This window comes from Amycolatopsis tucumanensis (genome assembly GCF_021654135.1).
Lineage (GTDB): Bacteria > Actinomycetota > Actinomycetes > Mycobacteriales > Pseudonocardiaceae > Amycolatopsis_E > Amycolatopsis_E tucumanensis.
The window spans coordinates 1-57100 of sequence record NZ_JAKGSD010000015.1 but is presented as its reverse complement, the minus strand read 5'-3'; the positions used below and the strand labels follow the sequence as shown (position 1 = coordinate 57100).

52 protein-coding genes and 1 tRNA gene (1 of these 53 cut by a window edge) are annotated in these 57100 nt (G+C 72.2%); 29 read left to right on the top strand and 24 right to left on the bottom strand.

The features are described 5' to 3' along the window. The 3 genes in view from L2C96_RS17040 to L2C96_RS17030 are tightly spaced (at most 49 nt apart) and all read right to left on the bottom strand, a layout consistent with a single transcriptional unit that may run on beyond the window. Positions 1–790, bottom strand: partial view of an MFS transporter gene (locus L2C96_RS17040; RefSeq protein ID WP_237336897.1) — the 5' portion only. 611 nt of this gene lie to the left of the window's left edge; the window shows 790 of its 1401 coding nt (coding positions 1–790); it begins with the start codon at positions 788–790; its stop codon lies off the left edge, out of view. A gap of 49 nt (positions 791–839) precedes the next feature. Continuing rightward, positions 840–2306, bottom strand: coding sequence for an aldehyde dehydrogenase (locus L2C96_RS17035; protein ID WP_237336896.1), 1467 nt, complete (start codon positions 2304–2306; stop codon positions 840–842). Positions 2307–2308: 2 nt separating this feature from the next. Further along, positions 2309–3208, bottom strand: coding sequence for a nuclear transport factor 2 family protein (locus L2C96_RS17030; RefSeq protein ID WP_237336895.1), 900 nt, complete (start codon positions 3206–3208; stop codon positions 2309–2311). A 213-nt stretch (positions 3209–3421) separates the two neighbouring features. On the opposite strand from L2C96_RS17030, the gene L2C96_RS17025 reads away from it, so the two are divergent. After that, a complete protein-coding gene (locus tag L2C96_RS17025; protein ID WP_237336894.1) occupies positions 3422–4579 on the top strand; it encodes a mandelate racemase/muconate lactonizing enzyme family protein in 1158 nt (385 codons plus the stop codon). Positions 4580–4602: 23 nt separating this feature from the next. Here L2C96_RS17025 and L2C96_RS17020 read toward each other — a convergent pair whose 3' ends face one another. After that, entirely contained in the window at positions 4603–5640 is a 1038-nt protein-coding gene (locus L2C96_RS17020; RefSeq protein ID WP_084022780.1) for a LacI family DNA-binding transcriptional regulator, read from the bottom strand. A 52-nt stretch (positions 5641–5692) separates the two neighbouring features. Here L2C96_RS17020 and L2C96_RS17015 point away from each other — a divergent pair, with 52 nt between their 5' ends. From L2C96_RS17015 to L2C96_RS17000, 4 genes are all read left to right on the top strand, one after another. After that, entirely contained in the window at positions 5693–6685 is a 993-nt protein-coding gene (locus tag L2C96_RS17015) for a cyclase family protein (protein WP_027935162.1), read from the top strand. A 126-nt stretch (positions 6686–6811) separates the two neighbouring features. Then, the gene (locus tag L2C96_RS45080; protein ID WP_237336893.1) at positions 6812–9496 is read left to right on the top strand and encodes a bifunctional 3-(3-hydroxy-phenyl)propionate/3-hydroxycinnamic acid hydroxylase; all 2685 of its coding nucleotides are present in this window, start codon (positions 6812–6814) and stop codon (positions 9494–9496) included. Next, complete coding sequence (locus L2C96_RS17005) at positions 9496–10356, top strand: dioxygenase family protein (RefSeq protein WP_237336892.1); 861 nt, start codon at positions 9496–9498, stop codon at positions 10354–10356. The genes L2C96_RS45080 and L2C96_RS17005 overlap by 1 nt, the downstream gene beginning before the upstream one ends. Further along, positions 10353–11408: a maleylacetate reductase gene (locus L2C96_RS17000; protein ID WP_237336891.1), complete on the top strand. Its 1056-nt coding sequence runs from the start codon at positions 10353–10355 to the stop codon at positions 11406–11408. The genes L2C96_RS17005 and L2C96_RS17000 overlap by 4 nt, the downstream gene beginning before the upstream one ends. Before the next feature lie 69 nt (positions 11409–11477). Here L2C96_RS17000 and L2C96_RS16995 read toward each other — a convergent pair whose 3' ends face one another. The 4 genes from L2C96_RS16995 to L2C96_RS16980 all read right to left on the bottom strand — a co-directional run bounded on the left by L2C96_RS16995 (position 11478) and on the right by L2C96_RS16980 (position 15860). Next, positions 11478–11924, bottom strand: a complete 447-nt coding sequence (locus L2C96_RS16995) for a hypothetical protein (protein ID WP_237336890.1) — start codon at positions 11922–11924, stop codon at positions 11478–11480. Positions 11925–12965: 1041 nt separating this feature from the next. Continuing rightward, positions 12966–14027, bottom strand: coding sequence for a DUF6414 family protein (locus L2C96_RS16990; RefSeq protein ID WP_237336889.1), 1062 nt, complete (start codon positions 14025–14027; stop codon positions 12966–12968). A gap of 709 nt (positions 14028–14736) precedes the next feature. Continuing rightward, a tRNA-Pro gene (locus L2C96_RS16985) sits at positions 14737–14810 on the bottom strand. Between the two features lie 357 nt (positions 14811–15167). Next, positions 15168–15860 carry a DJ-1/PfpI family protein gene (locus L2C96_RS16980; RefSeq protein WP_237336888.1) on the bottom strand — a complete coding sequence of 231 codons (693 nt, stop codon included), beginning with the start codon at positions 15858–15860 and terminating at the stop codon, positions 15168–15170. A 90-nt stretch (positions 15861–15950) separates the two neighbouring features. On the opposite strand from L2C96_RS16980, the gene L2C96_RS16975 reads away from it, so the two are divergent. Further along, a complete protein-coding gene (locus tag L2C96_RS16975; protein WP_372491229.1) occupies positions 15951–16916 on the top strand; it encodes a GlxA family transcriptional regulator in 966 nt (321 codons plus the stop codon). A gap of 11 nt (positions 16917–16927) precedes the next feature. Here the strand turns inward: L2C96_RS16975 and L2C96_RS16970 are convergent, their stop codons facing one another. Next, positions 16928–17365: a hypothetical protein gene (locus L2C96_RS16970; protein WP_237336887.1), complete on the bottom strand. Its 438-nt coding sequence runs from the start codon at positions 17363–17365 to the stop codon at positions 16928–16930. A gap of 281 nt (positions 17366–17646) precedes the next feature. On the opposite strand from L2C96_RS16970, the gene L2C96_RS16965 reads away from it, so the two are divergent. Continuing rightward, entirely contained in the window at positions 17647–18600 is a 954-nt protein-coding gene (locus L2C96_RS16965; protein WP_237336886.1) for an alcohol dehydrogenase catalytic domain-containing protein, read from the top strand. A 71-nt stretch (positions 18601–18671) separates the two neighbouring features. After that, positions 18672–19907 carry a glycosyltransferase family 87 protein gene (locus L2C96_RS16960; protein ID WP_237336885.1) on the top strand — a complete coding sequence of 412 codons (1236 nt, stop codon included), beginning with the start codon at positions 18672–18674 and terminating at the stop codon, positions 19905–19907. On the opposite strand, the gene L2C96_RS16955 is transcribed toward L2C96_RS16960, so the two are convergent. The 6 genes from L2C96_RS16955 to L2C96_RS16930 form a co-directional block, all read right to left on the bottom strand. Beyond that, complete coding sequence (locus L2C96_RS16955) at positions 19867–21195, bottom strand: type I glutamate--ammonia ligase (protein ID WP_372491228.1); 1329 nt, start codon at positions 21193–21195, stop codon at positions 19867–19869. The genes L2C96_RS16960 and L2C96_RS16955 overlap by 41 nt on opposite strands. After that, on the bottom strand, positions 21189–22892 hold the full coding sequence (locus tag L2C96_RS16950; RefSeq protein WP_272882771.1) for an IucA/IucC family protein: 1704 nt from the start codon (positions 22890–22892) through the stop codon (positions 21189–21191). Before L2C96_RS16950 ends, L2C96_RS16955 begins: the two co-directional genes overlap by 7 nt. A 53-nt stretch (positions 22893–22945) precedes the next feature. After that, the gene (locus tag L2C96_RS16945) at positions 22946–24226 is read right to left on the bottom strand and encodes a lysine N(6)-hydroxylase/L-ornithine N(5)-oxygenase family protein (protein WP_237336883.1); all 1281 of its coding nucleotides are present in this window, start codon (positions 24224–24226) and stop codon (positions 22946–22948) included. Next, the gene (locus L2C96_RS16940) at positions 24223–25641 is read right to left on the bottom strand and encodes a pyridoxal phosphate-dependent decarboxylase family protein (RefSeq protein ID WP_237336882.1); all 1419 of its coding nucleotides are present in this window, start codon (positions 25639–25641) and stop codon (positions 24223–24225) included. Before L2C96_RS16940 ends, L2C96_RS16945 begins: the two co-directional genes overlap by 4 nt. A 147-nt stretch (positions 25642–25788) precedes the next feature. Next, positions 25789–26739, bottom strand: a complete 951-nt coding sequence (locus L2C96_RS16935; RefSeq protein WP_237336881.1) for an LLM class F420-dependent oxidoreductase — start codon at positions 26737–26739, stop codon at positions 25789–25791. Then, complete coding sequence (locus L2C96_RS16930; RefSeq protein WP_237336880.1) at positions 26736–28820, bottom strand: S9 family peptidase; 2085 nt, start codon at positions 28818–28820, stop codon at positions 26736–26738. The genes L2C96_RS16935 and L2C96_RS16930 overlap by 4 nt, the downstream gene beginning before the upstream one ends. 102 nt (positions 28821–28922) lie before the next feature. Here L2C96_RS16930 and L2C96_RS16925 point away from each other — a divergent pair, with 102 nt between their 5' ends. The 7 genes from L2C96_RS16925 (at position 28923) to L2C96_RS16895 (ending at position 34309) form a co-directional block, all read left to right on the top strand. Continuing rightward, on the top strand, positions 28923–29270 hold the full coding sequence (locus L2C96_RS16925) for a VOC family protein (RefSeq protein WP_020419979.1): 348 nt from the start codon (positions 28923–28925) through the stop codon (positions 29268–29270). A gap of 8 nt (positions 29271–29278) precedes the next feature. Beyond that, a complete protein-coding gene (locus tag L2C96_RS16920) occupies positions 29279–29629 on the top strand; it encodes an ArsR/SmtB family transcription factor (protein WP_237336879.1) in 351 nt (116 codons plus the stop codon). Beyond that, positions 29626–30108 (top strand): SRPBCC domain-containing protein, encoded by a 483-nt coding sequence (locus L2C96_RS16915; RefSeq protein ID WP_237336878.1) that lies wholly within the window; start codon positions 29626–29628, stop codon positions 30106–30108. Before L2C96_RS16920 ends, L2C96_RS16915 begins: the two co-directional genes overlap by 4 nt. After that, a complete protein-coding gene (locus tag L2C96_RS16910; protein ID WP_020419982.1) occupies positions 30105–30377 on the top strand; it encodes a YciI family protein in 273 nt (90 codons plus the stop codon). The genes L2C96_RS16915 and L2C96_RS16910 overlap by 4 nt, the downstream gene beginning before the upstream one ends. 106 nt (positions 30378–30483) lie before the next feature. Further along, complete coding sequence (gene rocD / locus L2C96_RS16905; protein ID WP_237336877.1) at positions 30484–31689, top strand: ornithine--oxo-acid transaminase; 1206 nt, start codon at positions 30484–30486, stop codon at positions 31687–31689. Between the two features lie 607 nt (positions 31690–32296). Further along, the gene (locus L2C96_RS16900) at positions 32297–33670 is read left to right on the top strand and encodes a DUF2252 domain-containing protein (RefSeq protein ID WP_237336876.1); all 1374 of its coding nucleotides are present in this window, start codon (positions 32297–32299) and stop codon (positions 33668–33670) included. 3 nt (positions 33671–33673) lie between these two features. Beyond that, entirely contained in the window at positions 33674–34309 is a 636-nt protein-coding gene (locus tag L2C96_RS16895; RefSeq protein WP_237336875.1) for a phosphatase PAP2 family protein, read from the top strand. Here the strand turns inward: L2C96_RS16895 and zapE are convergent. Continuing rightward, the gene (gene zapE / locus L2C96_RS16890; RefSeq protein ID WP_237336874.1) at positions 34212–35240 is read right to left on the bottom strand and encodes a cell division protein ZapE; all 1029 of its coding nucleotides are present in this window, start codon (positions 35238–35240) and stop codon (positions 34212–34214) included. The two genes, L2C96_RS16895 and zapE, sit on opposite strands and share 98 nt — an antisense overlap. Positions 35241–35295: 55 nt before the next feature. On the opposite strand from zapE, the gene L2C96_RS16885 reads away from it, so the two are divergent. From L2C96_RS16885 to L2C96_RS16865, 5 genes are all read left to right on the top strand, one after another. Further along, positions 35296–36051, top strand: coding sequence for a pyrimidine reductase family protein (locus L2C96_RS16885; protein WP_237336969.1), 756 nt, complete (start codon positions 35296–35298; stop codon positions 36049–36051). A gap of 9 nt (positions 36052–36060) precedes the next feature. Then, positions 36061–37134 carry an ATP-dependent DNA ligase gene (locus tag L2C96_RS16880; protein ID WP_020419989.1) on the top strand — a complete coding sequence of 358 codons (1074 nt, stop codon included), beginning with the start codon at positions 36061–36063 and terminating at the stop codon, positions 37132–37134. Further along, positions 37134–37685 (top strand): hypothetical protein, encoded by a 552-nt coding sequence (locus L2C96_RS16875; protein WP_237336873.1) that lies wholly within the window; start codon positions 37134–37136, stop codon positions 37683–37685. Before L2C96_RS16880 ends, L2C96_RS16875 begins: the two co-directional genes overlap by 1 nt. 83 nt (positions 37686–37768) lie before the next feature. Then, a complete protein-coding gene (locus L2C96_RS16870) occupies positions 37769–39286 on the top strand; it encodes an alpha/beta hydrolase (RefSeq protein ID WP_237336872.1) in 1518 nt (505 codons plus the stop codon). Between the two features lie 68 nt (positions 39287–39354). Continuing rightward, the gene (locus tag L2C96_RS16865) at positions 39355–40644 is read left to right on the top strand and encodes a glycosyltransferase 87 family protein (protein ID WP_237336871.1); all 1290 of its coding nucleotides are present in this window, start codon (positions 39355–39357) and stop codon (positions 40642–40644) included. A 284-nt stretch (positions 40645–40928) separates the two neighbouring features. Here L2C96_RS16865 and L2C96_RS16860 read toward each other — a convergent pair whose 3' ends face one another. Genes L2C96_RS16860 through ligD form a run of 3 tightly spaced genes read right to left on the bottom strand, consistent with a single transcriptional unit; the run spans position 40929 to position 44054 of the window. Then, positions 40929–41939 (bottom strand): LLM class flavin-dependent oxidoreductase, encoded by a 1011-nt coding sequence (locus L2C96_RS16860; protein WP_237336870.1) that lies wholly within the window; start codon positions 41937–41939, stop codon positions 40929–40931. A gap of 7 nt (positions 41940–41946) precedes the next feature. Next, positions 41947–43008, bottom strand: a complete 1062-nt coding sequence (locus L2C96_RS16855) for an AI-2E family transporter (RefSeq protein WP_237336869.1) — start codon at positions 43006–43008, stop codon at positions 41947–41949. 26 nt (positions 43009–43034) lie between these two features. Next, on the bottom strand, positions 43035–44054 hold the full coding sequence (ligD, locus tag L2C96_RS16850; protein WP_237336868.1) for a non-homologous end-joining DNA ligase: 1020 nt from the start codon (positions 44052–44054) through the stop codon (positions 43035–43037). A 45-nt stretch (positions 44055–44099) separates the two neighbouring features. On the opposite strand from ligD, the gene L2C96_RS16845 reads away from it, so the two are divergent. From L2C96_RS16845 to L2C96_RS16805, 8 genes are all read left to right on the top strand, one after another. Beyond that, positions 44100–44837, top strand: a complete 738-nt coding sequence (locus tag L2C96_RS16845; protein WP_372491227.1) for a TVP38/TMEM64 family protein — start codon at positions 44100–44102, stop codon at positions 44835–44837. 19 nt (positions 44838–44856) lie between these two features. After that, a complete protein-coding gene (locus L2C96_RS16840; RefSeq protein ID WP_272882764.1) occupies positions 44857–46410 on the top strand; it encodes a serine/threonine-protein kinase in 1554 nt (517 codons plus the stop codon). A 15-nt stretch (positions 46411–46425) separates the two neighbouring features. Further along, positions 46426–46716 carry a hypothetical protein gene (locus L2C96_RS16835; protein ID WP_020422370.1) on the top strand — a complete coding sequence of 97 codons (291 nt, stop codon included), beginning with the start codon at positions 46426–46428 and terminating at the stop codon, positions 46714–46716. A gap of 22 nt (positions 46717–46738) precedes the next feature. Then, complete coding sequence (gene msrB, locus L2C96_RS16830) at positions 46739–47161, top strand: peptide-methionine (R)-S-oxide reductase MsrB (RefSeq protein ID WP_020422371.1); 423 nt, start codon at positions 46739–46741, stop codon at positions 47159–47161. A 43-nt stretch (positions 47162–47204) separates the two neighbouring features. Next, positions 47205–47921 (top strand): TIGR04222 domain-containing membrane protein, encoded by a 717-nt coding sequence (locus tag L2C96_RS16825; protein ID WP_237336866.1) that lies wholly within the window; start codon positions 47205–47207, stop codon positions 47919–47921. Further along, a complete protein-coding gene (locus tag L2C96_RS44495) occupies positions 47890–48801 on the top strand; it encodes a TIGR04222 domain-containing membrane protein (RefSeq protein ID WP_308191157.1) in 912 nt (303 codons plus the stop codon). Before L2C96_RS16825 ends, L2C96_RS44495 begins: the two co-directional genes overlap by 32 nt. Positions 48802–48955: 154 nt before the next feature. Further along, positions 48956–49756 carry an MbnB/TglH/ChrH family RiPP precursor modification enzyme gene (locus L2C96_RS16810; RefSeq protein ID WP_237336865.1) on the top strand — a complete coding sequence of 267 codons (801 nt, stop codon included), beginning with the start codon at positions 48956–48958 and terminating at the stop codon, positions 49754–49756. A gap of 550 nt (positions 49757–50306) precedes the next feature. Next, positions 50307–50639, top strand: a complete 333-nt coding sequence (locus L2C96_RS16805; protein ID WP_020422375.1) for an SCO6045 C-terminal-like domain-containing protein — start codon at positions 50307–50309, stop codon at positions 50637–50639. A 21-nt stretch (positions 50640–50660) separates the two neighbouring features. On the opposite strand, the gene L2C96_RS16800 is transcribed toward L2C96_RS16805, so the two are convergent. The 5 genes from L2C96_RS16800 to hemE all read right to left on the bottom strand — a co-directional run bounded on the left by L2C96_RS16800 (position 50661) and on the right by hemE (position 55960). Further along, a complete protein-coding gene (locus tag L2C96_RS16800; RefSeq protein WP_237336864.1) occupies positions 50661–51359 on the bottom strand; it encodes an SDR family NAD(P)-dependent oxidoreductase in 699 nt (232 codons plus the stop codon). A 108-nt stretch (positions 51360–51467) separates the two neighbouring features. Beyond that, positions 51468–52787: a CoA transferase gene (locus L2C96_RS16795; RefSeq protein WP_237336863.1), complete on the bottom strand. Its 1320-nt coding sequence runs from the start codon at positions 52785–52787 to the stop codon at positions 51468–51470. Further along, positions 52788–53480 carry a hydrogen peroxide-dependent heme synthase gene (gene hemQ / locus L2C96_RS16790; protein ID WP_017983668.1) on the bottom strand — a complete coding sequence of 231 codons (693 nt, stop codon included), beginning with the start codon at positions 53478–53480 and terminating at the stop codon, positions 52788–52790. It lies immediately after the preceding gene. Positions 53481–53513: 33 nt separating this feature from the next. After that, positions 53514–54881: a protoporphyrinogen oxidase gene (hemG, locus tag L2C96_RS16785; protein WP_237336862.1), complete on the bottom strand. Its 1368-nt coding sequence runs from the start codon at positions 54879–54881 to the stop codon at positions 53514–53516. Then, entirely contained in the window at positions 54881–55960 is a 1080-nt protein-coding gene (gene hemE / locus L2C96_RS16780) for a uroporphyrinogen decarboxylase (RefSeq protein ID WP_237336861.1), read from the bottom strand. Before hemE ends, hemG begins: the two co-directional genes overlap by 1 nt. A gap of 87 nt (positions 55961–56047) precedes the next feature. Here hemE and L2C96_RS16775 point away from each other — a divergent pair, with 87 nt between their 5' ends. Next, entirely contained in the window at positions 56048–56611 is a 564-nt protein-coding gene (locus L2C96_RS16775) for a DUF3000 domain-containing protein (RefSeq protein WP_027935123.1), read from the top strand. Positions 56612–57100 lie beyond the last annotated feature (489 nt).

Genomic DNA, 57100 nt, shown 5'->3' with positions numbered 1-57100 from the left:
TGAGGAAGGCCGCGAGGTAGTTCCGTGGGCTCGCGGCGAACGCTGCCCTGATCGCGGCGAGCGGGTTCGCCCGGCTGCGAGCGATGCGCCCTTGGGCGCGCGCCTCCTCGACACGTCGGTACTCCGCGGTCTCTTCCATCCCACGGCGAAGGATGAGCGCGAGCACTGTCAGAACCCCGGCGAACAGGAACGGGATGCGCCAGCCCCATGCCACGAACGCGGCCTGGCCGACCACGAGGTTGATCGCGGCGAAGAAGACCAATGACAGGATCGACCCGGCCATGGTGGCGTTGTAGAGGAACGACGTCTGGAAGCCCTTGGTGCGCGGCCGCGCGGACTCGTTCACATAGACCATCGCGGTGCCGAGCTCGGCACCCGTGCCGAACCCCTGGGCGACCCGGCAGAGGACCAGCAGCACCGGTGCCCAGACTCCGATGGACGCGTACGGCGGGATGAACCCGATCGCCGCGGTGGCCACACCGACCAGCACGATGGAGGCCAGCAGGATCGGGCGCCGGCCCCAACGGTCGCTCAAGGCGCCGAGCACGATACCGCCGATCGGCCGCGCGATGAAGCCCGCGGCGAACGCGCCGAAGGTCCCGATCGTCGCGGCACTGCCGGCACTCGGCGGGAAGAACAGTGGGGCGAATACGATCCCGGCGACGTAGGCGTAGAGGCCGTAGTCGTACCACTCGATGAAGGTGCCCGCGCTGCCCGCGATGATCGCACGGGCCGAGCGGCGTGACGTGAGTTCACCCGCTTCACGTGGCGGGTCGGTGGGTGTGGCCATGTCTTCCTGATCTCCTTTGACCAGTCATGGGTGGACGGGATGCCGGCGGTCAGCCGACGACGAACGGATCGCGGACTTCGCCCGCGGTCTCGATCCACACCGCTTTCGTGTGGAGGAACTCGTCAACGGCGTGGCGGCCGTTTTCGCGCCCCCAGCCGCTGGCTCCGCTGCCGCCGAAGGGCACGTTCGGCGCGACCGCGCGGTAGCTGTTGACCCACACGGTGCCGGCGCGCAGCCGGGCGGCGACACGATGGGCCCGCCCGACGTCCGAGGTCCACAGGCCGGCCCCGAGGCTGAATTCGGTGCTGTTGGCGACGGCGATCGCCTCCTCCTCGCTCGCGACGTCCAACACGGCCAGCACCGGCCCGAAGACCTCCTTCTGCGCGATTTCGGCGTCGCGCACCACGTCGGTGAGGATCGTCGGCTCCACAAAGAGTCCACCCAGCTCGGGATCACGCCGGCCGCCCGTGACAACAGAGGCGCCTGCCGCGACCGCACGGTCGATGAACCCCAGGACGGTGTCCAGCTGTCGCTGGTTCGCCAGCGGCCCCATCTCCGTGTCGGGCAGGAGTGGGTCGCCCAGCCGGATGGCCTTTGCCCGATCGACTATCAGTCCGAGCAGCTGCTCGCGGACGTCACGGTGGACCACGAGCCGGGAGCCTGCGATGCAGGTCTGCCCGCCGGCGGCGAAGATGCCGGCGATCACGCCGTTCGCCGCGGCCTCAAGATCGGCGTCCGGCAGGACGACCTGGGCGGACTTGCCGCCCAGCTCCAGCAGGACCGGCGTCAGCCGGGCCCCCGCGCTCGCGGCGATCGCCGCTCCGACCGCCGGCGATCCGGTGAAGGCGATCTTGTCGACGCCCGGGTGGTCGACCAGCGCCCTGCCCAGTTCGGCGCTTTGCCCGGTGATCACGTTCAGCACCCCGGGCGGGAAGCCGGCTTCCTCGAACAGCCGGGCATACTCCAAAGCGGACACCGGCGTCGACTCCGACGGCTTGACGACGAGCGTGCATCCCGCCGCCAGTGCCGGCGCCAGCTTCCAGTGCAGCAGGGCCAGCGGCGAGTTCCACGGGACGATGGCCGCGATCACGCCCGCCGGCTCTGGGCGGGTGTAGACGAAGTAGTTCGGCTTGGCCGACGGGATGGTGTCGCCGTGGAGCTTGTCGGCGAGTCCCGCGAAGTAGCGTAGCCAGGCCGCCAACCCGGCCGCCTGCTGACGGGTCTCCCTGAGGAGCTTTCCGTTGTCCGTGGTTTCGACGACCGCCAGCCGGTCGGCGTCCCGCTCCACGATGTCCGCCAGCCGCCGCATGAGCGCGGCACGGTCGAATCCGGACAGCTGCCCCCACACGCCGTCGAGCGCGGTCCGCGCCGCGCGGACGGCGGCGTCGATGTCCGCCGCGCCGGCGTCCGGCACCCGCGCCCAGGCCCGCCCCGTGTACGGGTTCACCGTCTCATACGTGGCCCCGGACACCGCCGGCCGCCAGGTCCCGCCCAGCGCGAGCTCGTACTCTCGCATGCTCAGCCGGCCAACGGGAGCACGGTCGCCACCAGCAGCGGGTCGTGGTAGACCTGCGCCAGCTGCACCAGACCGTCGCGCACGTTGAACGCGAAGAGGTAGCTCTGCGGGTAGGGCCGGCCGAAAGCGGTGGCGGTGTCCGCCATCCGGCTGCGTGCCCACACCAGGCCCGGGTCCACCGACGGGAACAGCTCGATGTCAACGTGGGCGCAGCCCGCGAAATTCTCGGCGAACCACTCGGCGCGGGCTCTGAGTTCTTCCTGGCCGCGCCAGGCCGCCTTCGCCTGGTTCGGCGGGGCGAACGGGAACTCGAAGAGCGCATCGTCGGCCCACAGCTCGTCCCGGGACTTCGGGTCCGACAGGTCCGCCGTCAGCCAGGCCTCGACGACGCGCGCACTCTCCGCGGCGGCTGTCGCGGCGGCCTGGTCGAATTCCCGTGGGGGGTCATAGGCGACCGGGGTCCAGCCGGGCAAGCCGGGTGGCGCTTGGCGGAGCAGTGCGCGCTCAAGCACCAAGGAGCTGAAGAACTCCCGGTAGACGACCACCTTCCCGTCCCGCAGGACGAGCTGGTGGACGTACCGCTGCGGGTAGGGCGCCCCGTTGAACGTCTTCTCCTCGGAGCACCGGTTGGTCACCCAGAAGACGTTCGGATCGGCACCCTCGAAAATACGGAGGTCGAGCCGGGAGGCGTCACCCCCGGCCCGCCGGACGGCGTTCTCCTCGCTGTTCCGGCGGATCTCGGCGATACCGGCCCAGCGCGTTTCCTCCAGCACGGCGAACGGCAGTTCCTTCACACCGTCGTCGGCCCACTGGTCGAGGTACTGGTCCCGCTTGTTCGTGTCGATGAACGTCTCGACGGCCTCCCGGTTCTTCCGGCGTAGTTCGGCATCGATCGTCGTCATGGCTCGGCCTCCGTCGTGTACTCGCCTGCTGGCTGGAAACCTTACCAGTCGAGGCTCCGATCGGCCAAGCACTGAATCCTGTTCCACATAATCCCTGGTCAGCCGCTGGATGAACGGCCACTTGGGGTCGCCGGAGCGAAGGTTGGAGGACACTTCTCCATGCTGCTATTCTGGTAACGTTCCCAGACATTAGACAGAGGAGTCCGATCAACCATGCCGCTCGATGTTTCGCCGGTCGCGGCGGAAATCCCCACGTTGACGGGACTGACCATCCGCAAGATCGAGACCGTTCCGATCCGCGTTCCGCTGGCCCGGGTCTTCCGCGGCAGCTACTACCAGATGAGCCACCGTTCGACCATCGTCACCCGCGTGTACACGGAGGAAGGGATCGTCGGCGAAGCCTACGCCGGCGACGAGGACGCGGCCCTTCTGGAGATCGACGCGATCATTCACCGCGAGATCGAGCCGCGGCTGATCGGCCAGGACGCGATGGCGGTCGAACGCTGCTGGTCGCTCGCGCGCCCCGCAACCTTCGACATCCTGCGAGACCGGCGGCTCGGCTTGGTCGCGTGCGCGTGCGTGGACAGCGCGATCTGGGACGCCGTGGGCAAACTGGTGGGCCAGCCGCTGTGGCGGCTCTGGGGTGGATACCGCAACGCCGTGCCGATGATCTCGATCGGTGGCTACTACGACAGTCCGCTCAGCATCGAGGACGAGATCGCCGTCCTGAAGGAGCGGGGCTTGGCCGGAATGAAGTTCAAGGTGGGCGGCGCGGACCCGGTCGAGGACGCCGAGCGGTTCCGGCGCGCCCGCGAGGCTGCCGGCCCGGGCTTCATCCTGGCCGCCGACGCCAATCAGGGCTGGACCGTGCAGGACGCGATCACTTTCACCCGCCGGGTCGCCGACCTCGACCTGCACTGGCTGGAGGAACCCTGCCAGTGGCACAACGACCGGCGCGCGATGCGGGACGTCCGGTACGCCACCGGGGTGCGCGTGTGCGCGGGCCAGAGCGAGTACTCGGCCGGCGGTGCCCGCGATCTGATGGTCGCCGGCGCGATCGACGTCTGCAACTTCGACGCGTCGTGGACGGGCGGGCCAACCGAGTGGCGCCGGGTCGCCGGGATGGCGGCTGCCTTCGACGTGCAGATGGCTCACCACGAGGAGCCCCAGCTCTCAAGCCACCTCCTCGCCTCGATCCCGCACGGCCTCTACGCGGAGTGCTTCGATCCGCAGCGGGACCCGATCTGGTGGAACCTGATCGCGAACCGGCCGTCGCTGGTCGACGGCGTCATCACGCTGCCCGACCGGCCCGGACTGGGCTGGGAGCTCGACGAGGACTACATCCGCTTTCACCGCGTCGAGGCCGGGTAGCAGCACGCGGCGGGCGCCGCCCCTCAGGCGCCGGCGGTCTCGCGGACCGGGACGACGCTCGCCCGGGGAACGAACTGCGTGGGGTGGACGGTGGTGACTGGGCCCTCTTCGGGATCCTGGATGCGACGGAGGAGCAGCCCAGCCGCCGTCCGCCCCAGCTGGTGGGTGTCACGCCGCACGACCGCGATGGGTGGATCGTGCATCTCTGTCAAATCGGTCTCGTCGCAGCTGATCAGCGACAGGTCCGCCCCGACCACCACGCGGCGCGACCGCAGTTCGCGCAAGCATCCCTTGAGCAGCTGGTTCCCGCCGACGACGAGGGCGGTCGGCCGCTCCCGCATGTCCAGCAGCCGCGAGGTCGCCGCCTGGCCGTGATCGGCATCGAGCGGGCCCTGGACGATGTTGTAGGTGGGAGGCAGGCCCCGCTCGGCGTACGCCTCCTCCACGCCTTGCCGCCGCATGCGCGCGAATCGCGCGTGCCCGCCCAGGATGCACCCGATCCGCCGGTGTCCGAGATCGAGCAGATGGGCGATGGCCGCACGCATCCCCCCGCGGTGGTCGCACAGCACCGCGCTCGGCATGAGCTGCTCGCCCGAATCGTCGAGCTCCCGGTCGATCAGCACCAACGGCGCCTGGATGGTCCGAAGAGCCGCCAGTACGCCGGCATCGTCCTCCGCGCTGAGCGACAGGAGCAGTCCGTCCACGTGCCGGTCCTGGAAAAGCAGGATGTTCTGCGCCTCGAGTTCGGGATCGTTCATCGAGTTCACGAACAGGAGGGAGTAGCCGGCACGGCGGAGCTCGCTCTCCGCGCCGAGACTGATCTCGGACAACAGTGGATTGGAGATGTCACCGATCACCAGCCCGACCGACATCGTGGGCCCACCACGAAGTCCACGCGCGAAGATGTCCGGCCGGTAGCCGATCTCGTCGACCGCCGCCATGACCCGGTCACGCATTTTCACGCTCACGTCCGGGTGACCCGAAAGAACGCGGGAAACGGAAGAGACACCGACACCTGCGCGTTCCGCGACGTCCTTGAGACCCGGCCTCGTCTGCCCCATGCGCACATCGTACGGGCCGCCTCAGGCGGCCAGACAAACCAGGAGGAAACCCATGACGCGATGGACACAACGCCCGGAAGGCTCGAACTGGGGCGAGTTCGGTGACGACGACCAGCTCGGCCGCCTGAACCTGATCACAGCCGAACGGCGCCTCGCCGCCACCCGGGAGGTTCGGGAAGGGATCGCCTTCCCGCTCAGCCTCCCGCTCGACTTCCCTCGTGGCGAGTATGCCGCTGGGCCGCGCAAGCCACCGGTGCTCAGCAGCACCCCGCTCGGCCACAACCACCGCTTCCTACCCACCGTGCCCGACGTCGTCAGCGACGACCTCGCAGTCCTCCACCTGCAGTACTCGACCCAGTGGGACTCCTTCGCCCACCACGGGGCCGTCTTCGATCTCGACGGCACCGGCGAGCCTGCGATCTGCTACTACAACGGTTACCGGGCGGACATCGACGTGGTCGGCGCCCCGGACGGCTCAGTGCCACCGCACGCCGGCGCGCTCGGCATCGAAACCATCGCCCAGACCGGGGTTCAGGGCCGAGGTGTGCTGATCGACCTGGAACAGGCGGTCGGCCATCAGCGCGTCGCCGTCGGCTACGAGATGCTCATGGAGATCATGGAAGCGCAGGACGTGACCGTCGAGGCCGGTGACATCCTGTGCCTCCACACCGGACTCACCGCGATCATGCTCGACCTCGGCGACGACCTGACACAGGAGACGCTGGACGGCAGCTGTGCCGTACTGGACAGCCAGGACCACCGCCTGCTGCAGTGGATCACCGACTGCGGGCTCTCGGCGATCGTGGCCGACAACGTCGCGGTGGAGCCCTTCAGCCTGAACCCGGCCCCTGGGGCGGAGTCCGTGCTCCCGCTGCACACCCACTGCCTCTTCAAGCAGGGAATACCGCTGGGCGAGATGTGGTATCTGGCGGACCTCGCTCGATGGCTGCGGCAGCACGAGCGGGCCCGCTTCCTGCTGACGGCGCCCCCGCTTCGGCTCCCCGGTGCCGTCGGCTCTCCGGTCAGCGGCGTCGCAACCGTCTAGCCGGGAACTCGCGTCGCGAGGTGGATCGGGCCGGCGCGAAACGGATCGGCACACCCCGGCTTCCGGCCTACCGTCCACGTCGATTCGAAGGAGCGCAACCGCTCCGGGCCGACGGGAGAACTCATCGTGAACCACGACTACGACGTTGCGGTCGTCGGATACGGCCCCTCCGGGCTCGTTCTGGCATCCGCCCTGGGCAAGGCCGGGCATTCGGTGGTGGTGTTCGAGCGCTGGCCCGCGCTGTACGGTCTGCCGCGCCTGACGCACATCGACGGCGAGACCGCGCGCATCGTCCAGGCCGTCGGTGACCTCGACCACGCCCTCCGGGACGCGCTTCCCCTGTCGAGCTACCGGTACCTCAACGGTTCGGGCGAACTGCTCCTCGAACTGGATTGGAGTGGCAGCTCATGCGGTCATCCCGCGCACCTGTCGATCTACCAGCCCGACATCGAGGACGCGATCGACTCCCACGTGCGGGCGTCGGGCCACGTCGAGGTCAACCAGGGCTGGGCGGTGGTCGCTGTCCGGCCCCACGACGACGGCGTCGAACTGGCCGCGCGGCCGTGGACCCAGTCCCGCACCGGTCAGTGGTCGCATGGCGGCGAGGAACGGGGCGTCACCGCGAAATACCTGGTGGGCGCGGATGGCGCCAACAGCTTCGTCCGCGCCTCGCTCGGCATCGAGCGCACCGACAACGGTGTCGACGACCGGTGGCTCAACCTCGACACCGAGCGGCTGCGGCCGCTGCCCGAGCGGTTCATGAGCCTCACCCAGTACTGCGACCCGGTCCGCGGCTCGATGCACATGCCGATCGGAAAGAGCCGGCAACGGTTCGAGCTGGCGGTCCTGCGTGGTGAGGACGCCGCCGAGTTCGAACGCCCCGAATTCGCCTGGACGTGGCTGCGGGAGACCCACGGCCTCGGGCCGGAGGACGTCCGGATCCTGCGCCAGGTGGTGTACACCTTCGAGGGCAGGATCGCCGAGACCTGGCGGCAGGGCCGGGTGTTCCTGATCGGCGACGCGGCGCACACCACCCCGCCCTACATGGGGCAAGGCGCCTGCTCCGGAATGCGAGACGGGCTCACCCTGGGCTGGAAGCTGGACCTCGTCCTAAGCGGCCTCGCCGGCGATGAGCTGCTGGACACCTACGAAGCCGAGCGCCGCCCTCACGCCACCGCGATCACGGAGATCTCCAGCGCGCTGGGGCGCGTGGCGAACACTCACGACCCCGCCGCCGCGGCCGCTCGCGACCAGGCGTTCCGTGACGGCACCGCACCGCCACCGCCGCCGTTCCCGACGCTCGATACCGGAGTCGTCCACCACGGACCGGACGGGCGACCGGCCCCGCTGGCCGGGACCCTGGCTCCCCAGGGAATCGTGAGCAAGGATGGGGTGAAGGGCAGGTTCGACGACGTCGTAGGACGGGGATTCAGCCTGGTCAGCGCGACCGACCCGCGGCCGGTGCTGTCCCCGGCCCACCGGGGCTTCCTCGACCGCCTCGGCGTCGTCATCGCGGTACCCGGCACGGATGTCGACGACGTGGATGGCACCTACGCCGCGTTCCTGCGGGACAACGAGGTGGAGGCGTTCATCGGACGGCCGGACTTCCACCTGTTCTGGGCTGGTGCCCTCGCCGACCTCCCGGCGGCTGTCGACGACCTCCGGACCCGCCTGCACTGGCTCGGCGACGGCCGGACCACCACGGCCGAACTCCCTCCGGCCGAGGTGCTCTGGCGGGCGATGCCGCCGACGCGGATGCTCGACTACGGCATGGACTTCGGCGACGTGCTCGAACTTCAGCGCCTCACCTCCGCCGGAACGGCTTGGGATGCCGCAGCCGAGGGACTTGCCGACCGCCACCTTCGGCGCGCGGCCGACGCCGCCCGGGACGGCTGGACGGTGAGCGCGGACGAGGCGTACCGAGCGGCGGTCGCCTGCCTGGTGTTCGCCCAGATGGCGTTCAACTCCGACAGTGACCGCAAGCGTGCGCTCTACTCCCGGCTGACGGCTACCGTCTCCGCGAGAGCCGCGGCCTTGTCCGCCGCCGAGACGCGGAAGACCGGAGCGTTGCGGCCGCCGCGCTGCCAAGAGGTGGAGATTCCCTTCGCGGACGGCCGGATGTTCGGCTGGCTGCTGCTGCCGCGCGGCCCGGTGCTGGGCACGGTCGTCGTCGTCGGCGGCCAAAGTGGATGGGGCCCGGCGTATCTCCGGCAAGCCGACGCCCTGAACCGCCGCGGTCTCGCGGCGCTTCTGGCCGAGGGGCCGGGGCAGGGCCGGACACGGCTCGAGGGAGGAGTGCTGCTGGACGCCGACGTGCGCGCCGCGTACCGGACCTTCGTCGATCACCTCGTCGAGCGCGAGGACCTCGGCCCCGTCGGCCTGTGGGGCAACAGCAACGGCGGGTTGTATGCCGCCACCACGGCCGCGTCCGACCCGCGCGTCGCGGCGGTGTGCGTCAACGGTGCTCCGGCCCGGCCACGGCTGCTCACCTTCCGCACATACCTCGAGCAGGCTGCCGCAATGCTCGGCACGAGCGACCAGGCTTCGATCCAGGACAACTTCGACCGGATCGCACTACGGTCCGAAGATCGCATCGACTGCCCCGTGCTGGTCCTGCACGGCGGGCAGGACCCCCTCGTCAGCCTCGACGAACAACAGCCGTTCCTCGATGCCGCTACTCATCACGGCGACGTCACCCTGAGGGTGTGGGACGACGGCGAGCACACGATCTACAACCACTCGAGCGAACGCAGCGCCCTCGTCGCGGACTGGTTCGCGGCCAAGCTCGCCGACCGCAAGCGAGGTGCTTGATGGATCTCAACGACGAAACCGTCCTCGGCGCGGTCCTGACCAGCTTCGCCGACACCCCGGACCCACGGCTGAAAGCGATTCTCGAAACGATCACCCGCCACATCCATGCCGCGGTCCGGGAACTGCGGCTCACGAACCGGGAATGGGAACAGGCCATCGAGTTCCTGACCGCGGTCGGGCACAAGACCGACGAGACGCGGCAGGAGTTCGTACTGCTGTCCGACGTTCTCGGCATCTCGATGGTCGTCGAGACGATCAACGGCGGCGACCTGGGCACCGAGTCGACGGTTCTGGGCCCCTTCCACATGGTCGACTCCCCTCTCCGGAAGCTCGGCGACTCCATCGACCTGATCGGGACGGGCACGCCCTGTGTGATCACCGGATCGGTGGCCGACCTCGACGGCAGCCCCCTGGGCGGGGCCACGATCGACGTCTGGCAATGCGACGAGAACGGCTTCTACGACGTCCAGCAGCCCGACAGCCAGCCCGCCGGCAACGGTCGCGGGTTCTTCCACACCGACGAACACGGCGAGTTCTGGTTCCGCACGGTCGTGCCGAGCCACTACCCGATCCCGACCGACGGGCCCGTCGGCGCACTGCTCGCCGCAACCGCCCGGCACCCCTACCGGCCCGCGCACATCCACGTGATCGCCGATGCCGCCGGCCACGAACCGCTGACCACGCACATGTTCGTCGCGAATGGACCCTATGTGGACAGCGACGCGGTCTTCGCGGTTCGTTCGAGTTTGGTCACCGACTTCACCGAGGTGACCGACCCAGCAGAGGCCGAGCGGTTCGGAGTCACCACGCCCTTCCGCCGGGCACGGTTCGACATCCGGCTGAGGCGGGCCGTCACGTGAGCGCTGCGGTCTACGAGACTCTGCCGGCACGCGTCGTCTTCGGCGCGGGCTCAGTCGCCCGGCTGGCCGAAGAGACAAACCACGTCGGCCTGCGCCGAATCCTCGTGCTGTCCACGCCCACTCAGCACGATCTCGCCAGACGTGCGACGGCCATCCTGGGAGACCGCGCCGTCGGCGTCTACGAACGGGCACGGATGCACGTCCCACTGGCTACGGTCATCGACGCCGTCGAGGTCGCCACCGAACTGGGGGCCGACGGCTGCGTCGCCGCCGGCGGCGGCTCGACGATCGGCTTGGCCAAGGCCCTGTCCCTGCGCGCCGGCTTGCCCTACGTCGCGTTGCCGACGACCTACGCGGGATCCGAGATGACCCCGGTCTGGGGAATCACCGAGGACTCCCGCAAACGGACCGGACGGGATCGTTCGGTTCTGCCCCGGGCCGTGATCTACGACCCGGAACTGACGGCGACGGTACCCGCCGCCGTCGCCGCCACCAGTGGACTCAACGCGATCGCCCACGCGGTGGAAGCGCTGTACGCACCGGACAGTTCCCCGCCAGTAGCGGCCATGGCGGAACGCGGAATCCGCGACCTCGCCGAGGCGCTACCAGTTCTCCGTACCGGCGCATCCGACGGTGCCGCACGGGCGACCGCACTGGAGGGCGCGTGGCTGTGCGGAGCCTGCCTCGGCGCGACGACGATGGGCCTCCACCACAAGCTCTGCCACGTGCTCGGCGGCATGCTCGACCTGCCCCACGCCGAGACGCACGCCGTGATGCTGCCGCACGTCGCCGCGTTCAACCTGCCCGCAGCACCACACGCGGCTGCCGCTGTGGCCCGAGCACTCGACGCACCCGTCGCCGTAGCCGCCCTGCACAAGCTGGTCACCGAACTGGGCGCCCCCACCAGCCTCGCTGAGCTCGGGGTCAGCCGGGCTCAGCTCCGCGCAATCGCTGAAGAAACACTGACCGCGCCCTACGCCAACCCCCGCCCGGCCGACCTTCGGGACCTCACCGACCTCCTCGAAGCTGCCTGGTCCGGCACCCCCGCCTGATCGAGAGTGCGGACGAACCACTACCTGCGTCATCGACACCAACCAACTCGGGTGACATGCCTTGCCGCGTCAGGTCCACGACGAGTCCTCACGCAGCTGCAACCCTGGCTTGTGTCGCACCCTGCACGGCACGCCAGCACCGCCGCCTCGGCATGGCAGCCGCATAGACGTCGGCTGCCCGCAGATGACGTGCCAACCGCCGGTGTACTCGTGGCGGGCGAGGAACACTCGGTCCCCGCTGTCCGCAGTGGCCTGGACCGTCCGGTCGGCGTAGGTGCGCTCGACGGTGTAACGGTCGACAACATCGGACACCGTGTCATCAGCAAGCATCCAGGGCTTGACTTCCAGCACCGCACCGAGAGCTGGCGACGTGGTCATCTCGCACTGCCACTGTTCAGCAGCCTCCGCTTCCTCGCGTGCCTTTCGGGCCGCCGCGTCAGCCCGCTCGATCTCCCATCGCGAGCGCCCCTGAGACCGCTTGCTGTGCGTTCCGCACGGCTGCTGATTCTTGTTCACACACTGCTCGCCGGGCGCAGCCTGGCAACGAATTTGGTCTCACCGTAGGTGACGGACTCAAAACCAACCACCAGCTCAGTGATGGGACCGTACTTGCGAACCGCCTCAGCCGGAGACAACCGGTCAGTAACGGTCACCCAGCCATGCTCAGTCCACTCCCGCCCCGTCACGGGATCGCCAACTCGCGCCCACGCAATAGGCTCGCCGCACCAACCGTCACGCAAACCTCGCCACTCATGACCCCCATCCTGCCCCGGCGACCCCAGCAGGGCACCGCGCCGGCGGACCGTGGCAGCTGTGTGCATCACCGATCGAGCTTGGCCACCTACATGTCCTTTGTCGGCCCGGTGGCCGTCCGCACCAGCGATCACGGTCCAGCCCGCACCATCGAGCTCTGGATCTCGCGGAGATCTCGGGGGCTCGTCAGGCGCTGCGCAAGTCGATCTGAGGTGTGCACACGACCTGGAGTTTGTGCCGCTGGGTGTCCAGTCCACGGCCGCGCCGGGGCCCCTGACGTGAGGGCGGACAGCGGCTTGGGCTCGCTGTTGGTAGACCAGGCCCAGGTCCTGGAAGTCGTGGCGCCATTCGTAGGGCTTTCCCCCCGATGAGCGCATGTCAGACAAACGCGAACGTGTTTGCATGGTTGCGTCTTCGATTCAAATCAGTTGGCCAAGAAGCAGCCGAGCGGGAGCCGTTAGGCGACCCCACTTGCCACCGGAAGCATGATCCACTCCAGAATCGCTCCTGCACGCGCCTGCTGATCTTGAAATCGACGAGGCTGAGCGACCACGAATGAAACACGAAAAAGCCCGCTGACCTGGGCTTTCACCCAGAGCCAGGGGGCTCCCACAGACCGTCGGGCTGACAGGATTTGAACCTGCGACCCCTTGACCTTATTCGCCCCTCTCCCGGCCTGGCGCTGACTCCTTCGATGGCCGCTGACCTGCGGTTTTTCCTCTCAACGCTTGCCGGTGCCTGTCATGCCCTGGATGTGTCGTGTGGCATGAATGTGGTATCCCCAGCGACCGCCACACGAACTCCTCAGAGCGACTCCGTATCCACTGGCGCTACCGCTCGATAGACAGCGATAGGAACAATGGTGAAGCCTGGATGCTGCGGGATGTTGAGAAATCCTAGACGCCCGAACTGCGAGAGAGTTGTGCTCATTTGTCTAATAAAGTTCCCGCGATTAAACTTTTCAGCAGTCCCTTGCATGAAATTTTCGAACTGCTGCTCCGGCGTTTCTTCCGCGGTTTGAACACTTCCACCACTAGAATAGTGGCCTATCGTGCCAACGATAGTCCAGGGCTGACTGTCCAGGCCAAAATTCGCCGCGACGACGTCCGGATCGGCATCGAGGTATCGCCGTTCTCGTTGAAGTCGGGCAGCCATAGAGACGGATCCATCGCCGCCGCTACTAAATGCATACATATTCAAGCCAGGAGGTACAATTCCCCGGATTGTGCGCATTAGGGCACGGACGTAATCCGTAGAAATGCCAATGTCAGATCCGAAGTCGTACATCCGCGATTCGACATCAGCGGCGCCGAGGTCGGGAATCTCGGCGCCTTTGGGGCCGCGAATTTGCAATATCGCATCTTCAATCGCCTGCTCAGAGGTGTCAGGCAAGGCGCGCATCGCGGCCGCGAGGACCTCCGATCCGAACCACTGCACGCCGTTGATCGTGAGCGAAAGGTTGAGAAAAGATTCCGTCAGGTACTGACTGTCCAACAAGTAACAATCAGCGGTGAGGCGAACTAAAGATCCCTCCGGATGTTTCTTTTTTAGTTCGTCGTGCAACCCAGGGTTGTCAGCTCGGAACGATTCACTAACATCTTGTAGCCAAGCGCCTTCTAGGACGGCTTCAAGATCGGGGAAAAGACTGTCCAGCACGGACCGTTGCGTAATGACTTCTCGGCTATTTTCTGCGCCGAGACCGATCGCTTTATCCCACCCCAAGTTCCTCTTGCCACCGGTCTTCTCGGACAAACTGGTATCTTCTGGGACGCCCCACTCAAGCTGTCCGGCGATTGACTTCACTTTGTCGACATCTAGATATAGGTAGTCGCGCAGGATCGGAACTGGCTCTTTTCTTGAACTCATGCGTACTATCTCGCAAGATAGGCGTTCCGCGTTACGAGGCTGTCCCGCCCCTGCAAGACCTGCGCTTGGTGGTCATCCCGTCGCCTGATGGCGTCTCGATCACGCCGCGCTGGGGCCGCAACCTCCGTGCTCATCCGCCGGCCGAACTTGCCAACCTTGCGGCCCCAGCGCGGCGTGATAGCCATCAGGTCAGGCGACGGGATGACCACCAAGCGCCCACCCTGCCAGCGCAACCGGGCCTGCACTCCCCTGGTCATCCTGGAGCCTGCCTGCCCGGCGAGGGCATCTTTCAGCGTTGCACTGGCGGCCCCTTCGGGATAGAGCCGCTGGCCTCCTCACGCCCCCGCAGCCCGCGGAGGACCGGCCGCCAGGCCGCATGCCTCCGCTTGGGCTGCGGGCAAAGGCGCTGAGGCCAGCGGCCCCGGAGGGGCCGCCTTGAACAAGTAAGGAAACTCTGAACACGCGTGCTCACCAACCGGCCGGACAGGTCGAACCAACAGGCGGAAGCTCGTAGACCGGAGTGAAGGTCGCCGAGCACTGCCGACGTTCTAGACCTCCGGCGGACCGCCGCACTGGACAAGCGGGCAGCCTGACAACGGCGAACAACGAGAACCGCCCCGTGTGGCATGAATGTGGCATGCCCCGGGGCGGTTCTTGTGTAGAAAAAGCGAAAGCGGCCCGTCTACCTGCGTAAACGGACCGCTGCCGGTCGGGCTGACAGGATTTGAACCTGCGACCCCTTGACCCCCAGTCAAGTGCGCTACCAAACTGCGCCACAGCCCGGCCGTCGTCTCCCCGAGGGGCGGCGACGGGGGATAGCTTATTACGGACCGCACACAGCCCGGTAGCGGGGTGCCCTCAAGTCGCTGGCCTGCGAGGATCCGCGGGACCGCACCCCCAGGACGGTCCCACGTCCCCTCAGCCGAGGGGCGCCCACGTGCCCCAAACCGCGGACGAACCCACGTCCCGGCCGCACCCCAGGACGGTCCCACACCCCGAGAGCCGCCCCGGCCATGGACCAGCCCGCGTCCCCACTCGTGCACGGCCACACCCCACGACGTGTCCCACACCCCGAGGGCCGCCCCGGCCGGGGACGGACCCGGGAGGACCCGCGGCCCCGCCCGCCGAAAAATCAGCGCCTCAGACGTGCGCGGCCAGTCGCTTCTGGAGATCCGGCGCCTCGGCCAGCGCCTCCTGCACCCAGGTCGCCGACAGGCCGGCGAACAGCTCCCTCGGCGCGGCCGACCAGTCGAGCGGCCCGAAGGGCGGCTCGGGGTCGTACTCGACTCCGAACTGCAGGATCTTCGCGACGTCCTCGTTGCTGAAGCGCGCCGCCAGGTGCAGTGCCATGTCGATCCCCGCGGACACGCCCGCCGCGGTCAGTACCGCGCCCTCGTCGACCCAGCGGCGCTTCACGGGTGTCGCGCCGAACTCGCGCAGCGCCTCCAGGAACGACCAGTGCGTGGTGGCCTCCCGGCCCTCCAACAGGCCGGCCGCGCCCAGGATCAGCGCGCCCGTGCAGACCGACGCCGTCACGGTCGCCCGCGCGCTCGCCGAGCGGACGTACTCCACCAGCCGCTCGTTCGTCAGCGCCCGCAGCGTGCCGGCCTGCCCACCGGGCACCACCAGGGCGTACGGCGCCGGCACGTCATCAAAAGTGCGGTCCGCGCCCAGCGACACGACCGCGTCCGTGGCGACCGGTTCCAGCGTCTCGGCCACCACCGCGGTCTCGAACGACGGGTCGGCCTGCCGCAACGACGCCAGGACCTGGAGCGGGCCGATCAGGTCGAGGGGCGTGAGCCCGGGGTACAGCAGGAAAGCGATCGTCTTCATGCACCGCAGCCTGGCCCGCGCGACGGCCCGATCGGCCCCGGATGTCCGAAAACCTGGGATCGTCGTCGCACGGACGGCTACCCTTGCGCCATGCGCCGGATGGTCATCGTCGGGTACGAGGACGCCGCCCTGCTGGACATCGCGTGCCCGGCGGACGTCCTCGACGCCGCCAACCGCTACGGCGCCACCCCGGCCTACGAGGTCACCCTGGCCAGCCTCGACGGCCGCCCGATCCGCTGCCAGAACACCCTCACGCTGGCCGCCCAGGCCCGGCTCGACCGGCTCCGCGGCCCGGTCGACACCCTGATCGTCGCGGGCGGCACGGGGCACGCGAAAGCCGCCGCGGACGTCAAGCTGACCACCCACGTGCGCCGGGTCGCCGCGACGGCCAGGCGCGTCGCGTCGGTCTGCACGGGAACCTCGGTGCTCGCCGCGGCGGGCCTGCTCAACGGACGGCGCGCGACCACGCACTGGATGTGGGCCGGCATGCTCGCCCGGCAGTACCCGGACGTCACCATCGACCCGGCGCCGCTGTTCATCCAGGACGGCAACGTGCACACCGCGGCGGGCGTGACGAGCGGCCTGGACCTCACCCTGTCGTTCGTCGAGGCCGATCACGGGCCCAGCCTGGCGCGCGAGGTGGCGCGCGGACTGGTCACGTACCTGCAGCGGCCGGGCAACCAGGCGCAGGTGAGCATGTTCCTCGCCGCGCCGCCGCCCGAGCACCGCCTGGTGGCCGACCTGGCGGCCCACATCACCGCGCACCCGGACGGCGATTTGTCGACCCGGACGCTGGCGGAGCGGGCGGGGTTGAGCGAGCGGCAGCTGACGAGGCTGTTCCAGGAGCACCTCGGGACGCCGCCGGGCCGGTTCGTCAGACGCGCCCGGACCGAGGCCGCGTCGCAGCTGCTGGCCACCACGGACCTGCCGCTGACCGCCGTCGCGCGGCGGTGCGGGTTCAGCTCGGCCGAGACGCTGCGGCAGGCGTTCGTGGAGCTGTGCGGGACACCGCCGTCGGCGTACCGGCGGGTGCACCGGCGGGCCGGAGTCGCCTGAGCCCCGCTACGTCAATTCCCCGGCCAGGGACGCCCGCCCAACCGTTCCGCCATCCGGTACGACTCGCGGACCTCCGCCCAGGCGTGTGCCGACACCCCACGCTGGTACGCAGGTTCGCGTCCCGCAGCGCTGCCAGCGTGCCACTGCCCGCGGGGAACATCGCGAGCGCGGCGTCGCCGAGCAGCGACACCGGTCCGCGGGCCAGCAGCCGTGCGGAAGGGACGTCCGCAGGGGAGGAAGACCAGCGACGGCACCGAGACGCCCGCGATGATCTCACCGAGCACCGAACCAGTCTCGCGCGCAGCGGCCAGCAGGGCCTCGCCGTCCGCCCTGGCGAGGTCGCCGCAGAATCCCTGCCACCCCAAGGCCATGCTGCGGCGCATGCCGTAGTGGATGATCCGGCCGAGCCCGGTGGTGAGCACCTGGCGGAAGGTGAGCTGTTCGGTCATCAGCAGCGGCGGGCCGCCGGGCAGTCCGCTGGTCTCCCGGTACAGGCGGGGGCAGGCAGTCCCGCAGGAGGTGGTCGGCCTCCGGATCGAGGTGGATCCGGTAGCCCTGACCGCGGGCGAACGGGTGCGGGTCGCGCTCGTACACGGCGACGCCGTGCAGGCCCCGCGCGAGGGTCAGCCCGCTCAGCCCGGCGCCGACGATGGTCACGCGGCAGCTACCGAATGGCGGGGTGAGCAACACCGATGATCAACACCGATGCCGGCGGGCCTACCTTGGGCTCATGCGGGCCGTAGTGATCGACTCCCACGGAAGCTTCGACTTGGAGCGGCGTCCGGAACCGGTCGCGGCGCCGGGGAGCGTGGTGGTCCGGGTGCGCGCCGCCGGCCTCAACGCCGCTGATCTGCAGCAGGCGCGGGGTGACTACCCGGCACCGCCGGGATGGCCGGCCGACGTGCCCGGCCTGGAGGTCGCCGGCGAGGTCGAGCAGGTCGGGCCCGGGATCTCGGACATCGCGCCAGGGGACCGCGTCATGGCGCTGGTCGGCGGTGGTGGCCACGCCGAGCGGATCGCGGTCCCCGCCGATCTGCTGCTGCCCGTGCCGGATGGCCTGCCGTGGGAGGAGGCCGCCGGATTCCCCGAGGCGTTCAGCACCGCTTGGGACGCCCTGGTCACCCAGGCGCGGATCCGGGCAAGCGACCGGGTGCTGATCACCGGCGCGGCGGGCGGGGTGGGCACGGCCATGGTGCAGGTCGCCGCGATCTCCGGCGCCCACACCGTCGCCAGCGTGCGCCGTCCGGAACTCCACCACCGCGTGCGGGCGCTCGCTCCGGACGGGCGGATCGACGTCGTGACCCCGGACCAGGAGGCCGGCCACGCGCCGTACGACGTGATCGTCGAACTGGTCGGCGGCGACGACTGCCTGCGGCGGATCGGCCTGCTCCGCAGCCGCGGCAAGGTTCTCGTCGTCGGGGTCCAGGCCGGGAGCACGGCGCCGCTGCGGATGTTCGACCTCATGCTCGCGCGCGCCCAGCTGATCGGCACCACCATCCGCGGGCGCTCACCCGCCGAGAAGGCGCTCCTCGCCGCCACCGTACGCACGTCGGTGGTGCCCCTGCTGGCCGAGGGGCGCCTGCGGGTGCCCGTCGACGCGGCCTTCCCGCTCGGCCAGTTCGCCGACGCCTACGCCCGCCTCGCCCAGCCGGGCAAGTTCGGCAAGATCATCCTGCTGCCCTGACGATCTCTCACCCGCCGGGAGCGGGCACCACGCCGCGAGCGGGCGTTACCGAATCTCTACAGTAGTGCCTGATGCGCAAATACCTGTGGCTGGTCCCGGTGCCCTGTGCGGTCTGGCTCTTCTTCGCGGTGCAGGGCATGATGCACTACCTGCCCACCCGCCCCCAGATCGACCTCGAGGTCTACCGCTACGGCGTGCAGGCCTGGTGGGACGGCCGCGACATGTACGGCACGCTGCCGGAGGTCGCCAACGGCGCGGAACTGCCGTTCGTCTACCCGCCGTTCGCCGCGCTGCTGCTGTCGCCGCTGGCGATGCTGCCGTGGGACGCCTCCGTGGTGACCCTGTACATCCTCAACGGCCTCAGCATGTTCGTCACCGTCTACCTGGTCGCCCGCGCGGTCCGGCCGCAGCTCGGGCGGGACGGGGGCGTCGCCGTCGCGTCGGTCGTCCTCCCGCTGACCGTCTTCCTCGAGCCGGTGAGCCAGACGTTCGGCTTCGGGCAGGTCAGCATCATCATGATGGCCCTGGTCACGATCGACTGCCTGGCCGGGCGCACCCTCTGGCCGCGCGGCTTCGGCATCGGGCTGGCGGCGGCCCTCAAGCTCACCCCGGCCGCGTTCGTGTTGTTCTTCCTGATCCGCCGCGACTACCGGTCGGCCATCACCTCGGCCATCACGTTCGGCGTCGCCACCGTGATCGGGTTCGTCGCGGACTTCGGCGGCTCCATCCACTACTGGTTCCAGGGCGGCCTGAGCGGCGGCGGTGTCAGCGGCACCGCGTTCGCCACCAACCAGGCCATCGAGGCGGTCATCGTGCGCACCGGGCTGACCGGCGCGGCCGAGAAGGCCGTGTGGATCGTCCTGGTGCTCGGCCTGCTGGCGCTGGTCGCGAACGCGATGCGCCGCGCCGAGCCCGCACTCGCGTTGATGGCCAACGCCGGCCTGGCTCTGCTCGTCTCCCCCACCTCGTGGTCGCACTACTACGTGTGGGTGGTCCCGGCACTGGTCGTGGTGCTCGGTGTCACCGTGCGCCGCGCGCTGGACCGCTCCTGGCTCGCCGTGGCCTGGTTCGCCTGGGGGGCGCTGACCGCGGTGTTCTTCGTCTGGGCGCCGTTCCACAACCTGCCGGAGACCGACTTCCCGGTCGTGCACCGGGATTGGACGTTCCCCGAGCAGCTGTCCGCCGCCACCTACGTCCTGGTCGGCGTCGCCCTGCTGCTGGCCTTCGCGATCCCCCGCCAGAAGGCCCGCGAGCTGTCGATGCCGGTCACGCCCGCAAGGCGCCCCGCCGGCGCTGCCAATCGGTGACCGCCCCACAACCGGCCGCCAGTTCGGCCCGCAGCAACGCCTCCTGCTGAGCCGCGACCTCGTCACCCAGCAGCTTCGCCACGCGGTCCAGCCCGGACAGCGCCTCCCACGGCGCCTCCGGCAGCGCGCCCAGCACCTCCCCCGCGGTCGGCAGCGGCAGCGCCTCCTCGATGCCCGCCCGGCCCGCCGCGAGCAGCGCCGCGACCACCAGGTGCGGTTGCGCGTCGGCGCCGGCGAACCGGAACTCCAGCCGGAGCGACGCGTCCCGACCGGCCATGCGCACCGACGCCGTCCGGTCGTCGACACCCCACCGCAGCTCCCGCGGCGAGAACGGCGCCGTCCGCAACCGCACGTAGCTGTTCCAGGTGGGCGCCCACACCGGCGCGAGCGCCGCCGCGTCCCGCAGCACCCCGGCGAGGAACGACGCCATCACCGGCGACAACGCGGTCCCGTCCCCCGACGCGGGCTCCCCCGCCACCGTGGACAGCGACAGGTGCACGTGGCACGAACACCCCTGCCCCGGCTCCGGCGCCGCCAGGTAGGCCGCGGACACCCCGTGCTCCGCGGCCACCGACCGCACGATCAACTGCTGCAACAAGGCGTCGTCACACGCGGCGAGCGCATCCCGGTGCCGCAACACGATTTCGTACTGCCCGGGATGGCACTCGGCACGCGCGGACTCCACGCCCAGCCCGGACCGCTCCAGCGCCACCCGGAGATCGCGCAGCAGCGGCCGCATCCGCTCGGTCCCACCGACGGCGTAGTCCACCCCGTGCGTGCTCAGCGGCCCGTCGGCGTCGCTGAACACGACCTCGTGCTCGAGCCCCGCCGACGGCACGTACCCGAGCGATTCCAGCGCCGTCAGCTGCTCGGTCAGGACCCGGCGGGGCGCCGCCCGCGCCGGTTCGCCGTCCGGCCACTCGACGTCGCACACGATGCCGCACACCCCGTCCGGCAACGCGGTGATCGTCGCCAGGTCGGGCCGCATCCGCAGGTCGCCGTAGCCGTCGACGTAGCGGGCCAGCGGGCTATCCGCGCCGAGCGGCAGCGCCTCCCGCTCGACGTCCCAGGCGAAGACATACGTGCAGATCCCGTAGCCGCCGGTGAGCACCTCCTCGGTCACGAATCGCCCGGACAGCTCGACCGCGGCGAACCGGGCGTGCGGGTCGGGCACCAGCAGCAGCACCCGCGGCACGTCGCCCCGGTCCAGCGCCGCGCGCATGCCCCGCGCGGCCGCCTCCCGCTCGGCGACCGTGCGCGGCCCGACCGGGCGCGGCGCTCTCACCACGCCCCCGCCGGGTCCGGGGCGTGCAGCGGGTTCGGCACGCGGCCCCACCGCACGTCGAACTCGTCGTCGCGGTCGACCTTGTCGAATCCCTGCCCGGCCAGGTGTTCCCGGTTCAGCGTGACCCGCTCGACGTCCGGTGCGAACAGCAGGCACCGGTCGAACCGCTCGGCCACGTCCGGGTTCTCCGCGCGGTACCGGCCGACGACCTCGCGCACCAGCTCCCAGAACCGCGCCCGCGGGAAGGCCAGGTCGTCGAGCAGGATCTCGGCCCAGAACCGCAGCTGCCCGGAGAACACCGAGCTGAACAGCGACTGCGCGAGCAGGTGCGCCGGCCAGCGCAGCATCTCGTCGGCGGCCTCCGGCGCGAGCAGCCGGTAGCAGTCGAGGTCCTCGTCGAGCAGGTCGACGCCCTGCGCGAAGTCCTTGATCGCCACGCGCAGCGGCCGCCCGTGCTCGTCGACGATCAGGATCAGGTTCTGGCCGTGCGGGCAGAACCCGACGCCGTAGCGCAGCAGCCACTGCAGCAGCGGGGTGAGCAGCAGGTCGAACACCGTGCCGAGCCAGCGTTCCGCGCCCCAGCCGGCCCGCTCGATCAGCCTCGTGACGACCGACGCGCCGGCCGGGTCTCGGTAGGGCAACGCGGCGAACGAGATCGCCTGCTCGCCCTCGGCCAGCCGCGACAGCAGCGGCTCGCGCCACAGCGCGCCGAGCGTTTCGTGGAACCGGTACGGCAGCTCGTCGATCGCGCCGAACAGCGGGTGCTCGACCGACACGCTCGCGACCTCGCCGAGCAGCTCGAACCGGTACTTCTCGCTGAGCAGCGGATCCGCCGCGCCGACCCGCTTGAGCCAGCTCGTCACCGCGGGCCCGGCGAGCGTCGCGCCCGACGCGAGCCCGCGGTAGACCAGCGTGTTGCGCACCGAGACCGCGGTCTTGACGTCGTGCCGGTCCGGCCGGGACACGTTCGCCAGCGTCCGGACCGTCTGATGTGGACGGTAAGCGTCGCGGGACTCGCCCAGTTCGATCACGACGCCGGTGGCGAGTTCACCGGCGTAGAGCGTGCCGAGGACCTCGTCCGCCTGCCACGGGTGCACGGGCACCCACACGTAGTCCGCGGGGTCGGCGAGGCGGGTGAACTCGGCGCGCTGGTCGTCGTCCAGCTCCCCGGCGAACAACCGATCGGCCGAAAGCTCCTCGACGCAGCGGAACCGCGCGTGGTCCCGGTGCACGGCGAACCACCGCAGCCGCACGTCGGCCCCGGCCTCCGGCGCGTACCGGGCGCGGTCGTCCGCGGAGAACCCGACCCGGCCCTTGTTGAGCACCAGCCGCGGATGCCCGGTCAGGTGCCCGTCGGCGAGGTTGTAGTCCATCGTGGACAGTTCCGCGGCGCTGGGCGCGCGGCGCAGGCGGGCGGCCTCGTTGGTCACCGTGGCCGTCAGCTCGGCCAGTACGTCCGCCAGCCGCAACCCGGACAGGCCCAGCTCCTTGCGGGCGTCCACCACCAGCACCCGCGGATCGGTCGCCGGTTCGCCGTCCCGCAACGCCGACCCGGGCTCCACCGTCCACGACTCGAACGCGCCGCGCCGGGCCCGGAACTCGTAGGTCACCTCGGGCAGCTTCAGCCGCCACAGCCTGCGCTCCTCGTCGTCCGCGGGCTCGGGGCGGAACAGGCCCTCGTAGGACAGTTCGCCGAGCATCTTGTGCACGACCAGCGTGCCGGCCGCGCGCCACGCCTGGGCAGTTTCCACGCTCACTCCTCCAACCCGAACCGCGTGAACGCCGTGCGCGACGGCAACCGGTAGACGGTGCGGCCGCAGACCGCGTTGACGATCGAAGCGGCCCGCCACGCCGCCAGCCCGAGGTCCGGCGCACCGACCCCATGCGTGTGCCGTTCCGCGTTCTGCACGAAGATCGCGCCGCCGATCTCCGGCGCGAGCCGCAGCCGGTAGTCGCGCTCGACGACCGGGCGGCCGCTGCCGTCCCGCGCGACCGCGTCCGCCAGCGGCCCGAGCACCCCGTCCAGCGGCCGCTCCCGGTAACCGGTGGCGGCGACGACCGCGTCGGTCACCCAAGTCGCGGTGCTGCCTTCCTGCCGGTGCCGCAGGCCCAGCGCGATCCGCTCGCCGTCGCGCCGCGCGGACACCACCTCCACGCCCGGCGTCAGCGTGACGCCCGGCCAGCCGCCGCCGACCGAGCGGCGGTACAGCTCGTCGTGGATGTCGGCGATGGTGTCGGCGTCGATCCCCTTGTACAGCTGCCACTGCGCGGGCAGCAGCCGGTCACGCTCGGCCTCCGGCAGCCGGTGGAAGAAGCGCGTGTAGTCGGGCGTGAACTGCTCCAGCCCGAGCTTGGAGTACTCCATCGGCGCGAACGACACCGTCCGCGTCACCCACCGCAGCCCGTCCGGTTGCTTGCGGTGCCGCAGCAGGTCCAGGAACACCTCCGCGCCGGACTGGCCCGAGCCGACGACCGTCACCGCGGGCAGCGCCAGCAGCCGTTCCCGCTCGGACAGGTACTCCGCGGAGTGGATCACCGGCACGTCCGGATCGCCGGCGAGCGCGCGCAACGGTTCCGGGACGCGGGGTTCGGTGCCGATGCCGAGCACGACGTTGCGCGCGCTGATCTCCCCGGCGGACGAGCGCAGCCGGAACAGCCCATCGCGCCACTCGATCCCGGTGATGTCGGTGCCGAACCGGCAGCTGTCCAGCCGCTGCGACACCCAGCGGCAGTAGTCGTCGTACTCCGCGCGCGGGATGTGGAAGCGTTCGGCGAAGTAGAACGGGAACAGCCGGTCCTTGGCGCGCAGGTAGTTCAGGAAGGACAGCGCGCTGGTCGGATCGGCCAGCGACACCAGGTCGGCCAGGAACGGCACCTGCAGGGTCACGCCGTCGAGCAGCAGGCCGGGGTGCCAGCGGAACTCCGGGCAGCGGTCGTACAGGGCGACGGTCAGGTCCTCGACCGGCTCGGCGAGCGCGGCCAGCGACAGGTTGAACGGGCCGATCCCGACCCCGGCCAGATCGACCGGAGTCACCGCAGGACCACCTCGGCGGGTTGCGCCGCGGCGGCCGCGACCACCGACTCCAGCAGCGGCCGGTAGTCCTCGGCGCTCGCGTGCGGGTGCAGCAGGGTCAGCTTGAGCCACACGCCGTCGGACATCGTTGCCCTGCCGACGATCGCGGTGCCCGCCTCCAGCAATGTGCGGCGCACCCGGGCGACCAGTTCGTCGTCGGCGTCCACCGGTTTGAACAGCACCGTGGACAACGTCGGCGCACCCCACAGCCGCAGGCCCGGGTGCCGCTCGATCATGGCCGCGACTTCGGCCGCGGTGGCGCAGCAGTGCTCGACGAGCGCGCCCATGCCGTCGATGCCGAGCGCCCGCAGGGTGACGGCCATCCGGAACGCGTCGGGGCGGCGGGACGTGCGGATCGAACGGCCGAGCAAGTCCGGCAGCCCGGCCTCGGTGTCGTCGTCCGCGTTGAGGTACTCGGCGCGCACCGACAACGCCGACAGGTCCGCGGCGTTGCGCACCGCGAGCAGGCCCGCGGAAATGGGCTGCCAGCCGAACTTGTGGGCGTCCAGCGCGACGGAGTCCGCTTCGTCCAGGCCGTCGAGGAGGGGCTTCAGCTTCGCGCTGCACAGGGCGAGTCCGCCGTAGGAGGCGTCGACGTGCAGGCGCGCGCCGTGCCGACGACACACCGCCGCCAGCTCGCGCAGCGGGTCGATCTCGCCGGTGTCGGTGGTGCCCGCGGTGGCGACCACGACCGCGGGCGAGCCGAGTTCGCGCAGGGCCTCCTCCAGCGCGGCCGGGCGCATGCGTTCGCCGTCGCAGTCCACCAGGACCGGCGCGGGCAGGCCGAGCAGCCACGCGGCGCGGGCGACGCTGTGGTGCGCGTTGCGCCCGCACAGCGGGCGGACGGCCGGCTCCGGCTCGCGCGCGAGCAGCAGCCCGAGCAGGTTCGACTCGGTGCCGCCGGTGGTGACGACGGCGTCCGGCGCGGGGGCGTCCGGGTAGCAGAGCCGCGCGATCAGGGTGACCAGCTCGCGTTCGATCTCGCTCGCGACCGGGGCCTGGTCCCACGAGTCCATCGACGGGTTGAGCGCGCTCGCCACGACGTCGGCGGCCACGGCGACGGCGAGCGGCGGACAGTGCAGGTGCGCCGCGCACGCCGGGTCGGCGGGGTCGACCGAGCCCGCGGCCAGCAGCCGGGACATCTCGGAAAGCGCTTGCGCGGCTCCGACACCGGTGGCCCCGGCCAGCGGTTCCGCGCCGGTCAGGGCCGCCACCCCGGCCGCGACGGCAGCCGGCCCGCCCGCCGGACCCGGTCCGCCGCGTTCCGCCGCTCCCGCGCCCATCGCGTCGAGGACCAGCGGGATCAGCTCGGCCAGCCGCCGGTGTCCCGCGCGGCCACCGGCCAGCCCGGCGCTCTCCGGTATCGATTCGCCCACTCACCGCTCCTTAGGTATGCCTACGCTAAGCCACGATACGGACACCGTGCGCCGCGGGCACACCCCCGGCGGGCACGTTCCTCCCAAAGTGCCCGCCCGGGGAGCGTTAGTCATGCCGCCAAAGGGGTCACGGCGGCGTGTGCCGGGTCACCGGGGCGCGAGCGCCTCCACCTGCCGCACCGGGTCGTCGCCGGTGGGCAGCAGGGCGATCACCGGCGTGGTCAGCCCGTTGTCCACATAGGACTGCACCTTCTCCCGGCACTCCTCGGGGCTGCCGTGCACGACCAGGTCGTCGACCACCTCGTCCGGAATCACCTCGTTCGCCCGTTTCCGGTCGCCAGCGCGCCACGCCTCGTGCATCGGCGCGAGCGCCTCGCCGCGGCCGAGCCAGTCGTGGAACGCCGCGTACACCGGCACGGTGAGGTAGCTGCTGATCAGCATCCGGCCCAGGCCACGCGCGGCTTCGCGGTCGGTGGTCGGGCAGACGAAGATCCGCGCCGCCAGCTCGGTGTCCGGCCCGATCTCGGCGCGCACCTGACGGACGTCGGCAGGCGAGAGCCAGTTCGTGATCGCGCCGTCGGCCTCCTTCGCGGCAAGCTTGAGCATGCCGGGCCGCAGCGCGGCGAGCATGATCGGCGGCGCCGGCTCCGGCGCGCGCTCGAGCCGGAACTTGCTCACCGAGAACGTTTCGTACTCCGCCGTCACCTTCTCCCCCGCCAGCGCGGCACGCAGGAACCGCAGCGTGTCCCTGGTGCGGGCGAACGGTTTGGCGAACTCGGCGGCGTTCCAGCCCTGCACGATCACCGGCGAGGACGCGCCGATGCCGAGCACGAACCGGCCGGGCGCGGCCTCCGCCAGAGTCGCCGCGGACATCGCCAGCAGACCGGGCCCCCGGGTGTAGACCGGCACGATCGCGGTGCCCAGCCGCAGCTCCGGCGCCCACTGCGAAGCCAGCAGCAGCGGCGAGAACGCGTCCGTCCCCGCGGTTTCGGCCGACCACGCGTCGGTGTAACCGAGCGCGGGCAGCCGCTCGATCAGCTCACGGTGCGCAGTGAGCGGCACCCCGGTCAGCGGAATCGTGATTCCCCAGCGCTTCATCGCGCAGCAGCCTCCAGCTCTCGTTTGATCCAGTCCACCTGGACCTTCATCAGGTTCTCCGCGACCTCTTCGGCCTGCGGCGTCATGTGGGTCGCGCCGACCAGCGGCAGGAACACGTGCGGGCGGCCCGCGGCCAGCAGCGCCGAAGACAGGCGCAGCGCGTGCGCGACGAACACGTTGTCGTCGGCAAGGCCGTGCACGATCAGCAACGCGCGCCGCAGCTCCGGCGCACTGGCGATCAGCGAGTTGCGCTCGTAGGACTCCGGCTCCTCGTCCGGCACGCCGAGGTAGCGCTCGGTGTAGTGGGTGTCGTAGAGGGACCAGTCGGTGACCGGCGCGCCCGCGACCGCCGCGTGGAAGACGTCCGGGCGGCGCAGCACGGCCAGCGCGGACAGGTACCCGCCGTAGGACCAGCCGCGGATCGCGACCCGGGACAGGTCGAGCTCCGGGTGGTCGGCGGCGACCGCGTGCAGCGCGTCCACCTGGTCGGTGAGCGTCACCTCGGCCAGCTCGCGCACGATCTCCTTCTCCCACGCCGGCCCCCGGCCCGGGGTGCCGCGCCCGTCCGCGACGAGGACCGCGAAGCCCTGGTCGGCCAGCCACTGCGAGGTGAGGAAGGCGTTGCGGCTCTGCAGGACGCGCTGCGCGTGCGGGCCGCCGTAGGGGTCGAGCAGGACGGGCAGCTTGCCGTCCCCGGGCCGGTACCCGGTGGGCAGCAGCAGCGCGGCACGCAGGCCACGCTCGCCGACGGTGAGCCATTCCGGGTCGGGTTCCAGGCCCGGGTCGACCGGGTAGGAGCGGACCTCGGCGAGCGGGCGGCCGTTGCGCAGCACGGTCACTTCGGGGCCGCTGCGGCGCAGGCTCCACGACGACAGCACGGTGATCTCCGCGGTGCCCGCGCCGACGTGCACGCCGTCGGCGTCGGACAGCCGGGTCACGCCGTCCGGGCCGGTGCGGTAGACGTGGATCTGCGTCGGGTCGCTTTCGCTCGCGCTGAACAGGACCTCGGCGCCGACGTGCAGCACCGAGCGGACCTGCAGGCCCGGCTCCGTGACCGGTTCGCCGTCGACCACCAGCCGGTAGCTGCCGTCCGCGGCGCTGACGTGCACGAGCCGCCCGTCGGTGGTCCAGGCGGGCACGCCGGGCACGATCTCGACCCAGTGCGGATCGGTCTCGGTGTGCAGCAGCTTGGTGGAGCCGTCGGCGGGATCGACCGCGTAGAACGCGAGTTCGCGCTGGTCGCGGGGCTGCACGGCGAGCAGCGGCGGGCCGCCCGCCGACCAGTGCACCGCGACCAGGTACTCCCAGTCGCCGCGCTCGACGTCCACGCGGGTGCCGTCGAGGCCGAAGAAGGCCAGCGAGACGTCGACGTTCGTGGTGCCCGCCGCCGGGTACGCGACGGTGTTCGCGCCGGCCTCGGGGTGGGCCGGGTCGGAGATGGTCCAGCGAGGCACGTCCGCGCGGTCGGTGCGCTCGACGAGCAGGGTCTGCCCGTCGGGCGACCACCAGTAGCCGCGGGCGCGGCCCAGTTCCTCGGCGGCGATGAACTCGGCCAGGCCCCACGCGATGTCCTCGCCGTCCTCGCCGGCGACCACAGTGTCTTCGCGCGTGGCGAGGTCAATGACGCGCAGCTTGCGATCCCGGACGTAGGCGATGTGGGTGCCGGTGGGGTTCGGGCGGGGGTCGACGACCGAGGTGTCGACCAGTTCGGTCACCTCGCGGCTGCCCAGGTCGACGGTGTAGAGCTTGCCGGACAGGGAAAAGGCGGCCAGGCGGAACTCGTCGTCCACGGCGTAGCCGACCACGCCGCCCGCGCTCTCCCGCATGCGCTCGCGGCGGGCCCGCTCCTCCGGCGGCAGCTCCTCCTCGCCGGGCAGCAGCTCGGCCGCGTCCACGACCTTGGTCTCCCCGCCCCGCGTGAGGTCGAGTTCCCAGAGGCTGTTGCGCCGGTCGGTGCCGGACTCCGAACGCAGGAACAGCAGGCGCGACCCGTCGGGCGCGACGCGGAACTCGCGCGGGGTGCCGAGGGTGAAGCGCTGGGTGCGGGCCTGCTGGCGGAGGAAGGAGAGCTCGTCGGTCACGCCTCGCACTCTGTCAAACGACGCCCGGTCTTGGCGAGCGACGGTTGACTCTTTCTGTCAGTATTCGCTAACGTTAGCGAATACTGACAGAAAGGATCGATCATGGGACAGCAGGTCGCGTTCTTCGAAGTGATCAGCGCGAACGCCGAACGGGCGCGGAAGTTCTACGCGGAGCTGTTCGACTGGCAGGTCGACGCCGACCCGGCGATGGGCGGCTACGCGCTCGTCGACACGGGCGGGGGCATCGGCGGCGGGATCGGGCCCTCGACGGGCCCCGGCGACACCGGCGTCAAGATCTACATGCGGGTCGACGACCTCGACGCGTACCTGGACCGGGCGGAGCGGTTGGGCGGGAAGCGGCTGGTGCCGCCCACCGACCTCCCCGGCGACTTCGGGCGGTTCGCCATCTTCGCCGACCCGGACGGCAACCAGGTCGGACTCTGGGCGTAGGAGCGGGCATGACGGACGACGAGCGGACGGACGAGGCGCTGCGGGCGCTCGCGGAGCCCAGGCGGCGCGCGATCCTCCGGCTGGTCGCCCACGACGAGCTGGCCGCCGGCGAGATCGCGGAGTCCTTCGACGTGAGCCGCACGGCGGTCAGCCAGCACCTCACCGTCCTGAAGAACGCGGGACTGCTCGACGAGCGGCGCGACGGTACCCGCCGGCTCTACCGCGCCCGCCCGGACGGCCTCGCCGGGCTGCGGCAGTTCCTCGACGACATGTGGACCTCATCCCTCGACACGGCCCGGCGGCTGGTCGAAGCTGAGCGGGGGATCGGCGAAGACGACACGGCGAGAGGTTCGGCATGACCGACATCCTGAGCCGGCCGCCGGTGCGGCAGGCGACCCTCGTGCGCAGCGACGCCGCGCACACCTTCGACACGTTCGTCCGCACGATCGGCGTCTGGTGGCCGGTCGAGCCGTTCTCCCGCGGCGGGGACCGGGTGCGGGACGTGACTTTCGAGCGCCGCACGGGCGGCCGCGTCTACGAGACGTGGGACGACGGCACCGAGCACGACTGGGGCGAGGTGCTCGCGTGGGACCCGCCGGAGCGGTTCACCATGACCTGGCTGGTCACCCCGGCGCCCACCGAGGTCGAGCTGACCTTCCGGGCGCTGGGCCCCGCGCTCACCCGGGTCGCGGTGGAGCACCGCGGCTGGGAGGCGCTCAGCGACGAGCAGGTGCGGGCGTCCTGCGCACTCGACGGCGGTTACGCCGGCGGCGCGTTCACCGAGGGCTGGGCGCGGATCCTGGGCCGGCTCACCGAAGCGGCGGAGCGTGCGGCATGAAGTACCTGGTGTTCTACGAACCGGCGGACAACGTCCTGGAGCGCGGCGCCCCGCACATGGACGCCCACTCGGCGCGGATCCGCGAGTTCCACGCCCGTGGCGACCTGCTGCTCGTCGGCACCCTGGAGAACCCGCAGGTGAACGGGTCGCTCAGCGTGTTCCGCACCCGCGAAGCCGCGGAGGAGTTCGTGGCAGGCGACCCGTTCGTGCGCAACGGCGTGGTGAAGAACTGGTACGTCCGGGAGTGGAACGAGGTACTGGCGCCCTGAGCGATGCAACGAACCTCCGGAATCACGCCCAAGTGCGCAACGATCAGCCCGTCGAAGCAACGATCGACGGATGATTCCGGACGTGAAGTGCCCTTAGCCTGAAGGCATGACGACCTCCGCGGCCGAGTTCATCGCGCTCGACGAGCGCTGGAGCACGCACAACTACCACCCGCTGCCCGTGGTGATCGCCGAAGCCGACGGCGCCTGGGTCACCGACGTCGAGGGCCGCCGGTACCTCGACTTCCTGTCCGCCTACTCGGCGCTGAACTTCGGGCACCGGCACCCCGCCCTGATCGCGGCGGTGCAGGAGCAGCTCGGGCGGGTCACGCTGACCTCGCGCGCGTTCCACCACGACCAGCTGGGCGCGTTCTGCCGCGAGCTGGCCGAGCTGACCGGCACCGAGATGGTGCTGCCGATGAACTCCGGCGCGGAGGCGGTCGAGTCCGCGCTCAAGATCGCCCGCAAGTGGGCCTACGAGGTCAAGGGCGTGCCGGACGGGCGGGCCGAGATCGTGGTCGCCGGGTCGAACTTCCACGGCCGCACCACGACGATCATCTCGTTCTCCACCGACGAGACCGCGCGCGCCGGGTTCGGACCCTACACCCCGGGGTTCACGGTGGTGAAGTACGGCGACACGGCGGCACTGCGCGACGCGATCACCGAGCGCACCGCGGCGGTGCTGCTGGAGCCGATCCAGGGCGAGGCCGGGGTGCTGGTGCCGCCGGAGGGGTACCTGGCGGAGGCGCGCCGGCTGTGCGACGAGACCGGGACGCTGCTGATCGCCGACGAGATCCAGTCCGGGCTGGCCCGCACCGGCACGCTGCTCGCGCTGGAGCCGAGCGGGGTGCGCGCCGACCTCTACACGCTGGGCAAGGCGCTGGGCGGCGGGATCCTGCCGCTGTCCGCGGTGGTCGGCCGCCAGGACGTGCTGGGAGTCCTCAAGCCGGGCGAGCACGGCTCGACCTTCGGCGGCAACCCGCTGGCGTGCGCGGTCGGCCGGGCGGTGATCAAGCTGCTGTCCACGGGCGAGTTCCAGCAGCGGTCGGTGGAGCTGGGCGCGCGCATGCACGCGCGGCTCGGGGAACTGGTCGGGCACGGACTGGCCGAGGTCCGCGGCCGCGGCCTGTGGGCGGGCATCGACATCACGCCGGGCGGGCTGTCCGGCCGCGAGGCGTGCGAGGCCCTGGCAGCGAAGGGGCTGCTGGCGAAGGAAACACACGGCGCGACGCTGCGGCTGGCGCCACCGCTGGTGATCTCGGAGGCCGATCTGAACCGGGGGCTGGACATCCTGGAGGAGGTTCTGGCCGGCTGACCGCTGCCGTGGGACCCGCCGCGGCGCAGGTGGCGCTCGCGGGCGCGAACTCGCGGGCCGGAGCGGGGGCCTCGCCGAGCGGGGGGCCTCGCCGAGCGGGGGGGCCTCGCCGGGCGGAAGTGGGGGCCTCGGCCGGGCGGGAGCGCAGACTCGCCCCCGGGGGGCGAACTCTGGCTCTCGCCGGGCGGGAGCCGGGCCTCGCCGGGCGGGCGCGGAACCCGCCGCCTGGGCGCTGACGTGGCCCTCATCACCGCGAGCGCAACTCGCGAGCGCAGCGGGGCCACGCAGGGCGCGAGTTGGGGCCCGCCACCGCGAGCGCGGAACCCGCCACCGCGAACGTGCAACTCCCGGGCGGGAGCCGGGGCCTCGCCGGGCGCGAGCACGCAACCCGCCGCCCCGGGCACAAAACGTGGCCCCCGCCACCGCGAGCGCGCAACTCCCGAGCGAAGCGGAGCCTCGCCGGGCGCGAAGGTGCCCCTCGCCGCGCGAGCGCGCAACTCGCGGCCGGGCGCGGGCGCCTCGCCGCGCGGCACCGCGGCACTCGCGCGGCGCGGCTGAAACCGTCCACCCCTCCCGTACGTTGTGCAGGCAACGGAGGGAGCAGGGGATGGAACGGGCACTGGTGCCGGGTGAGCTGAGCGATCCCGAGGAGCTGCACGCGCGGGGCCGGGAGCTGGGGGAACGCACGCCGCCGACGGCGCACGACCACGCGGCCGCCGGGGAGCACCGGCCGTCGGTCGCCGAGTTCGTCGAGCACAGCAACGCCGGCCGCCTCGGCGACCTCGTCCCGCTGCGGATCGGGCGCATGATCGCCTCCCCGTTCGCGTTCTTCCGCGGCGCGGCCGGTTTGATGGCCGCGGACCTGGCCGGCACCCCGCACAGTGGACTGTCCGCCCAGATCTGCGGTGACGCGCACGCCGCGAACTTCGGCCTGTACGGCACGCCGGACGGCCAGATCGTCATGGACATCAACGACTTCGACGAAACCATCCGCGGGCCGTGGGAGTGGGACCTCAAGCGCCTCGCCGCGAGCCTGGTGCTCGCCGGGCGCGAGGGCGGGGTGTCCGAAGAGGACTGCCGGGACGCGGCCGAGGACGCGGTGAAGTCCTACCGGCGCGTGGTGCGCCAGCTCGGCGAGGCGTCGTTCCTGCGCTCGTGGAACGCGCTCGCCGACGCGGACGCGCTGTCCAAGGTGAAGGCTCACGACCTCGCCGACGAGTTCAGCGAAGCCGCCGAGAAAGCGCGCCGCAACACCAGCGCCCGCGTCGCGGCCAAGTGGACCGAGCGCATCGACGACCACACCACCGGCCTGAGCCACCACCGCTTCGTCGAGGACCCGCCGGTGCTGCGGCACGTCGACGAGCCGACCGCGGACGCCGTGGCCGACGGGCTGGTGTCCTATGTGCACACCCTGCGCGAGTCGCGGCGCAACCTGATCGCCCGCTACCGCATCGCCGACGTCGCCTTCCGCGTCGTCGGCACCGGCAGCGTCGGGTTGCGCAGCTACGTCGTGCTGCTGCACGGCAACACCGACGAGGACCTGGTGCTGCAGGTCAAGGAGGCCCGCCCGTCCGCGCTCACGCCGTACCTGCCGGAGCACCGCGCCGAGCACGAGGGCCAGCGCATCGTGCACGGCGCCCGCCTGGTGCAGGCCGAGACGGACATCCTCCTCGGCTGGACCACCATCGAGGGCAGGCCGTTCATCGTGCGCCAGTTCCGCAACATGAAGGGCGCGATCGAGCCCACCGAGCTGGGCGGCAAGGACCTCGACGACTACGGCCGCCTGGCCGGCGCGCTGCTCGCCCGCGCGCACATCCGCTCGGTCCACCCGCGGCTGCTGGCGGGATACTTCGACGGTGACGACCAGCTCGACGAGGCCATCGGCCGCTACGCGGTGCGCTACGCCGACCAGACCGAGTCCGACCACGCCGAGCTGGTCACCGCGGTCAAGAACGGCCGCTTCCCGGCGATCACGGACTGACGCGTGAAGTGGGCCGTCGTCGCCGTGTGCGCGGCGGCCGCACTGGCGATCGGCGTCCCGTTCGCCGGGGACACCACCGCCACCGGCCCCGACGCCACGGTCACGGCGTGGATTGACGGCGTGTTCGGCGGACAGCCCGCGCTGCTGGACCTGTTCGTGCTGCCCACCGAACCGGTCGTGCTGCTGCCGCTGCTCGCGATCGTGGTGCTCGCCTGCGCGCTCGGCCGCCGCTGGGACGGCGTGGCGCTGGCGGTGCTGGGCGTCGCCGCGCCGGTCGCGCTCAACACGTGGGTGCTCAAGCCGCTGTTCGACCGGATGAAGTACGACTACCTCGCCTACCCGAGCGGGCACACGGTCAGCATGGTCGCCACGCTCACCGTGCTGGTGCTGCTCGCCCGGCCCGGGATCGCCCGGGCCGTCACGGTCGGCGTGAGCGCGGTGATCCTCCTGATCGCGGGCATCGGGCTCGTCGGGCTGGGCTACCACTACCCCACCGACGTGGCGGGCGGCGCGTTCTTCGCCGTCGCCGTGGTGCTGGCGCTCAGCTCACCGACGCGGCGTCTCGCGCCAGCGCGGTCAGCCGGCTCACCGCCCGCAGGTACTTCTTCCGGTAGCCCCCCTGCAGCATCTCCTCGGTGAACAGCTCGCCGAGCGAACCGCCGGAGACGACCACCGGGATGGCCCGGTCGTAGAGCCGGTCGGCGAACGCGACCAGCCGCAGCGCCACGTTCTGGTCCGGCGCCGGTCGCACACCCCGGATGTGCACGACGGAGACGCCGTCGACGAGACGTCCGTAGCGGGACGGGTGCAGCTTCGCCAGGTGCTCGCACAACGCGTCGAAGTCGTCGAGCGTGGCGCCCTCGCGGCTGTCCGCGGATGCGAGCAGGGTCTCCTCGTCCACCGGCGGCGGCGCGTCCGGCAGGCCGCGGTGCCGGTAGTCCGGCCCGTCCACCCGCACCACCGAGAACCGCGACGACAGCGACTGGATCTCGCGCAGGAAGTCCTCGGCCGCGAACCGGCCCTCGCCGAGCTTGTCCGGCAGCGTGTTCGACGTCGCCGCGACGTACACGCCGGCGTCGGTCAGCTCCCGCAGCAGGCGGGTGACCAGCATCGTGTCTCCCGGGTCGTCCAGCTCGAACTCGTCGATGGCGAGCAGCCGGTGCTCGGACAGCCGCCGCACCGCCTCGCCGAAGCCGAGCGCGCCGACCAGGTGGGTCAGCTCGACGAACGTGCCGTAGGCCTTCGGCGACGGCGCGTCGTGCCAGGTCGAGGCGAGCAGGTGGGTCTTGCCGACACCGAACCCGCCGTCCAGGTAGAGGCCCTGCTTCCCGGGCGCGGGCGCCGAACCGCCGCCGAACAGCGACCGCAGCTTGGACTTCTTCGGCGCCGCCTTCTCGATGCGCGCCGCGAACGCCGAGCACGACTCCACCGCCTGCGCCTGGCTCGGCTCGTCGGGGTTCGGCACGTAGGTGGCGAACCGCACGGCGTCGAAGCGCGGCGGCGGCACCAGGGCGGCGATCAGCTCGTCCGCTCCCAGCTCGGGCTGCCGGTCGGTGAGGTGCGCGGGCATCTTGCGAGGGTATCGGGACCCGGCCGCGCAGCCCTGGCGGCGGCCGCGTGATGTGATGGAGATCGTGCGCAGCCTGTGGCCCGACCCCCTCGACGACGTGACCGACGACGACCTGGACCGGATCTACGGCTACCCGGAGGACCTGGACCGGCCGTTCGTGCAGGCCAACTTCACCTCCTCCGCCGACGGCGCCTCGACGCTGGAAGGCCGGTCCGAGGGCCTGTCCGGGCCCGCGGACAAGCGGATCTTCTTCCACGGCCGCCTGCTCGCCGACGTCGTGCTGGCCGGCGCCGGAACCGTCCGCGCGGAGAACTACCGCGGCGCGCGCACCACCCCCGAACGCCGCGAGCGCCGCGCCCGGCTCGGGCTCGCCGAGGTGCCGCCCATCGCCGTGGTCACCGGCAGCGCCCGGCTCGACCCGGCCGCGCCGCTGTTCACCGACACGAAGGTGCCGCCGATCGTCATCACCACCGAGCACGCCCCCGCGGACCGGCGGAAGGCGCTCGCCGACGCGGGCGCGGACCTCCTCATCGCGGGCGTGGAGACCATCGACCTGCGCAGCGCGCTCGACCAGCTCGCCGACCGCGGGCTGCTCCGGGTCAACTGCGAGGGCGGGCCGCACCTGTTCGGCGAGCTCGTCGCCGAGGACCTGGTCGACCAGCTGTGCCTGACCGTCGCGCCGCTGCTGGCCGGCGGCGGCGCGGACCGCATCGCGATCGGCCGGATGGCGAGCGAGGCCCGGGACATGGATCTGGCATCGATCCTGGTGGAAGACGGTTTCACGATGCTCCGGTACCGCCGTCGCCTCTAAAGTGGGCGAATGCTGCCGCTCACCCCGCCGATCCAGCCGATGCTGGCGAAACCGGCGAAGTCGATCCCGGACTCCGACGAGCTGCTGTTCGAGCCGAAGTGGGACGGCTTCCGCTGCCTGGTCTTCCGCGACGGCGACGAGCTGACGCTGCAGTCGCGCGCCGGGAAGCCGCTGAACCGGTACTTCCCGGAGGTGCTGGCGCAACTGCCGCCGCGGCTGCCGGAACGGGTGGTGCTGGACGGCGAGCTGGTCGTCGGCCGCGAGGGACACCTGGACTTCGACGCGCTCACCGAGCGCATCCACCCGGCCGAGTCCCGCATCCGGCTGCTCGCCGAGCAGACGCCGGCCACGTTCGTCGCGTTCGACCTGCTCGCGCTGGGCGACGAGGCGTTCCTCGGCGAGCCGACCAGCGCGCGGCGGGAGCGCCTGGCGAAGCTCGCCGGGCAGGACCTGAACATCACGCCCGCGACCACCGACCCGGCGACCGCGCGGCACTGGTTCGAGCTGTTCGAGGGCGCCGGGCTGGACGGGGTCATCGGCAAGCCGCTGGACGCCGGATACGAGCCGGGCAAGCGGATCATGATCAAGTACAAGCACTCCCGCACCGCGGACTGCGTGGTGGCCGGGCTGCGGTGGCACAAGGACTCCACCCCCGGCGAGGCGGTCGGCTCGCTGCTGCTCGGGCTGTACGACGACAACGGCGTGCTGCACCACCCCGGCGTCGTGGGGTCGTTCCCGGTGAAGCGGCGCAAGGAGCTGGCGGCCGAGTTCGCCGAACTGATCACCGACGGCAGCGGGCACCCTTGGCTGGAAGGCACGACCGAGGGGCAGCGCCTGCCCGGCGGCATCACGCGGTGGCGCTCCACCGAGCAGCCGTGGGTGCCGCTGCGGCCCGAGCGGGTCGCCGAGGTCGCCTACGAGCACACCGAAGGCGGGCAGCCGTCGCGGTTCCGGCACACCGCGCAGTTCATCCGGTGGCGCCCGGACCGTGAGCCGGAGTCGTGCACGTACGCCCAGCTGGAGGAGGTCGCCCGCTACGACCTGGACGCCGTCTTCCACGGCGAGGTCAAGCGGACCCGCTGATGGCAGGCCGGATCGAACGTCACGCGCTGCGGAGCCGGGGACGGCTGGCCGTCCTCGCGGCGGCCCACCTGTGCCGCCGCCACCGCCGCTCGCCGGAGACGCTCGTGCGGGTGATGTGCCAGGCCCGGAACGACGAGGCGGCCGACCGGGCGCGCACCGCGCTGGAGCGCGCGTGGCACCTCAGCCCGCTGTGGCGCGAGAAGATCTGGGATGCCATGCGGGAGGTCATGGCGGCCGAGGGCGACCGCAACGTCCGGGACGGGCGGGATCTGCCGTGGGTGGTCATCCTGGCCCTCGTGGACGTCCGGCCCGGGCTCGAGGCTCGCTACGACCAGCGTCAGCTCCGCGAAATGCTGCTGAGCGCGGTGCACGAGCCCGACGCCCCGTACGTGGTGGCCGCTGCCCGCCGCGTGCTGGACCGGCTGCCCGCCGAACCGGACCCGCCGGCGTCCCGGCGGACGTCCGCGCCCCGCCACTACACGCCCGGGGGAACCGGGACCGCGGGCTCCGGCGGCTTCAGCATGGGCGGGTTCAACGTCCACGGCGTCTGAGCGCACCGACCCCGCTCACCACGGGCAAACGGGCCTCGTGCGAACCTCGGGGGCGAACACGCACCAAGGGAAAGAGGAACGTCGTGCCGCGCCGTGGTCTCGTGCTCGCTGTGCTGCTGCCGGCCCTCCTCGCCGGCTGCACGGCGGGGCCGTCGAAACGGCCGCCGGTCGTGGAGAACGACGAGCCGGTGTCCTCCGCGCCGGCCAGCTCCGCCACGGACGTGCCGCTGCCGCCGCTGACCGAGCCGCGTTCGCCCGGGCTCGACTGGGCCGACTGCGACGCCCAGACCCGCAACCGCCTCGGCGCCGAGGCGCCCGGCTACCTGCGGTTCAGCTGCGGCACCGTGATGTCCACACTGGACGATCCCGCGCTGCCGGGGCGTGTGCAGACGCGCGTGTCCGTGCTCAAGGCGGGCAACGGCGCGATCCCGCTGGTCGTGGTCAACGACGTCGCGGGCGAGCCCGGCACCCTCTACGCCGCGCGGCTCGCGTCGGTGCTGCCGCCCGCGCTCCTGCAGCGGTTCTCGCTGATCGGGGTGGACCGGCGCGGCACCGGCGAGTCCGACCCGCTGTCGTGCGTGCCCGAGGACACCCGCAGCCAGCTGCTCAACCAGGACCCGGCCGACGACGACCTGGAACCGCTGCTGGACGCCGCCCGCAAGGCCGGGCAGCAGTGCGCGATCGACCTCGGCGGCGCGCAGCAGGCCTTCGACAGCTGGCGCACCGCGGGCGACCTCGAAGAGATCCGCGGTGAGCTGGGCGTGCCGAAGCTGCACGCGCTCGCCCACGGCGAGGGCTCGCAGGTGCTGATCTCCTACGCCGCCCGGTTCCCGGACCGCGTTGGCCGGTTCGTGATGGACGGCATCCCGGACCCGTCCAGCGACACGGTCACGGTGCTCGGCGACCTGGCCGCCGCGCAACAGGCCACCCTGGACGCCTACGGTCGCGCCGTCGGCCAGGACGCGGCCGCGACGGTGAACGCCGTGGTGGAGCGGCTGCGCGCGGCGCCGCAGGTGCTGCCGGGCGGCGCGGTGTTCGGCGCGGGCACGGCGCTGCGGGCCGTGGTCACCGGGCTCGCCGACCGCACCCGCTGGAGCGAGCTGGCCCGCGCGCTGGACGCCGGCCGGGCCGGCGACGTCCGCGGGCTCGCCGCGTTCGTCTCGCCGATGCTCAACGGCTCGGACGTCGCGCCGTCCCGCCTCGACGCCACGCTGGCCACCGAGTGCAACGACACCGTCGTGCGGATGCCTGCCGACCAGATCGCCGGGCTGACCACGCAGCTGCGCGGCCGCTACCCCGTCTTCGGCGGGCTGGTGACGCAGCGGCTCGCGTGGTGCCTGCCGTGGCCGGCGCGCACCGAGTCGCTGCCGACGCTGGGCACGTCCGGGCTGCCGCCGGTCCTGGTCACCAGCACCCTGACGGACCCGGTCACGCCGGAAACCGGCACGGTGCGGGCGGCGCAGCAGATCCCGAGCGCGGTGCGCGTCGCGTGGCAGGGCGCCGGGCACGGGGCGCTCGGCTCGCCGTGCGCGGCCGAGGCGGTGCGGGCGTTCCTGGTCGACGGGAAGGTCCCCGCCGACGGCACGCTCTGCCCCGCTTAGGGGACCCTGCCCGGGCCCCGTTTAGGCTTGTCCTCCATCCGCCGGACCACTGAGTACTGGGAGTGACTGTGCCGTCTTCCGCGGTCGAGACGCCGGCTGTGGCGCCGGCGCCCCGGGACAGCGCGCGACGACCGATTCCCTGGATCGCCGTCTGGCCGGTCCTCGTGCTGGGCGCGGGCGCCGGCTTCTGGTACGTCAGAGAGGTCCTGGCCCAGCTCCCCGCGCTGCTGCACCTGCTGGACCTGGGCGTGTACCGGATCGCGGGCGAGCGCGTCCTGGACGGCGTGTCGGTCTACGACACGCCGCTGCTCGGCAACATCCGCGGGCAGTGGGAGTTCGTCTACACGCCGTTCGCCGCGCTGCTGTTCGTGCCGCTGGCGCCACTGAAGGGTGAACTCTTCACGTGGGTGGGCGCGCTCGGTGACTACGCGATGCTGGCCGTCGGCGTGTGGGCGGCGCTGTCGCTGCTGCGGTTCCGGCGCGACGCGCGGCTCGTGCTGTTCAGCCTGCCGGTGGCGGCGCTGCTCATGTGGTGCGAGCCGGTGCGGGAGACGATGGCGTTCGGGCAGATCAACATCCTGCTGATGACGCTGGTGCTGCTCGACCTGGCGCTGCCGGACTCGTCGAAGGTCAAGGGCGCGCTGATCGGCATCGCCGCCGGGATCAAGCTGACGCCCGCGTTCTTCGTGCTGTACCTGCTGGTGACGCGGCGGTACCGGGCGGCGATCGTCGCGATGGGCACGTTCGTGGTCACCGTGGCCGTCGGGTTCGCGTTCCTGTGGCACGACTCGGTGACGTTCTGGTCCGGCGCGTTCATGGACCCGACGCGGGTCGGCGTGCCGGAGAACCCGTCGAACGAGTCGCTGCGCGGGTTCTTCGCGCGGGCGACCGGGGTGACCGGCGGGATGCAGATCGTGTGGCTGCTCGCCGCGGCCGCGACCGCCGTGGTGTGCCTGCTGCTGGCGCGACGGCTGGCCGCGCGAGGCGAGGAACTGGTGGCGGCGACGCTGTGCGGCCTGGCGACGACGGCCGTGTCGCCGTACAGCTGGGTGCACCACTGGGTGTGGCTGGCGATGCTGCTGATCTGCCTGGGCAACCTGGCGTTCCGCGGATCGGTGCTGGGGTGGATCGGGCTGGCCGGCGCCGCGCTCGTCACGTCCGGCGGGGTGCTGCCGCTGATCGGCTTCGAGGCGGACACGGTGCTGGCGTTCAAGCCGGCGGGGCTGGAGTGGCTGTTCCAGAACGCCTACATCTGGCTGACGTTCGCGGTGTTCCTGGCGGTCGCGCTGTACTACCGGACGCCGAAGACCCCGGCGGCGCTGCCCGCGGAGCCGGACGCTTCACGTACTGCCGGCTGAGCTACACGCCCACCGGCACCGGCTGCGCCCGCCGGACGCAGGGGCGGCTCACCGTGCGGCCACCCCGGCCGCACCGGCCGCACCGCGCCCGGAAACGGCCGCGAAGCCGCCCAACGCCGGCCGGGCTGCCCGCCGAACCCCACGACGAGCCCGGCGGCCGAGATCGGCCCCGCCCGGCAGACGCAGCGCCCTACCGTCCAGCCGCGTCGCGCCGGAAACGGTCGCGAGCCGCCTAACCCGGCTGAGCCGCACGCCCATCCCACGATGAGCCGGACACCCGGCTCCTACCAGCCAGCCACACCAGCGGCACTGCCTGCGGAAACCGCCTCCGCCAGCAGCCGGTAGGACTCCAGCATCTCCGCGCGGTCGTACGTGCTCGTGGTCACCAGGACCTCGTCCGCGCCCGTGCGTTCCACCAGCCCCTCCAGCGCCGCGGCGGCTTCCGCCGGGGTGCCGGCGATCTGCCCCTCCCGGGCGTCGTCGAAGTAGCGGCGCTCCCGGTCGGTCATCGGGCCCGCCAGGATCTCCGCCGCCGGGCGCAGGGGCGGGAACACGCCGTGCGTGCGCGACCACGCCGCCGACCACGCCTCCGGCACCAGCAACCGCTCCGCGGCCTCCCGCGTCGCGGCCACCGCGATCGTCGCCGAGACGATCACGTACGGCGCCGGGCAGCGGACCGACGGGACGAACGACTCGCGGTAGCGGCCGATCGCCTCGATCATGCGCCCCTCACCGCGCACGGCGCCGATCACCAGCGGCAGCCCCAGCTCGGCGGCCAGGTCCGCGCCCGCCCCGGTGGCCAGCAGGAACGCCGGGATCGGTTGCCCCTCCGCCGGGAACGCGTGCACGCCGGGGAACTCGTCCTGCGTGCCGTCGAGGTAGCCGAGCAGCAGCCGCACCTGCTCGCCGAACCGGTCCGCGTCGTCCTTGTCGTGGCCGAGCGCGCGCCGCACGCCACCGGTGAACCCGACCGACCGGCCCAGCCCCATGTCGATCCGGCCCGGGTGCAGCGCCTCCAGCACCCCGAACTGCTCGGCCACGACGAGCGGCTGGTGGTTGGGCAGCATCACCCCGCCGGTGCCGACGCGGACGGCCGAGGTGGCGTCCGCGACCGCGGCGGCCAGCACGGTGGGCGCCGACCCGGCCACGCCCGGCACGCTGTGGTGCTCGGACACCCAGAACCGGTGGTAGCCCAGCGCCTCGGCCTGCCGCGCGAACGCGACGGTCTCCCGCAACGCCTCGGCGTGGGTGCCGCCTTCGCGGGTGCGGGACCGGTCGAGCACGGACAGCTTCACACCTTGGTCAACACCCCGGCCCCGGCGCCTGTTCCGGCTCCAGCAGCGTCGCGGCGACCGCCCGGATCGTGCTGAGCGCCGGTACCGCCAGCAGCGCCCCGATCACCCCGGCCTGCTGCACGCCGACGGCGATCGCCAGGATGACCGCGACCGGGTGCAGCCGCACCGCCTTGCTGGTGATCATCGGTTCCAGCACGTTGCCCTCCAGCTGCTGCACGGCGATCACGATCAGGACGACCAGCAGCGCGGTGAACGGCCCCTCGGCGACCAGCGCGACGAGCGCGGCGAGCAGGCCGGTGACGAACGCGCCGATCATCGGCACGAACCCGCCGAGGAACACCAGCGTCGCCAGCGGCACCACCAGCGGCACCCCGGTGACCCACAGCCCGATGCCGATCCCGACGGCGTCCACCGCCGACACGATGATCAGCGCGTACATGAACGCCGTGAGGTCGTGGAAGGCCCGCTTGCCCGCGAGGTCCACCCGGCGGCGGGCGGAACCGCGGAACGGCAGGGTGAGGAACCGCCAGATCCGCTCGCCGTCGTAGAGCACGAAGACCAGGACGAAGATCGCCAGCGCCAGCCCGGTGAGCACCGATCCGACGGTGGAGAACGCGTTCCACGCGCCGCTCGCCAGCGACTGCTGGTTCGCCGCCACCCACTCCCGCGCCTGGGCCGCCACCTGGTCCAGCTGCTCCGGGCGCACCCCGATCGAGGCGAGCCAGCCGCGCAGCTCCTGGTAGCTCCCGGCGAGCTGGGTGCGCAGGTCGGGCAGGCTGTCCACCACGGTCTTGACCACGAACCACAGCACGGCGCCGACCGCGGCCACCCCGCCGACCAGGACCACCGCCGTCGCGAGCGCTCTCGGCACGTGGTGCCGCGCCAGCCAGGTCACCACCGGCGCGAGCAGCGCGGCCAGCAGCAGCGCGAGCGCGACGGGGATCACCACGACGGCGAGCGTGGCCAGCACCCGGACGAGCACCCACAGCGCGGCGGCGACCACCAGCAGTTGCGCGCACACGACGGCGGAGCGGTGGAGCAGCCGGCCCGTGGCCGGGTTCTCGGTCATCCTGCACCGCCATCCTCGCGCGGCCGTCAGCCCTCCGGCCGCGCCCTGCTCGGCTGCACGCGCTTCGGTTCACCTGGCATTTTCGGGTAGTCCGGCGGGTACGGCATCTCGCCGAGCCCGTGGTCCCGCTCGTCGCGGGCGTACCACTCCAGCGCCGTCTCCAGGCCGAACGCCTCGTCGTCGATCGCGGCGTGCGGGTCGCCGTGCTCGGCCAGCCAGTCCGGCACGGTGAGCACGTCGAAGTCGTCCGGGTCGGCCTCGGGCAGCTGCTCCCAGGTCAGCGGCGTCGACACCGTCGCCCGCGGGGTGCCGCGCACCGACCAGGACGAGGCCACGGTCCGGTCCCGCGCCGCCTGGTTGTAGTCGAGGAACACGCGGCCGCCGCGCTCCTCCTTCCACCACGCGATCGTGGCAAGGTCGGGGACGCGCCGCTCCACCTCGCGGCCCAGCGCGATCACCGCGTGCCGCACGTCCACGAAGTCCCACTCCGGCCGGATCCGGACCAGCACGTGCACCCCGCGCCCGCCGGAGGTCTTCGGGTACCCGGTCAGCCCGGCGTCCGCCAGCACCTCGCGCACCACCAGCGCGACCCGCACCGCGTCGCCGAACCCGGAGCTGTCCGACGGGTCCACGTCGATCCGCAGTTCGTCCGGGTGGTCCACGTCGGACCGCCGGACGGGCCACGGGTGGAAGTCGAGCGTGCCGAGGTTGGCCGCCCACGCGAACACCGCCGCCTCGGTGGGGCAGACCTCGTCCGCGGTGCGCCCGGACGGGAACGTGATCCGCGCGGTCTGCACCCATTCGGGCGCTCCCTTGGGGACCCGTTTGGCGTAGAACGGCTCGCCGGAAACCCCGTCGGGGAACCGTTTCAGCGTCGTCGGCCGCTCCCCGACCGCCCGCAGCAACGGCTCCGCGACCGCGAGGTAGTACTCCACGACCTGCCGCTTGGTGATCCCGCGCTCCGGGAAGTACACCTTGTCCGGATTGGACACCCGCACCACCCGGTCGCCGACCTGGTACTCGACCGCCTCGCCACGTCCTGCCACCGGATCACCGTAGCCCCGCCGGGCCGGTTCCGCGCGTGCCTTACCGTGGACGTCGTGCCCCGCCGCCTGAAGATGATCATCGCGCTCGTCCTGCTCGCCGGGGCGGTCGTGGCGGCGTTCACACTCCCCGTGCCGAGCCCCGCGGAACTGCGCAACTGGGCCGCGGGCGCGGGTCCGGTGACCGCGCTGGTGTTCCTGGCCGCCTATTCGGTACTCACCGTCGCACCCATACCCCGCACCGTGTTCAACCTCGCGGCGGGACTGCTGCTGGGTGACGTGCTCGGCATCGTGGTGGCCATCACGGCGACCGCGGTGTCCGGCGCGCTCGGTTTCGGACTGGCCCGCCTGGTCGGCCGCGACCTCGTGTCCCGCCACCTGGAACGGAAAGTGGTGCGCGCGGTCGACGAGCGGCTCGCCGACGGCGGCGTCCTCGCGGTGGCGTCGCTGCGGCTGATCCCGCTGGTTCCCTTCGCGCCACTGGGATACTGCTGCGGAATCCTGTCCGTGCGGTTCCGACCGTACCTGGCCGGGACCGTCCTCGGCAGCCTGCCCGGCACGGTCGCGGTGGTGGTGCTGGGCGACGCGCTCACCGGCGGCACACCACCCGCGCTGCTCGCCTGCTACGGTGCCTTCGCACTCGCCGGGGCCCTTGGCCTGGCCCGAATCGCCCGCGGGACTGCTTACGCCGGGCGCACCGGGCAGCCCGCTACACTCGACCCGGTGCGCGAGGAGATCGTTCGCGCTGAGCCAACCCAGCACTTGCGGAGAGTTTCCGAGGAGTAGTCCCATCGACACCGGTCAGCTGATCGCAGGGCACTATCGCCTCGTTGAGCACATCGGCAGCGGCGCCATGGGGGTCGTGTGGCGCGCGGTCGACGAGCGCCTCGAGCGTTCCGTGGCGGTCAAGCAGATCCTCGCTCAGCCGGGCATGTCCGAAGCCGAGCGCAACAGCATGCGGCAGCGTGCGATGCGCGAGGCGAAGAACGCGGCGCGCTTCCAGCACCCGAACGCCATCGTGGTGTTCGACATCGCCGAACACGGCGGGGATCCGTGCCTCGTCATGGAGTACCTGCCCTCGCGCAGCCTCTCCGCGGTGATCGCCGAGCAGGGCACCCTGCCGCTGGCCGAGGTCGCGCGCATCGGGCACCAGGTCGCCTCCGCGCTGGTCGTGGCGCACCGGGCCGGCATCGTGCACCGGGACATCAAGCCGGCGAACATCCTGATCGACGACAACGGCACCGCGAAGATCACCGACTTCGGCATCTCGCGCGCGGCGGGCGACCTCACGCTCACCCAGACCGGCCTGATCGGCGGCACCCCGGCCTACCTCGCGCCCGAGCTGGCGCGCGGCTCCGACCCGGCGCCGGCCTCCGACGTCTTCTCCCTCGGCGCGACGCTCTACCACGCGCTGGAGGGCCAGCCGCCCTACGGCAACAGCTCCAACCAGCTGGCCCTGCTCTACACGGCGGCGAACGGGCAGGTCATCCCGCCGCGCCAGTCCGGCAAGGCGACCGCGCTGCTGATGAGCCTGCTGCGGGTCGAGCCCGAGGAGCGGCCGACCATGCTGGAGGCCCGCGACCGGCTGGCCGCGCTGGCCAACGGCGAGAAGGACACCAAGGGCGGCACGCTGGTGTCGCCGCCGCTGTTCAACGGTGGTGGCCGCCAGCCCGCGGCCGTGGCGGCCGACGTGCCGCCGCCCGCGCCGCCCGGCGAGCGCCCGCCGTGGCAGCGCACCGGCGCCGCCACCGCCGCGCCGCCCGCCCCGCCGCAGCGCAGCCCACGCAACCCGACCGCCGCGTTCATCCCGCCGCCGAAGCCGCCCCAGCAGGCCAAGCAGTCCCCGCTGAAGCGCAAGGGCGTGCTGGCCGGATCGGCGGTGGCCGTGGTCGCCGTACTCGTCGTCGTGCTGGTCGTCCTGCTCAACGGCGGCGACAAGACCAACGGCGGCGCCTCGCAGGCCAACGCGGGCGGCACCACCGCCCCCACCTCCGCGCCGCCCAGCACGCCCAGCAGCGCCGCCCCGGCCGACCTCGGCCAGACGGCCAACACCGGATCGGTGGACTTCGGCTCGGCGGGCCAGGTGGTCAAGGCCTACCTCGACAGCTCGGGATCGCCCCAGGCGTGGGGCCTGCTCACGCCCGCCGCGCAGGCCGTGTTCGGCAGCCAGCAGGCGTTCCAGCAGTACTGGGACGAGCACGAGATCGAGGGCTACAACTCGATCCGCGCGGACAAGGGCGCCAACGCGGACGGTTCCGCCGACATGTCCGTTTCGATCGACGGGGTCGGCCGCGTCTCCTGGCGCGTGGTCAACACCGGGGCCGGGCTGCGGATCGACGCGAACACGAAACTCGGCTGACCTACCCTGGTCGGTATGACCGAGAGCGGCCGCAACCCGCGCTTCGACGACGACCTGGTCGGGCTCGACCCCGACGATCCGGAGGCCCAGGCGTTCGCGCGGCACCTGGACCGGATGCAGCGGTGCGAGCCGGGTTTCACGGTCGAGGGCACCCTGCACAACGTGGCGGAGTTCGCCGAGTCCAGCACCCGGGTCGGCGGGCTGCGGTGGTGGATCGCGGCCACTGTCGTGGTGCTGCTGGTCCTCGGCGTGATCGTCGCCTCGTGGGACATCGTGGTACGGGCCGTGCAGTGGCTCGCCGAGTAGCCTGAAGCATATGAAACCTCGCATGGAACCCGTCGTGGGAGCCACCCCGAAGGTGGTCAAGTCGGACCAGGAGTGGCGCGAGCAGCTCTCCCCCGAGGAGTACGCCGTGCTGCGCCAGGCGGGCACCGAGCGGCCGTTCACCGGCGAGTACACCGACACCAAGACCACCGGCATCTACGAGTGCCGCGCGTGTGGCGCCGAGCTGTTCCGCAGCGACACCAAGTTCGAGAGCCACTGCGGCTGGCCGTCGTTCTTCGACCCGTCCTCCTCGGACGCCGTGCTGCTGCGCGAGGACCGGTCGCTGGGCATGGTGCGCACCGAGGTGCTGTGCGCGACCTGCCACAGCCACCTGGGCCACCTCTTCGAGGGCGAGGGCTACCCGACGCCGACCGACCAGCGGTACTGCATCAACTCGATCTCCCTGCGCCTGGTGCCCGCGGAGTGAAACCCGCGCCACGACACGCACCCGCCCGCTACCCTGCGGGTGTATGGGGGCGTACTGGGGGTTGTCCGCCCGGGAGTTCGCCGCGCTCTACGCGGCGCTGATCCTGGTGCCGCCGGTGGTGCGGCTGCTCGGCCCGGTCCTGCTGCGGTACCGCCGGATCCGGCCCGGTACCGAGCGGGTCACCGCGGTCGAGCTGGCGGTGCTGGCCGGCGGGCCGGGCCGGGCCGTCGACCTGGTGCTCGCGGACCTGGTCGCGCGCCGGTGGATCCGCGTGGACGCCGGTGGCCGGCTGACCACCACGACGACGCGGTCCCCTGGGGAACCACTCGCCATCGCCGTGGTGCTGGCGGTGTCGTTCTGGCGCGGCCTGGCGACCGCGCAGACCCTGCGCCTGCACCTGGCGGACAGCCCGCAAATCGGGGACGTGGTGCGCGGGCTCGCCGCCCGCGGGCTGGTGGTGCCGCCCGGCGACGTGTCCGGCATCCGGGTCGCGTCCCGGGTCCTGCTGGTCGGGGTCGTGATCAGCACGTTCGTCGGCGGCTACGCGGTGGCCGCCATCCCGGTGATGCTGGCCGGGGTGCTCGTCCTCGGGGCGGCCGAGCTCGTCCCGTCGCCGCGGCGCACCGTCGCGGGGAGCCGACTGCTGCGTGGCGCCACGGTTCTGGGAACCACCGCCGGGCCGGGTCCGTCGAACGGCCAAGTCCGGGGGTGGATTCGGAGGTGGCGGGGTGGCTGGTCCGGTGATCCTGGCGGTCGGTGACGGGCCCGCGTTCTGGGGCCTGCCCGCTTCGACGTTCCTCCCGCTCTTCGCCGCGTTGCTGGTGCTGCCCGTGGTGGTGCGCCTGTTCGGTTCGCGGCTGCTCAAGCGGCGAGGCGGCGGGCCGCACCACCCGCCCGGGCTGATCGAGCTGGGGTTCCTGGCGGGCGGCCCGGTGCGGGCGACCGACACCGCGCTCGCGGATCTCGTGGAGCGGCAGCGGATCCGGGTGAGCAGTGGCGGGAGGCTGTCCACGACCGGCGGCCACGCCCCGGCCGACCGGCTGAGCGCGGCGGTCTGGACCGCGGTGCGCGACGGCCGCGGCACGTGGACCCTGCACGACGTGCGCGCGGCGGTGCTGGGCCGCGCCGAGTTCGACGAGCTGCGCGACCGGCTCGCCGGGCAAGGGCTCCTGGTCACGCCCGGGGCGGTGCGCAACGTCCGGCGGCTGGCGACGCTCCTGCTCTTCGCGGTCGTGGTCCTCGCGTTCCTGGCCTTCCCGGACGGCACGTTCGTGCTGGCGGTGCTGCCGGCCGGGCTGCTGTGGGCGCTCACCGACCGGCGGCCACGCGGCCCGGCCAGGACTTCGACCGGTGACACCGCGCTGCGGGTGGCGGGCATGACCACGGGCGGGGCCGCGCAGGCGGTGGCCCTCGGTGGCCTCGCCCGCCACCCGGACCAGGCGATCGCGCAGGCGCTGCTGTCGGCGCCGCCGCCGCGGAAGCCACGGCGCCGCGGCGGCTGGTCCGGCTCGTCGTCGGGCTACGGCTGCGGGTCTTCGGGCAGCTCCTGCGGAAGCAGCTCGTGCGGAAGCGGTTCGTGCGGCGGAGGCAGCTCGTGCGGCGGCGGTGGTGGTTGCGGCGGTGGCGGCGGTGGTGGCTGAGCGCCTCGGACCGATCGGCTTCACCGACTACGCGGGCCAGGCGGTGAGGACGTTCCTGCGACCGGTGGCCTGGAGCGGCTCCCGGATCGGCGGGCCGGGTGGGCTTGCGGCGGGTTCGACCTCGGGCTCGACGACTGCGGTGGAGGTGGTTGCGGTGGCGGTTGAGCGGCTGGGCGTGGGCATCGGATGGCGGCCGGAGATCGATCTGTCGATCCCGCGGCTGCCGGGTGTGGAGTGGGTCGAGGTGATCGCCGAGAACCTGCACCCGGGTCGCCTGCCCGCGGCGCTGGTGGAGCTGCGGAAGCGGGGCCTGCCGGTGTTGCCGCACGCGGTGTCACTGTCCCTGGGCGGCGCGGAACCGCTGGACACGCGGCGGGTGGAGCACCTCGCGGTGGTCGCCGACGAGCTGGACGCGCCGCTGGCCAGCGACCACGTGTGTTTCGTGCGCGCGGGCGGGCTGGACGCGGGGCACCTGGTGCCGCTCCCCCGCACGCGGGAGGCGCTCGATGTGCTGGTGGAGAACGTGCGGCTGGCGCAGTCGATCGTGGGCAGGCCGTTCGCGCTGGAGAACATCGCCGCGCTGCTGGAGTGGCCGGACGCCGAGATGAGCGAGGCCGCGTTCCTGGCCGAGCTGACGTCGCGGACCGGGTGCCTGCTGATCGTGGACGTGGCGAACCTGTACGCGAACGCGCGGAACCTGGGCGCGGACCCGGTGAGGTTCCTGGAGGAGGTGCCGCTGGAGCGGGTGGCGTACGTGCACGTCGCCGGGGGCGTCGAGGCCGACGGCATCTACCACGACACGCACACCCACCCGGTGCTGCCGGAGGTGCTCGACCTGCTGAGCGAACTGCGGCGCCGGCGGGAACCCCCCGGGGCGCTCCTGGAACGCGACGGCGCCTACCCACCGGACGACGAGCTGGCCGCGGAACTGGCCGCGATCCGGGAGCGCCTGTGAGCGGGCGAGAGGGGCTGGCCGCCCAGCGGGCCGAGCTGCTGCGCGCCCCCGGGGACCGGCCGCGATGCCCGGCGAGCCAAACGGCTGCGTGCCCGGTTGGCCACCGAACCCGCTACGCCCCGGGAGTACCAGTGAGCGGCCGGAACGAGCGCGGCGGCCCGCCAAGCCAACTGCTACACGCCCCGCTGACCCCGCCCCGCGAGCACCTGTGCCCAGCCGGAAGGAACTCGCCACCCAGCAGCCAAACGGCTGCGCGCCCGGCCGGCCACCGAACCCGCCACGCCCCGGGAGTACCAGTGAGCGGCCGGAAGGAACTCGCGACCCAGCAAGCCGAACTGCCACACGACCCGCCGGCCGCCGAACCCACCGCGACCCGGAAGCACCTGTGCCCAGCCGGGAAGAACTCGCCACCCAGCAGCCAAACGGCTGCGCGCCCGGCCGGCCACCGAACCCGCCACGCCCCGGGAGTACCAGTGAGCGGCCGGAACGACCGCGGCGGCCCGCCAAGCCAACCACTGCACGCCCCGCTGACCGCGACGCGGGAGCACCTGTGACCAGCCGGGAAGAACTCGCCGCCCGGCAGGCTGAGTTGCTGCGCGCCCTGCTGGCCGGCGGGGTTCCTCCGGCGGGCTTCGACCCCGGCCGGGTGGCCGCCGAGGTGCTCGCCCTGCGAGCCAAGCGCCGCTCCATCGTCGCCGACCTCAGGCCCGATCTCTTCCGCCTGCTCGGCGACCGGTTCCGCCCCCTGTTCGACGCCTACGCCGAAGCCACACCCCGCACGGACGGCACCGGCTACCGCCAGGACGCCGCGAACTTCGCCGCCTGGCTCGCCGAGCGCGGCGAACTCCCCCGGCGGCGCTGGTGGTCCCGCTTCACCCGCTGACCGACGGCCACGCCAACCACGCTAGTGCGCCGTGATGCCGCCGTCGACGACGATCTCCGCGCCCGTGACGAAGGACGACTCGTCGGAGGCGAGGAACAGGATCGCCGCGGCGATCTCGTCCGCTGTGCCCGCTCGTTTCATCGGGGTGCGCAGGATGTCGGCCTGCTGGTCGCCCTCGGTGTCGAGGATGTCCTGGATCATCGGTGTCGCGATGACGCCGGGGTGCACGGAGTTGACCCGCACCCCCCTCGTCGCGTACTCGACGGCCGCCGTCTTGGTCAGCAGCCGCACCGCGCCCTTCGAGGCGTGGTAGGCCGCGGCCGACCCGCCGCCGATGATGCCCAGGATCGACGACACGTTGACCACCGACGCGTTCCCGCTCGCGCGCAGCAACGGCATCGCGGTCTTCATGCCCAGCCAGGTGCCCTTCTGGTTCACCGCGATCACCCGGTCCCAATCGGCCTCGGCGGTGTCCTCGATGCCCGGCCAGTCCACGATTCCCGCCACGTTGACCAGCACGTCCAGCCTGCCGAAGCGCTCCGCCGTCCTGGCCAGGGCCGTCTGCCAGTCCCGCGCCGAGGAGACGTCGAGGTGCACGCGCAGCGCGTCCTCCCGCTCCGGCCCGCTCCCGGTGACATCACCCAGCACCAGCCGCGCCCCCTCCCGGGCGAACAGGGCCGCCGTGGCCGCCCCGATCCCACCCGACGCGCCCGTGATCAACGCGACCTTGCCGTCCAGCCGTCCCGCTCCCTCCTACCGCTGCCATCAGCCCCCGATCCTGCAGCGACGGGAGCGGGCCAGCCAGGGTGCGTTACTCCCAGGACCGCGCTAAAGCCACTCCGCGACCGCACTCCCCGGCAGCGGCGGCCCGGAAGTCCACATCGGACGCGGCACCATCCCACCCGGACAGGTCACGTGACGCACCAAGCCGAACTCACTCCCGGTCTCGGCAAGGAAATCCGAGAAGTCCACAGTGGATCCACCAGGCACCCGGCCCAGTCCGTCGAGCCACCGCCCGGTCCGGGCCAGCGCGAGGCGCACCCGCCTGCTGCCGCCCTCGACGGCCCGGTTCCGCAGCGCGACCATGGCGGCAGCAGCGGCCAGCCAGCCCGTCGCGTGGTCCAGCGCCTGCACGGGCAACGGCCGGGGTTCCTCGGCGCCCCAAGCGATTCCCGACGCCATCTGCACCAGGCTGTCGAACCCGCGCCGACCCCGCCACGGGCCCTCCCAGCCCCACGCGTTCAGCTCCACCAGCACGATCCCGGGCCGCGCCGCCGCCAGCGGCTCCGCCGTGAACCCCAGCCCGGCCAGCGCGCCCGGCCGGAACGACTGCAACACGACATCCGCGGAACCGATCAGACCCCACAACGCGGAACGCCCGGCCTCGGTGCGCAGGTCCAGGTGCGCCGAGCGCTTGCCCATTCCGGTGTCGACCACCAGCGGGTGCACGACCGGCAGGTGCGCGGCCCCGATGTGCAGGACGTCCGCGCCGTGCGCGGCCAGCACCCGCCCGGCGACCGGACCGGCGATCACGTGCGTCAGGTCCAGCACCCGCACCCCGCCCAGCGGCCGCGGCGACTCCGGCAGCGGCCGCGCCGGGGCCGTCCCCACCAGCTCCTGCACCACGAGCGGTCCGTCCAGCGCCCGCCCCATCGCGCTGTCCAGCCACTCTTCGCGGGTGCGCATGGCTGCCGCCGCCCCGCCCGCGGCGACCACCGCCTCCTGCACGTCCCACGCGTCCCGTCCGGCGACCGCCGACGCCACCGCCGCGCGGTCCTCGGCCACCCCGAGTGCGCGGCACACCGCCGCAGCGTGGTGGGGGTAGTTGCAGTGCAGCCGGACCCAGCCGTCGGCCGCGCGGTAGTCGCCGGACAGCGGCGCCCACGCGTCCCCGGGCGGCTCGCCGTCCACCCGCACCAGCTTCTCGCTGGAGAACGCCGCCGCGGCGTGCCGCGTGTCGGCCGACACCGCACCGGGGTCGATTCCACGCAGCCGCAACAATTCCACGGCGGCCAGGGTGGCCGCCGCGACGCTCATCGACGCGGCCGCCGCCACCCGGTACGGCCCGGGCAGCACCGTTTCCGGGCCGGTGATCTCGACCGGGCCGGGCGCCTCACCGGTCAGATCGCGCCACAGCGCGCCGAACACCTACGGCAGGTTCAGGATCAGCTCGGCCGGGACGACCTTCGTGCCGGTGTAGAACGGGATCTCCTCCCGCACGTGGCGCCGCGCCTCGGTGCCGCGCAGGTGCCGCATCAGGTCGACGATGCGGTGCAGCTCGTCGGCCTCGAAGGCGAGGATCCACTCGTAGTCGCCCAGCGCGAACGACGCCACCGTGTTGGCGCGCACGTCCGGGTAGTCGCGGGCCTCCTTGCCGTGGTCGGCGAGCATCTTGCGGCGCTCGGCGTCCGGCAGCAGGTACCACTCGTAGGAGCGGACGAACGGGTACACGCAGACGTACTTGCGCGCCTCCTCCCCGGCCAGGAAGGCGGGGATGTGGCTGCGGTTGAACTCCGCGGGGCGGTGCAGCGCGAACTGGCTCCACACCGGCGTCGACACCCGGCCCAGCGGGGTGCGGCGGAACCCGGTGTAGGCGGCCTGCACCTGCTCCGGGGTCTCGGCGTGCCACCAGATCATGTAGTCGGCGTCGGCCCGCAGCCCGGCGACGTCGTACACGCCGCGCACCACGACCCCCTTGCCCTCCAGGGCGTCGAGGTACTCGGTGGTCTCGGTCGCGGCCTGGCCGCGATCCTCGGGGAGCCGCCCCGGCTCGACCCGGAACACCGACCAGGCGGTGTAGCGGATGGTGTCGTTGAGCTCCTGGTAGTTCAGCCGCGCCATGCCCCCATCTTGGCACTGCCCGGAAACCGGCTGCTAGCGCACCAGCTGTGAGGTGATGCGGGTCGCGGCCGCGGTGGCCGTCGCGATGCACGCCGGCACCCCGACGCCGTGCAGGGCGGCCCCGGCCAGCGCCAGCCCGGGCACCTCGGCGACGGCCCGCTCGGCGCGCTCGACCAGGTCCAGGTGACCCGGCCCGTACTGCGGCAGCCCGCCGCCCCAGCGGGTCACCACGACATCGAGCGGCTCGGCGGTGATCCCGGTCAGCTCGGCGAGGTCGTCGCGCACCAGGCGGACCAGGTCGTCGTCGTCGCGGTGCAGCGCGCCGGGGTCGCGGAAGCGGCCGACCGAGCCGCGGACCAGCACCGGGCCGGTGTCCAGGTGCGGCCACTTGCGGGTGGAGAAGGTGAAGGCCTTGGCGGCGAACGGCTCGCCGTCGGCGCGGCGTTCCCGCGCCCCGATCAGCACCCCCGACGCGTCCGGCAGTTCAGTGCCCGGCGGCAGGGCCATCGCCACGACCGCCATGGACGCCAGCTCGACCTCGCCGAGCGCCGACGACGCGGCCGGCGCGACACCGTCGAGCAGCTTGCGGGCCGCCGGCGCGGGCACCGCGAGCAGGACGGCGTCGGCGTCGATCAGCTCGTCGCCGATCTCCAGCTGCCAGCCGCGCTCCCGCCGCCGCAGCGCGGTGACCGGCCGTCCGAGGCGGATGTCCGGCTTGGCCAGCTCGACGAGCCGGTCGACGAGGGTGCCGAGACCGCCGGGCAGGGTGCCGAACACCGGCGCACTGCTGGGCTGGGACGGGATCAACCCGGCCGCCGCCGCGGTCAGCGAGGGCGCGCCACGGTCGATCGCGGTGGCCAGGGCGGGGACGGTGGCGCGCAAGCCGAGACCGTCGGCGCCGCCCGCGTAGACGCCACCGAGGAGCGGGTCGACCAGCCGGTCGACGAGTTCGTCGCCGAACCGCTCGCGCAGCAGGGCGCCCAGCGCGGTGTCGGCCTCCAGCGTCACCGGGGGCAGGTCCGGCTCGGCGGCCACGCGCGCCCGGCCCTCGTCCGAGAGCACCTCCGCGACCGCGTCCGGCGAGCCCGGGATGCCCATCAGCGTCCGGCCGGGCAACGGGGCGAGGTGGCCCCCGGCGCGCACGGTCGAGCGGGCCTTCGCCGGGTGGACCAGCTCCAGCCCGAGCTCGGCGGCCAGTCCCACGCCTTCCGGGCGCCGGGCGAGGAAGGCCTCCGCGCCCACGTCGTAGCGCACGCCCGCGACCTCCGCGGTGCGCAGCTTGCCGCCGAGGCTGTCCGTGGCCTCGACGAGGGTGATCGCCGCGCCGTCGCCGAGCGCGCCGCGCAGCCGGTACGCCGCGACCGCGCCCGACACGCCCCCGCCGACGACCGCGACGTGCATCAGCCCTCCAGGCTGTGGACGAGCTCGACGACGCGGGCCAGCACGTCGGGATCGGTGCCCGGGGGCACGCCGTGGCCGAGGTTGAAGATGTGCCCGGCGGCGGCGCGGCCCTCCGCGGCGATGCGGCGCACCTCGGCCTCGATGACCGGCCAGGACGCCTGCAGCAGCGCCGGGTCCAGGTTGCCCTGCACGACCGGCACGGGCTCGCCGTGCGCGGTCAGCCGCCGCACGGCCTCGTCCAGCGGGACGCGCCAGTCGACGCCGACCACGTCGGCCCCGGCCTCGCGCATGGCGGTCAGGAGCTCGCCGGTGCCGACGCCGAAGTGGATGCGCGGCACGTCCAGGTCCGCGACCGCGCCGAGCACGCGTGCCGAATGCGGCAGCACGAACTCGCGGTACTCGCGCAGCGTCAGCGCGCCGGCCCAGGAGTCGAACAGCTGCACCGCGTCCGCACCGGCTTCGATCTGGCCCCGCAGGAAGGTCACCGCGATCTCGGCCAACTGTCCGGCCAGGTCGTGCCACACCTCGGGTTCGGAGCGCATGAGGGCCTTGGTGCGCTCGAAGCTGCGGCTGGGGCCGCCCTCGATGAGGTAGGACGCGAGCGTGAACGGCGCGCCGGCGAACCCGATCAGGGGGGTCTGGCCCAGCCTCTCGACGAGCAGCCGCGTGCCGTCCAGCACCGGCTCGAGCCGCTCGGGCTCCAGCGCGGGCAGGCGGCGGACGGCGGCGGCGTCGCGCACCGGCTCCGCCACGACGGGCCCGGTGCCGGGCACGATGTCGACGTCGATACCGGCGGCGACCAGCGGCACCACGATGTCGCTGAAGAAGATGGCGGCGTCCACGCCGAGGCGGCGGACCGGCTGGAGCGTGATCTCGGCGATCATCTCCGGGTCGAAGCAAGCCTTGAGCATCGGCACGCCCTCGCGCAGCGCCCGGTACTCGGGCAGCGAGCGGCCGGCCTGGCGCATGAACCAGACGGGCAGACGCGCGGGACGACGGCCGCGGGCGGCCGTCAGGAAGGGGGACCCGGCGAGGTCCCGGCGGCCCGTGCGTGGCCGCGACTGCGCAGTAGTGGACATCGTCAACCATGGTGCCACGCGGCCCTGGGGCCCCTTCCCTCGGCGCGTCTGCCGCCCGGTGCCCGTTCGCCGTCCTACAGTCGGGCTGTGACCGCGATGACGCATGCGCCCGAGATGTTCCGTGAAGCTGTCGCGGCGTTGCAAGCGATCCGGCCCCGGCCGGAGATGACCCTCGAACCCGTGCGCGCGCCGCAGCGCCTGGCCCCCTGGTCCTACGCGCTCAGCTGCGACGCGACGGGTCCGGCGGACGTGACGGCCACCGGCCGCCTGGTGCTGCTGCACGACCCGGAGGGCCCGGAGTCCTGGGACGGGGTGCTGCGGATGGTCGTCTACGTGCGCGCGGAGATCGACCGGGAACTGGCCAGCGACCCGTTCCTGCCCGCGGTCGGCTGGTCGTGGCTCACCGACGCGCTGGAGACCTCCGGCGCGTCCTTCACCGCGCTGGGCGGCACGGTCACCGAGACCTCGTCGGCGCGCTTCGGCGACATCAGCGGCCCGGCCCGCACCGACGACCTGGAGCTGCGGGCGTCCTGGACGCCGTCGGACCAGCACCTGCGCCCGCACGGCGAGGCGTTCTGCCAGCTGATGTCGAGCGTGGCCGGGCTGCCGCCGGTCGGGGTCTCGCTGTTCGGCCACCGCCAGAGCGGCTGAACGACCCCCGCGACGCGCCGAGTGTGACGTAGCCCTCACTCCGCGGCCGACGGCGGCGTCGATAGAGTTCGGTCCCGCGGCCTCCGGTCACCCTGGCGATCCCGGGCGGGGGCTCTCCGTAGATCCACACGAGCCGCCTACGCTGCGCAAAGAGTTCACGTCAGTCGATCTGATGACCCCGCTCGTCCAATCGGTGAACGCTGTAGAACACAGTTCGTGAGCAGATGCACGGTCCGTATGCACGCGCAGCAGCCTGCCCCCAAAAAGGTCATATCGCTGGCACTCTGCGACGCGTTAGCCACGGGCAGTTTATTACTCCGAACGTGGTACAACGATGCCAGCTAGTAACTACCCGATCGAGATAGATACCCGTTCGATCCCCCCGCGGAAGGCGATCGGCGGCTAGAGTGCCTCTTCGACGACACCACTTTCGGTCTAGATGAGTAATTCCGATCTTGGTTAGTGGTCGTAGGCGATCAGGGATCGGGT

Bases quoted from the DNA above. Each gene is read 5' to 3' on its own strand.
- hemG (WP_237336862.1), bottom strand. From the start codon at position 54,881: ATGCACGTCGCGGTCGTCGGCGGGGGCGTGTCGGGCGCGGTCGCGGCG.
- L2C96_RS16825 (WP_237336866.1), top strand. From the start codon at position 47,205: ATGGGGGCGTACTGGGGGTTGTCCGCCCGGGAGTTCGCCGCGCTCTAC.
- msrB (WP_020422371.1), top strand. From the start codon at position 46,739: ATGGAACCCGTCGTGGGAGCCACCCCGAAGGTGGTCAAGTCGGACCAG.
- L2C96_RS16835 (WP_020422370.1), top strand. From the start codon at position 46,426: ATGACCGAGAGCGGCCGCAACCCGCGCTTCGACGACGACCTGGTCGGG.
- L2C96_RS16990 (WP_237336889.1), bottom strand. From the start codon at position 14,027: ATGAGTTCAAGAAAAGAGCCAGTTCCGATCCTGCGCGACTACCTATAT.
- hemQ (WP_017983668.1), bottom strand. From the start codon at position 53,480: ATGGCGCGGCTGAACTACCAGGAGCTCAACGACACCATCCGCTACACC.
- L2C96_RS16885 (WP_237336969.1), top strand. From the start codon at position 35,296: ATGGAGATCGTGCGCAGCCTGTGGCCCGACCCCCTCGACGACGTGACC.
- L2C96_RS16980 (WP_237336888.1), bottom strand. From the start codon at position 15,860: ATGAAGACGATCGCTTTCCTGCTGTACCCCGGGCTCACGCCCCTCGAC.
- L2C96_RS16915 (WP_237336878.1), top strand. From the start codon at position 29,626: ATGACCGACATCCTGAGCCGGCCGCCGGTGCGGCAGGCGACCCTCGTG.
- L2C96_RS16960 (WP_237336885.1), top strand. From the start codon at position 18,672: ATGCGCAAATACCTGTGGCTGGTCCCGGTGCCCTGTGCGGTCTGGCTC.
- L2C96_RS16925 (WP_020419979.1), top strand. From the start codon at position 28,923: ATGGGACAGCAGGTCGCGTTCTTCGAAGTGATCAGCGCGAACGCCGAA.
- L2C96_RS16935 (WP_237336881.1), bottom strand. From the start codon at position 26,739: ATGAAGCGCTGGGGAATCACGATTCCGCTGACCGGGGTGCCGCTCACT.
- L2C96_RS16950 (WP_272882771.1), bottom strand. From the start codon at position 22,892: ATGCTCGGCGAACTGTCCTACGAGGGCCTGTTCCGCCCCGAGCCCGCG.
- L2C96_RS16970 (WP_237336887.1), bottom strand. From the start codon at position 17,365: ATGACCGAACAGCTCACCTTCCGCCAGGTGCTCACCACCGGGCTCGGC.
- hemE (WP_237336861.1), bottom strand. From the start codon at position 55,960: ATGTCCACTACTGCGCAGTCGCGGCCACGCACGGGCCGCCGGGACCTC.
- L2C96_RS16975 (WP_372491229.1), top strand. From the start codon at position 15,951: ATGCGCCGGATGGTCATCGTCGGGTACGAGGACGCCGCCCTGCTGGAC.
- L2C96_RS17005 (WP_237336892.1), top strand. From the start codon at position 9,496: ATGGATCTCAACGACGAAACCGTCCTCGGCGCGGTCCTGACCAGCTTC.
- L2C96_RS16910 (WP_020419982.1), top strand. From the start codon at position 30,105: ATGAAGTACCTGGTGTTCTACGAACCGGCGGACAACGTCCTGGAGCGC.
- L2C96_RS17025 (WP_237336894.1), top strand. From the start codon at position 3,422: ATGCCGCTCGATGTTTCGCCGGTCGCGGCGGAAATCCCCACGTTGACG.
- zapE (WP_237336874.1), bottom strand. From the start codon at position 35,240: ATGCCCGCGCACCTCACCGACCGGCAGCCCGAGCTGGGAGCGGACGAG.
- L2C96_RS16875 (WP_237336873.1), top strand. From the start codon at position 37,134: ATGGCAGGCCGGATCGAACGTCACGCGCTGCGGAGCCGGGGACGGCTG.
- L2C96_RS16880 (WP_020419989.1), top strand. From the start codon at position 36,061: ATGCTGCCGCTCACCCCGCCGATCCAGCCGATGCTGGCGAAACCGGCG.
- L2C96_RS17020 (WP_084022780.1), bottom strand. From the start codon at position 5,640: ATGGGGCAGACGAGGCCGGGTCTCAAGGACGTCGCGGAACGCGCAGGT.
- L2C96_RS17015 (WP_027935162.1), top strand. From the start codon at position 5,693: ATGACGCGATGGACACAACGCCCGGAAGGCTCGAACTGGGGCGAGTTC.
- rocD (WP_237336877.1), top strand. From the start codon at position 30,484: ATGACGACCTCCGCGGCCGAGTTCATCGCGCTCGACGAGCGCTGGAGC.
- L2C96_RS17035 (WP_237336896.1), bottom strand. From the start codon at position 2,306: ATGCGAGAGTACGAGCTCGCGCTGGGCGGGACCTGGCGGCCGGCGGTG.
- L2C96_RS16855 (WP_237336869.1), bottom strand. From the start codon at position 43,008: ATGACCGAGAACCCGGCCACGGGCCGGCTGCTCCACCGCTCCGCCGTC.
- L2C96_RS16900 (WP_237336876.1), top strand. From the start codon at position 32,297: ATGGAACGGGCACTGGTGCCGGGTGAGCTGAGCGATCCCGAGGAGCTG.
- L2C96_RS16965 (WP_237336886.1), top strand. From the start codon at position 17,647: ATGCGGGCCGTAGTGATCGACTCCCACGGAAGCTTCGACTTGGAGCGG.
- L2C96_RS16920 (WP_237336879.1), top strand. From the start codon at position 29,279: ATGACGGACGACGAGCGGACGGACGAGGCGCTGCGGGCGCTCGCGGAG.
- L2C96_RS17030 (WP_237336895.1), bottom strand. From the start codon at position 3,208: ATGACGACGATCGATGCCGAACTACGCCGGAAGAACCGGGAGGCCGTC.